The organism is Sphingomonas bacterium, from assembly GCF_903642285.1.
Taxonomy (GTDB): Bacteria; Pseudomonadota; Alphaproteobacteria; order Sphingomonadales; family Sphingomonadaceae; genus Sphingomonas.
On sequence record NZ_CAHJWJ010000001.1, the window covers coordinates 1 to 57,671 of the forward strand.

Genomic DNA, 57,671 nt, shown 5'->3' on the forward strand with positions numbered 1-57,671 from the left:
ACCTGGAAGATCGTTTAACCCATTGATGACGGACGATCGGCCAACCGTATGTCGTGGTCCTCACCGGATGCTTACCGCCAATCTCGTCTACAATATCAATCGCCTGATCTTCCACGCACGGCAGGCCGCGACGGTATAGCCACGTTCGGCGACGGTGTTTTCCGGCTGCGCTAGCCGAAACCCCGCCTTCGAGCCGCCACTACCGAGCAGGATGCCGTCTTTGCCTCGCAATCAGCGTCGCGTAGCCACGTTGATGTGGGCGCCCAGCTGGTGAGTCTGATCGCTTCAGGCATCTATATTTTGGAACACGAATTAGGGATTGGCGTCAGATAATTTCGGCTAAACGCCAAACTGCAAGTAGCCGATTTCGATTGGGGCCACCAGTTTCGGGAATTGACTGGATCGGTTGGCCGAGGCTGTAAGGCGCGATACTTAAATTAATATCACGAAAATCGCCGGATGGAATATCGGTATTGCGGGCAATCTTCGGATCCGAGCTTGCCAGAAGAAATACTGCTCCGGATTGACGGATGTTCCTGAGCGCGCGATCGGCGTCCTTGAATGACAGGTGGAAGAGGACTTCTCGACATAGTATGGCGTCGGCCATGGGCGGTATCGTTTCGCAAACGTCCATGACAATGAAAGAGCGGTTCGCGCTGGCGTGACTGATCTTATTGGCTTCGATTACCTCTGGGACAATATCGATGCCAGTGTAACGATCAAGCGCAAGAGATGTATGCGACATCCACGTAAAGTCGCCACAGCCAACGTCGACGAGCGTCCTCACGTCCAAGTCCGAAAGCAGCACAGGCAAGGACGAGCGAAGCGCTTCGGTTGCGCTTAGCGAAGATCCCAGGCCGGATAGCGGAGCGTCGCTGTCGTGTATGATCCAAACGCCGTCCCTGTAGATCTGTTTGAACCTTTCCGCTCTCGTTCCCGACGCTAAATAGCTCACATCCTTTCCACGAAGTTTCCAAAACAAAACAACCAGACGTTCGCCGCCGTTGCGGATCAGACTTTCCTTTACTGCACTTTTCAGCCGCACGATCGCACTTGTCGCCATGTTCTCTCTTTCATTGCAATGGAAATGACGCTTACGATCAATCTAAGTACGCATTGCGCACGTTGTGCTGGCACCTGATCGTGCAATTCGATTGTCCCGGGGCCGGGCGAGTCTCCAGCCACGAATGCTAGCACATTGCATTCTAGCGACCGAACGCCATGGTGCCATTCGCCATCTTTGCCCGGACGCAGAAAGGCCGGCCGCTCCTTGGGGAACCGCCGGCCTTTCACAACGCCAAACCGGAAAGGGTCCGTTAGGCGATGGAGCCTGAAGCGATGCCGTTGATGCCCGCGGTGAATTTCACGTCCGACCGGCGCTTCGCCGACCGAAGCGCGAAGCCCGCCAAACCGAAGCCGACTATCATCATCAGCCACGTGCCGGGTTCGGGCGTGGCGGCGGCAATGGAACTGGCAATCGTGCCGAACTGCACATTGTCTAGTTCGCTGTCGAACGTCTTGGATGTCGTGATGGTCGCCGAACTGAACAGCGTCGGCGACGTGTAGCCGAGGAAGCCGAAGCCCGTGGTGCCTGAATAATTATAGGTGTTCGATATGCCATTTATCGTCAGGACAAACGCACCGCTAGAAGCTCCCACGAATCCACGTGCGATCGTGGACAGGTCGAGTGCGAACGAGTTGACCGGCGCAGCGAAGGTGAACGTCAAATTTCCGAAGTTATCGTCCAAGACCGAGCCCGTAGCAGCACCGAACCGGTTCTTGATCTGGTTGCCCCCGTTGACATAGGTGTTATCGAGCACGTTCAGGTTGCTGAAGCTGCCGGTGATCGACAGGCCATTACGAGAAAACGTGGTGCCCTCAGGCACATTGCCGATGCCGTTGCTCGTGGGCGTTGTGATCCCTTCGAACCCCTCGGTCGTGATCGCGCCACCCAATGTCGCCGTGGCGAATTGGGTACGGCTGGCGTCGCCGGTGTAGAAAGTCTGCGCGCCTGCAATCGCAGGAACGAATCCCGCAGCAGTCACGGTAGCAATCAAAGCGATCGTCTTGGCGTTCACGACGTTTCCCCCCTTACGAATGATTGACAGCATCGCTAACCCATTTCTCTGATTCTTAGCAATAGGTTACGATACGTCCATTCCTGATCCATTTTGGGACAGCTGCACGCTGATCCTGTTCATCGACGACATGGTCGCCACGCTCGAAATGATTGGCGGTAGGCAACAGGGGTGCCGCCGGTGACCTGCGCGCTCAGCATCACACGCGGTATCGGCGCAGCGGCCTGATGATAAAATCGTTCGAGAAGGCTGGTTTCTTATCACAGACCGTCTATCCGACGTTGACAGAAGCGCTTGGGATTAGACGAGCGGCATTGCTTGAAATGCGGTTACGGGGGCGTGTTGGCGCAAGCAATTAACACTCTACAAAGACGGGCTGATGGCGTTCGACAGCTGATGCCGGGTCATACCTGGCTGTCGATCCAGTATTTGAGGGGGGCGGCGGCCATGCTCGTCGTTCTTTTCCATGCGAGAGACAAAGAGTCCTGGCTGTTCAATCCGCTGGAATGGTTCGGCGCAGGTGCGCACGGCGTAGACATCTTTTTCGTGATCAGCGGCTTCGTGATGTATGTCGCCGCGCGTGACGAGACAATCGGGCGTTTCTATGCCCGTCGGTTCGCGAGAATCGCTCCGCTCTATTGGCTGATGACGGTGCTGGCGGTGGCGCTGCATTGCCTGCGAACCGGCGACGGCTTCTCACGGCTGAACCTCGTTCGCTCGATCGCCTTCATCCCTTTTTTCAATCCCTCGTTCCAAGGCAAAATCTGGCCGCTGCTCGTCCCGGGCTGGACCTTGCAGTTCGAGGTCTTTTTCTACGTGCTGTTCGGACTCGCTTTGCTTATCCGGCGGCCGCTGCTCCTCGTCTGGCTGGTGCTACCGCTGCTCGTCCTGCTCGGCCACCTCTTCCCCATGAACAACGCGCTGTGGCAAGTGTACACCAGTCCGCTGCTGCTGGAATTCGCGGCGGGGCTGCTGGTTGGCTGGGCTATATCGGTATTCGATTTCAGTCGGATGGCGCTCTTCCTGCCGATCGGTATCGTCGCGCTTCTGTCGAGCGACCTGTTTCTCGTGCCGCACTTACGTTATATCGGCGTCGCCGCGGTCGCCATCGTCGTGGGCGCGCTCGGCGTGGAAGACAGCGGTCGGCTGCCGTCATGGCGGTTGATGAAATGGCTCGGCGATGCAAGTTTTTCGCTGTATCTGGTCCATGCACCGATCATCGATCTTTGCGGCATTTGGTGGCGCACGCTCGGGCTTTCGGGGCCGATGCAGTTCGTTTCGTTCGTTCTGGTGAGCGTCGGCGTATCGCTATGCGCGGGTTTTGCCACGCACCGGTGGATCGAGAGGCCGCTGCTGCGCTGGCTGAATCATACGACCCCCGTCCTGATGTCCCGCTGACACCACGCGTCGAGCGGTCACGCTGTCATGTAGACTGGGCCGTGATGATCTTCTTTGGTATTTCCTTCACGGGGGCACCACCCAATCGCCGCGCCCATTTCCTGCCGAGCGATCGTCCAGGCAGTTCGACATAGCGGTAGATCGGCTCCTGGAGCACCAGCGTCAGCGGGATCGCGGCGGTCATCCACGCCAGCAGACTCCAGCTTGCATCGACCCCCCATCTGGTGGCGAAAAGGCCGATCACCATGATGACGGACCAGTGCAGGAGATACGTCGAATATGACCGATCGGCGAGGAACTGGGCAGCCCTGCTCTCCAGCGCCGCTCGCATGACGCCCGTATAGATGCGGTCGGTTGCGCCACTCGGCGTCTCGTGCCGCATCATGAAGCTGTAGACGACGATCCAGAGCGCGATGGCGGGCGAGCCGATCCATAACAGCGAAAAGCCGAGCCCAAGGCCGACCGCGGCGATATACGAGACCGAGCCGGCCAGTGCCGGTGCGGCAAAGCGACTCGCGATCCCGATGAGGAAGAACTTCGCCGAACCGGCCAGCATGCTCGGCCGATCCCACAGGGGTTTGAGCGCTTCGTGATACCATAGCGACAGGAGTGCCACCGCAACGACCAAGATCGTTGCGCCCCGTCGATGTCGGCACATGCGGATGACCAACGGAGCGACGAGATAGAATTGCCATTCCAGCGACACGCTCCATCCGGGCGGCGAAAAAACATATTCCGACAGCGGCAAGACGGTATTCGGCAGTACGCCGTGCAGCATGGTTAGATGAGCGATGATGTGCTGGGGCAAATATTCGACCGTTTCGTCGAACAGCGCGGCATGATTCATCTCGAACCAAGTGGGATCGGACCAGCGGGCACTGGCCGCGTAGGCCAGTCCGCCGATCAGACAACAGACGGAGAATGCCGGGAAAAGCCGCATGAAGCGGGGGACGATATAGGGCAAATAACGGGTAGGTCGTTCGATCAGCAGATGGGAAATGACGAAGCCGCTGATGATGATGAACGTGCTGACCGCTTCACCGCCAAGGTCCATCCGCACCCAGTCGGCACCACCCGCATCCGGCAACGCCTGCTGCACGATATGCGTGGCGACGACGATCCACGCCAGCCACGCACGCAAGCCATCGATCGCGATATACCGCGGCATCGTCCGAACCACCTGCCTGCTGTCGTCGGGTCCGGGCACGATATTCCTTGGATCGCTGTTGTCGGCGAATGTCCTATCGACGGTTATCGCGGCATCATCAATCGACTGTTTCTCGCGGTCGCCGTGGATGGCCTGCGGGTCTGCTCGCGCCGCGCGATCGGGCAGGTGTTATACCGCACCGCCTCGGGCGTCACAACGCGCGAGCCTTTGGCATCAAGCCGTTATATTCGTTCAAATATACCAGCGCGGTTTGTTCAGGCGACAGTCGTTCGGCGACATAGGGCCGCGGCTCGAAATCGGCAACGCGACGCCAGAAATGGTCGAACCGTTGCTCGAGATCGGCTAATGTGAACGTCACGCCGCATCGATCGTCGAAATACGGAACGCTGCTGACGACGAGATCGTCGCTGGCGAACGGCAGCTGCCGAGGGTCGACCAGTTTACCCTCCTCCCAGGCGAACACCGGGACGTTCATCCCCATCGCTTCCTCACATGCCAGGCCCTGCGTTTCGTGCTCGCACAGAAACGCCATCGACCGGGCGCGGCGAAGTGCGGCGAAATACATCTGCTGGGTATGCTTACCATATTCCAGGATCTCGTAACTGCGACCCTGTTTTTCCAACGCGGCCACCAGCCGGTCCCTGACCGCGGGAACCAGGGTGCCGCGATACCAGCGGATCTTGTCATAGATGACGACGTCGACGGTCTTCGTCATCCCGCGCGTGTCTTTCAGCGTAGCCAGATCGATACCGACGGGGCAGCACAGCATCTTGTCGCTGCCATAATCCCGGTAATAATCGACGAACCACGGCGACGGCTGGAGAACCGCTTTCACCTTTGGCTGCCGCGCCCATTCACCCGCGGTATCGGGATAGCCTGGATCGCCCGGCCCGAAGATGACCGGATTGGGCAGGTCGACCTCGTCGAGCACGCTCGGGTAGCCGGCGATACCGATGGGATACAGCGGATCGGCCCGCGCCGTACCGAAGTCGTTGATGCGCACGTCGCAGCCCAGTCGGCGCAACCCGTCGACCAGCGCGACGAAGGCCACGTAGAAGCCGGTGTTCACCTGCTTCCCGCGAGCGAGGCGCCACACGGCGCGCGTGGCACATCGGGCGCGGTGGAAGAGGCGCGGGCCCAGCCGCTCGCGTGCCTTCAGTTCATAACCATCGTAGAACAACAACACGCGCGCCGACGCCGGCGACGGAGGCTGCGCGCCGTCGGCGTCGATTGAAATACCGTCCCTCATCGATCCGTCGCCCATGCTGCTATCACCGTCCGGCCGCCTTAATGCCGCGGGGAGGGCGATCCGTCTTGGTTGAAAAATGGGGCCACTGACCCAATGACGATGGCGCTGCCTTTTCCCGATCGCGCCGACCTGCACGATTGCCCGCACGTGGTTTGGTACGATGACCGGCAATACGGGTCGGATCGCCTTGGCCTCGGTATCGGGTCATTCTGGCAATTCAATTGGTGATGCGGACAACACGTCACTTTCCGGCAGGAATCACTGTGATATAGCATCGCTCTTAATGAGGGGTGATGGATGGGACTGGGTTTTCAAGTACGGCGTGTTCGCAATGCCGCGCGCCGTCGTATCTCGCCCCTCGATGGGATCATGCGCCCGCGGGATTATTGGGCTACCCGACGCGTCCCGCATTTCACGGCAGGCCAAAGCATGGTTTGCGGGAGGACGGTCCGCTATTCGGACTCGTTCGGGTTTTTGCACTCCGTCATCGAGATATTCAAGGACGAGGTCTATCAGTTCAAGGCGGACAACGCCGCACCGCACATCATCGACGCCGGTGCGAACATCGGATTGAGCGTGTTGTTCTTCAAGGAACTATACCCTGAAGCGACGATCGTGGCGTACGAGCCGGATCGGGAAATCTTCCAGCTCCTTTGCGAGAATGTCGGCCATTTGCCGGGCGTGGAGCTTCACGAAGCCGCGGCGTGGACGGAAGACACCACGCTGACCTTCTTCAAGGAAGGGTCGCTTGCCGGATCGACGGAAATGGATTTCCTGAGCAAGGGGTCGACCGTTCTCGTTCGAGCGGAGCGGTTGAAAGACGCAATCTTGAAACGTCCGGTCGATTTCCTGAAGATCGACATCGAAGGCGCGGAGAACGCGGTGTTGTTCGATATCGTCGATTGCCTGGATCATGTCCGACATCTTTTCTTCGAATATCACAGCACGCCCGGCAAGCCACAGCTTTTGGGGCAGTTGCTCGAACTGGTCGCGGCCAAGGGGTTCCGGTACGCGATCAATGGTGCCCACGGCCCCGCGCTTCCCTTTGTCGACAAGGTGCCTCACGGGTTCGACCTCCAGCTCAACATATTCTGCTTTCGCGAATAGCCGGATCGGCTGATTGCGCGGATCGGCCCGCGTCAACCGCGGCGCTTACCCTGAGCGCATCCGCCGCAATCTTGTCCGTGGCAGCCCCGATGCCAAGCTCGCGTTCACAAATAACTGCTACACGGTCGTCGCCGGCGCCGCTCGTCCTCGGATGAGAGCGCGTGTTCAAGAGGTCAAACTGAATGTCGATGCGGAAGTCCTTGATCTGGTCGTACGGCAGTCAAGGGGCGAACCTCTTCGTCGGTTTCCTCTCGTCGGTCGCGATCGCGCGGATGCTCGATCCCCACGAATTCGGCGTGTTCGCTTTTGCGATGGCGGCGATGGGTTTCATCGGCGTATTCACCTCGCTGAACCTCGGCAGCTACCTCGTGAGAGAAGAGCAACTCAGCCGCCAGCAACTGTCATCGCTGTTTACGTTGAATGCGTGTGAAATCATCATATTCTGTACGGCAATATTGATTGCGTCGTTAGTCGAGTGGATGGCCGGTGCACAGCGTGAGATATCCATCGTGCTGGCGATAAGCGTCGTATCTCCGCTGATCGCTATATTCGAATTTATTCCTGCATCTCTTTATCAAAGGGAGATGGACTTTGCGACGCTGTCGAAAGTGGCCGTGATTCGAAACGTCATCACGAGCATCGCCGCGGTCTGCGCGGTAGCTTACGGTTTGGGTGCCGTGGGACTAGCCGTCGGCCCGGCGGCCGGCTCCCTGTTCTCGGTGACTTATTTCAATATCCGGCGGTACCAGGACACGGTCTTCATTCCGACAAGAAGGGGACTGCGACCGGCGTTCGTCTATGGTCTCCAGATCATGTCGATCAGCGGCGTCGCCCAGTTGGCGCAGCGTATCTCCGACCTCAGTCTCGGGCGTATACTGGGGCTTTCCGCGCTCGGCCTCTATTCGCGGGCATCCAATCTCGCCGGGATGGTGTTCACCAGCGTTTACGGCCAGGCTACCAGCGTCGTCTTCGTTCGCATGGCACAAGACCTGCGCGAGCACGGCAGCTTCCACGCCTCGTTTATGGCGAGCATGCGAATGATTACCGCGGCAATCTGGCCGATGATGATCGGGATCGCCATTCTTTCCCGTCCGCTCATCCATTCGATCTACGGCGGCAAATGGGATGCTGCCGCCGCGCCGCTGAGCATCCTGATGCTCGCGCAATTCGTGGCGTTGGGCTTCGGCATGAACTGGGAGGTCTTCGTCCTGCGTCATCAGACGGCGTTGCAGACCCGCTTCGAGCTGATCCGGGCAGTTTGCGGTGTGGCGCTCTTCATCGGCGGGTGTTTTTTCGGCATTGCAGGGGCGGCGGCAAGTCGCGTTGCAGAGGCGTTGATCGGATATTTTCTCTACCGACCACACATGGATAGACTGGTCGGGACGCGGGCGGGCGAGATCGAAACCATCTTTCGCGAAAGTCTGGGATTGACGGCGGTCGCGGTTTCGCCCGCACTGCTCTTGATGGTCCTCGGCGGCTGGTCCTATCAGACGCCATTCGCGCTGGTCGTGACGTCGGTGGCCGCCGGGATCGCGCTTTGGCTGCTGGCCGTTCGCCACCGAAAGCACCCGCTATTCGCCGAACTGCTCTTTGTGCGTAATCGCTTGCGCACGGGCTAGGTCACGGTGGCAAGTTCGATGTTCGCACCGCCCGCGGGATCCAAATCTGCCGCCGAACGGCCAGCCGATGTGGCTACCAATACCAGTCGGTATAACGCCGATATGATTCGACCAGGTTGGTTGGCCCATATTGCGATCTGGTGAGCGACCGGATCGTCTTGTCGAACATGGCAAGATCATCGTCCGATTCGGCGAAGGGTGCCAACAACACGTGCAAGTCACGTTCCAGCTTGCGGCCTCGGTTCAGGGTATAGTCGAGATGATAATACCATGCGTAGAAACAGGCCTCGACCACATTGCTCATGACCCGGCGCACATCGGGTTTCAAGACGACCGACCGACTTAGAAATTCGACCGTTTGATAGAACAGGATACGGTCGCTTGCGACGAATCCGGTGCTCAGGCGGAGACGAGACCGGGAAAAACGCCTGTTCGCTTTCTCTCGTGCGACGCTCCCGTTGCTCTGATTGTTTCCGTGGATGCGGTGGTACACGATCGCATCGTCGATATAAACGAGGCCCGATGAAAATTGCGCCTCCAGCGCGATCAGCCAGTCGAACGGCCGCGATCCGTAGAACGCGCCGACGTCCAGCCAATCACGGCGGATAAGGGCCGCGTGCGCAGAGACGAGCGGATAGAAGAGTGAGCGGAGCCGTCCTTGCGTTTTGGCGTCGATCCGGAATGCCTCCAGAAGCGATCGGCCCTGCTCCCCGCCGGCACCGTCAATGATATCCGATCGGCCGAATGCCAGCGGCAGGCTGCCGATGCCGGCCAGCAGCCGTTCGTTCCTATCCGACGCCCATATATCGTCCTGATCGGCGATGGCGATGAACGTCCCCAATGCCTGGCTGAGAAGTTCGACGAGCCGTCGGCGCTGACCGCGATTACCCGATGACGGCAGCAGGCGAAGCCGGGCATCCGTGCCGACCAGTTCTTCGATAATAGCGACCGTGTCGTCGGACGACCCATCGTCCATCACGAGCAGTTCGAAATCGGGGTCGCTCTGCCCCAAGATTGATGCAACCTGTTCACGGATGAAGGACGCGCCATTCCAGGTCGGCATCAAGATGGATGTCGTCGGCATCTAGGCCTGATCCCCCAAGGCGATACGAAGACTGCGCCGATCGAAATACCGCTCGATGATCGAAATATCATACCCCGTGGTTCGGACGGCCTCGTCCCAGCCGCGAAGGTCCACATTATAGGCGTTGTCCCTCAACAGGGAGATTTTTACATACGGAAAACCGCGATCGACCAACTCCCGCCAGCGCCCAAGCGTCGGGTTTCGATGATCCGTTTGGTTTGTGTCGTACAATACGGCCGTCGATAGTCCTGCCGCCGACAGCCGATCACGAAGGCGGATTTCGTAACAGCCGATCACCCATTCACGATCACCCTGCCGGACGCTTCTCCAAAAGAGGCGAAACGCTTCGGATCGCAGTGCCCGCGACTTGAAGAACAAGACGAAACTTTGGAAATGGTGGGTACGTTCGTGGCTTTCGGTCAATCCGACCACGTCGCCGTCGACTGCCCGCACATCGGCCAGGACGCCGTCGAGGCCAAAGAACGGTCCGAAGACGCTGTCGTTGGCGATCACGAGCAGGTCGAGACTGGCGATCGACTTCCCCAACTGTCTGATGGCATCGGCCCAGGCACCAAAGTCATATCCTCGGTTTTCACGCAGCAGGATGCCATCGGCGAATTGCAGGTCATCTTCTTTGATCGCCGCAAGATGATCCGAGGCGACGATCAGAATGACCGACATGCCCGATGCTTGCCACGCGCGCGCATGGACGAGCGCATGCTCGGGAACGCATCCTCCGGTAGCGACGGTCACGAACAGGCAGGTTTCACGGGCAAGGCCACACGGCCGCTTCAACCACCGTGATTTCGTGGGGAGGTTACGATCGACCTTGGCGGCGTCCATTCCCAGCAGCGTTGCTGCCTTGACGACCACGCAACGCAGCCCTGGGCCGATGATCACGCTCCGTCCATTGCTGTTGAGGTTCGTACGGCGCTTGGCGCATTCGGCGGCGGGCACGTCGTCGGGGGGGGCATAACCGGAGTTCCTCATGCGACACTCCGTCGGACACCCGGCAGGGGCACCCCGAGCAGCTGGCCGGTCCGCCGAACCTGCATCTTCACCGTGTCCTTCAATGCCAGAAACCCGCGCTCGCGCGGGCGTTGGGCATAGAGCATGTCGAGCGTTGCCGGCGAGCGGTCGGCAAGACCTGCCCGGACCAGCGTCGGCAGCCGACCGGCAAACTCGGCTTTCGTCGGGTAGGGCCAGTAATGATACACCAGGTCCGCCGCCTCGCTCAGCGCGCAATGGCGAAACGCATATCCCATCGCAAACTGTTCGCCGTGATGAATTTTCTTGCCGTCCATTCCTGTCGGATCGGCGCCCGCCCAGATGGCGTCGCTGAGCGACAGGGCCTCACGAACAAGCCCGATATCGGTGGCGTCGATGGCGACTATGCCCGTGTTCCACATCGGTGTGTCGGCTTCCACGATCACCGGCGCGCCGGACGAGAGCCGATAGTCGCCTTGCTCCAATTGCTTGACCAGCGCGCGGTCCGGCATCGTCGCCGTGGATCGGATACAGCCCTCGCGGATATGGAAACACGCCCGACCCCGGCCCACGCGGTGAAAAAGGCTCGCGGGGGGGCGCGTGAAATACGTGTCGGTATCGATGAAAACCACTTTACCGCCAAACCGGTCGAGTGCGTCGATGATCGCGCACGTCTTGCGCCGATGCACGTAGTCCCCACCATCCAACCAGCGCTCGAGCGTCGCATCTTCGATATGCACCACGTCGACCGGCAACCCGGCGAATGTCGAAGGGCGATCGCAATAGACGACAATCCGGCAGCCCAGCGGTGGGTCGCCCGCGACGCGCATCAGCGATAATATCGAGTAGATCGCCTGGTCGTAGATTTCCTGCCGGCCATAGCACAGATACAGCAGTACCGGCTCAGGCGACGTCATTGGAAACACTCAACCGACGGACGCTCGGCGGACAGTCGCCGAACCGCCGCAACAGATAATCGCGAACGCCCGCCCGCCATGCCAACGCCAGCCGCGAACGCCCGAACAGCAAGGCGAACAGACGCGTGATCTGGCTTCTGGCAGGCGTGAGCCGGTTGCCCTGCCGAATGAATTCGATGATCTGTCGCGGGCGCTGCGCCAGCCGGCAATGGCGTTCCGCGAACAGAAGCTGGTTGCGAGCGAGAAAATAGACGTTCAGCGGCGAATAGCCTCCGCCGATCGACCCGGAGCCGTCATGGATGATGTGTGCGGACCGGACCATGATGAGGGGATAACCGGCCTTGCGGGCGCGAAACGCCCAGTCGGTATCGTCATAGTTCAGGAAATACGCGTCGTCGAAAAGACCAAGCGTCTTGAAGTGCCGTCGGTTGGCGAAGATGCCCGCACCCTTGATGAAAGCGGTCGCGTACAAAGGGGGCAGGTCGTCGAGCCGTACATTATCGATATTGGTGATGTCGGCCAGCCCGGTTCCGCTATTGACGGTTGCGCCGACGAATTCCGGCGTTCCACCGTCGCCGGAAAGGTGGAGCGGACCCAATATCGGGTCGCCGCCGTGCGCCAGGCTGGTGCGCAACAGCTCGTTCATGGTCTCGGGCAGGACCTGTGCGTCGTTGTTGAGAATGAAGATATTGTCGAAGCCGTCATCCAGCGCGCGGCGGATGGCGAGGTTGTTGCCCCCGGTCCAGCCGCCATTCACGTCGGAAAACAGCACCGTCACATCGTCGCCGAGCGCCCGCAGATGATCGGCGGAAGCATCGGTCGACGCGTTGTCGACCAGATATAGATGCCAATCGATACCTTCACTGCGGCGAAGCGACGCTAGGCAATCCAGGCTGAGTTGCCAGCCGTTCCAGTTCACGATGATGACCGCGACGCTCATCGGCCCCGAGGCGGGGGACGGTGAGGGTTCCGCAACGTCGGTCGGAGGCAGCATGGCGTCGCCCTGCTCGCTCAGCGGCTGATCGACGCGTGATCGAGAAGCGGCCGCCACCAGCCCTCGTTGCCGAGGAACCAGGCGAGTGTCTCGGCGAAACCGGTCGAGAAATCGCGTTGCGGCGCATAACCGAGTTCGCTGCGGATCTTGGTCTCGTCGATGGCGTAGCGGCGGTCGTGGCCGGGGCGGTCCGTCACGTAGCTGATGAGATCCCTGGTCGCTGCACCCCGCGCGGCGGCGGCATCCGGGAACCGGCCTGCAAGCGACACGTCGGCGGCGAACGCTGCGTCGACGCCGCGGCAAATCTCCTCGATCACGCGCAAATTGGGCAGTTCCTGACCACCGCCGATATTATAAACTTCGCCCGGACGCCCCTTGTCCACCACGAGCGAGATGCCGTGGCAGTGATCCTCGACATGCAGCCAGTCGCGGACGTTCATCCCGTCTCCGTAGACGGGCAGGGGCCGGCCCGCGAGGGCGTTGAGGGTGAACAGCGGGATCAGCTTCTCGGGAAACTGGTATGGCCCGTAATTGTTCGAGCAATTGCTGATCGTCGTCTCGAGCCCGTAGGTATGGTGATAGGCGCGGACGAGGTGATCGGAGCCGGCCTTGCTGGCGGAGTAGGGCGAATTGGGCCGGTACGGCGTTTCCTCGGTAAAGGCGGGGTCGTCGTGTTCGAGCGTGCCATAGACCTCGTCGGTCGACACGTGATGGAAACGATGCGGCCTTTTCGCGCCGGTCAGCCACGCAGCTCGGGCGGCCTGCAGCAGGACATGGGTGCCGACCACATTGGTCTGAACGAACGCCTCGGGACCGCTGATCGATCGGTCGACATGGCTTTCCGCTGCGAAGTGGACGATCGTGTCGAGCTGGTGGTCGGACAACAGCCTGTCGACCAGCTCGCGGTCGCCGATGTCACCCTCGACAAAAATGATATCCGGCACACCGGCCAGGCTCTCGCGATTGCCTGCATAGGTCAGCGCATCGAGCACCACGATCACATCTTCGGACCGTTCGGCGCGACGCTGGCGAGCATAGTTGCTGCCGATGAAGCCGGCGCCACCGGTCACGAGCAGGTTAGCCATGAGCTGCAATTTCCTTGAGCATTGTTCGCAGGTTGACGCGCCAGTGCGGCGCCGGCTTCTCGAGAATATTCCAGGTGCGGGTCTTGTCCAGCACCGAATAGAAGGGACGGCGGGCAGGGGTGGGGAATTGCGCCGTGGTGATCGGTATCACCGGCACCGCCTTGGCCAACAAGCCCAGCGCGACCGACTCCTCCTGGATGGCGACGGCGAAATCATACCAGCTCGCCACGCCGGCGTCCGTATAATGGAGCATGCCGGTCGCCTCCGCCTGCCACAACGCCCAGAGCGCGCGTGCGAGATCGGGGGCGTAGGTGGGGGTGCCGACCTGATCGGCGACGACTCCGACCGAATCGCGCTCGTTCATCAGCCGAAGCATGGTCCGGACGAAGTTGCCGCCGGTCGGTGCATAGACCCAGGCGGTACGAACGATCAGCGCATCACCACCTGCCGCGATTTCTCCTGCGAGCTTGGTGCGGCCATATGCGCTGACCGGCGCGGCCGGGGCGTCGGGACAATAGGGTATGCCGCCATTGCCGTCGAAGACGAAGTCGGTCGAAACATGGACCAGCTTTGCGCCGACGTCGCGCGCGGCCGCGGCGAGAATGCCGACCGCGTCTGCGTTGATCGCATGAGCAGCGGCCTCCTCAGCCTCGGCGCGATCGACCGCCGTCCACGCGGCGGCGTTCAGGATGACGTCCGGGCGCTCGCTGGCGATCAGGTCCCGTACCGCCGCGGCATCGGTCAGGTCGAGCGTCGCGCGATCACGCGCGACGATGGCGATGCCGGTCGGGGCCACGGCCTGCAACGCGGTCCCGAGCTGGCCGTCCGAGCCGGTGATAAGCGCCTTCACGCGCGCATCCCCGTCACGCGAACACATCGACGGCAGAGAGCGGTACCACGACAGTATCCTTTGCCGACAGGCTGGGCGTCATGCCGTTAAGCGGCCAGTCGATGCCGATCGCAGGATCGTCCCAGCGGATCGAATGCTCGAGTTGCGGGCGATAGACGCTGGTGCATTTATAGAGAAAGTCGGTGCCGTCGACGAGGCACAGGAAGCCGTGCGCGAAGCCTTCCGGCACCCACAGCATCCGCTTGTTCGCGGCGGAGAGTTCCACACCCGTCCATCGCCCGAAATGCGGCGAGGAGCGACGGATGTCGACGGCCACGTCGAAGACCGCACCGGCGGTGACGCGGACCAGCTTGCCCTGCGGCTCGGGGTTCTGGAAATGCAGGCCGCGCAACACCCCGGCCTGGGACCGGCTGTGATTGTCCTGGACGAATCTGGTCGGCAACCCGGCGGCCGCGAACGCTTCCTCGTTAAAGCTTTCGAGGAAGAACCCTCGATCGTCACCGAAGACACGCGGTTCGACGATGACGACATCGGGCAGGTCGGTCTCGATGCACGTCACCATGCCCGCGTTCCTTCATTCAGCATCGCGAGGAGATACTCGCCATACCCGCTCTTGCGCAGCGGTGCCGCGATGCGTTCGAGCTGGGCACCGTCGATAAAGCCCATCCGCCATGCGATTTCCTCGGGGCAGCAGATCTTCAGACCCTGCCTGTCCTCCGTCACCTTCACATATTGCGCGGCGTCGAGGAGCGAGGCATGGGTGCCGGTGTCGAGCCAAGCGTAGCCGCGCCCCATGATCTCCACGTTCAGCGACCCCGCATCGAGATAGAGCCGGTTGAGATCGGTGATTTCCAGTTCGCCGCGCTCGGACGGCTGGATGCGATGGGCATAGTCTACGGCATTGCCATCGTAGAAATAAAGACCGGTAACCGCATAGTTCGACCTGGGCTTCGCAGGCTTTTCCTCGATGGTCTCCGCTCGGCCCTGCGCGTCGAAGGAGACCACCCCGTATGATGTCGGGTCCGCCACATAATAGCCGAACACGGTTGCCCCAGCGGTGCGCGCATCGGCCGAGGCCAGCAGATCGGTAAGCCCATGCCCGTAGAAGACGTTGTCGCCGAGCACGAGCGCCGAAGGATTGGCGCCGACGAAATCAGCGCCGATGATGAAGGCCTGCGCCAACCCGTCGGGGCTGGGCTGGACGGCGTAGTCGATCGAAAGGCCCCATGCCGCCCCATCACCAAGCACTGCCTGAAATGCGGCTTGATCGTGAGGAGTCGTGATGATGAGGATATCGCGGATGCCGGCGAGCATCAGCGTGGATAGCGGGTAATAGATCATCGGCTTATCGTACACGGGCATCAACTGCTTCGAGACGCCCCGGGTCAGCGGATACAGCCGCGTCCCCGACCCGCCCGCCAGAATCATCCCCTTGCGCATTCGATCAACCCCAGATTAAGCCTCGCCTCATAATGTATTGGCGCAGCGCAGCAATACCGGTTCTAGGCGCGGCACCTTGCAAAACACTTACTGGAGCGGGCGATTGAACGAACGGTTGTCGCAGGGTCGGTTGATCGACGTCGCCGTCTGCACCTATCGCCGCGCCTCGTTGGAGACCACGTTGCGATCGCTTGCCACGCAGATACTCCCGGTCGGCACCTCGCTGCGGGTCATCGTCGCCGACAATGACGAGACCCCTATCGCCCGCGCGCTGGTGGTATCGATCGGCGCGGAACTCGGCATCGACTATCGCTACATCCACGCGCCGCAACGCAACATCTCGGTCGCGCGCAACGCTTGTCTCGACGCCGGCGACGCGCCGCTGCTCGCTTTTATCGACGACGACGAAAGCGCCATTCCTCACTGGCTGGCGGCGCTGGCCGCACGTCTGGACGAAACCGGGGCGGACGCCGTACTAGGACCCGCCAGGGCGCTCTATCCACCGGGTGCTCCTGCTTGGGCCAGTCGTGCCGACCTTCATTCGACGACGCCGCCGTTCACAGAGACCGACGACATCAGGACGGGCTATACCTGTAACGTCCTGTTGCGGCGGTCGGCGTTCGGCGGGCGTCGGTTCGACCTCGACCTCGGCCGGTCGGGCGGCGAGGACGACGTGTTCTTCGCCGGCGCGGTGCGCGACGGTGCGCGGATCGCCTATGCGCCTGATGCAATCGTCGACGATCCCGTGCCGATTGCGCGGCTGACGATCGGTTGGTTGTGCCGTCGCTCGTTCCGCAACGGCCAGACCTACGCGCGTACCCGGCTGGCGGCGGGCGGCGGCCGCCCCATCCTCCTGGTGACGGCGGCGGGCAAGGCGGTGCTGTGCCTGGTCGCCGCGGCGATCACTGCGCCGTCCGCCGTGCGCTGGCGGCGAATGACCGTGCGGGGAATGCTGCATCTTGGTGCATGCGCGACCTATCTGGGGCGGCCCGATCTGCAGCTGTATTGATCCGGCGTTGGGGAAACGATCATGACACTGCCGCGCTTCTCGATCGTGATCGTCAACTTCAACTACGCCCAGTTCCTGCCGCAGGCGATCGATTCGGCGCTGGCGCAGACGCTCGACGGGTGCGAAGTGATCGTCGTCGACGACGCATCCGCCGACGGGTCGCGTGAAGTCATCGCTGGTTATGGCGACCGGATCATCCGTATTTTCCGGTCGGAAAACGGCGGGATGTCGGCCGCGGTCAATGCGGGTTTCGGTCGATGTTCGGCACAGCTGATCCTGTTCCTCGACGCGGACGATTTCCTGTATCCCGACGCGGCCCAGCGGATCGTCGCGTCCTGGTCGCCCGGCGTGGCGCAGGTGCAGGCGCGGCTTCACCTCGTCGATGTCACGGGGCGGGTCGAGGATGTCTTCCCGCCTTATGAAGTGGCGTTGGCGACCGGGGATGTCGCGCCGGCGCTGGCGGCGTACGGCCGCTACGCCACGACGGTGACCACCGGGCTGGCCTTTTCCCGCGAGGCGCTGGAACGGGTCATGCCGATCCCCGAACGCGCGTTCGACCGGTCCGCGGACGGGTATCTCGCGACGGTCGTGCCGCTATACGGACGCGTTATTGCGATCGAGGAGCCGATCGGTGCCTATCGCCGACACGACAGCAACCATAGCGGCTTCGGCGCGAACATCGCGAAGCGTGCGCGCTGGCGGGTCGATCACGACGAGCACCGATACGCCGCGCTGCGCGACCACGGCCATCGTCGAAACGTGACGATCGCACAGGAGCCGGGCATGGCCGACGGCATTCACCTCGAACAACGACTGGCGTCGTTGTGCTTCGCGCCGGATGAGCATCCTTACCGTGGCGATCGTCGCGCGTCGCTGGGCCTCGCGGGTGCACGGGCGGCGTTCGCGGCGCCGATGTCGCTGAAACGGCGAACGACCAGTGCGGCTATCTTCCTGGCCGCGGGGCTTGCACCCGGGCCGATCGCGCGGCGGGCACTCGCGTGGAAGATCGAACGGTCGAGCCGGCCGCGGGTGATCGACTGGCTGGCCGGCCATTTGCGACGGCTGATGGGGTAGCGTCGACTATATCAGGAATCGCGGCTCGTCGACGGTGGCCCGGCGAGGCGTCAACTTGGTCATGGCACCGTCCCATTTGTCTCTCGCGATATCCGTGAGTGTCGCCAGCAGCCGTCCGGGATGTTCAGCGTGCCGAGCGACGGCCCGAACGACGCCCAGCGATCTTTTCTGCGACAGGAATGCGCGGTGACGTCGCTTGCGTGCAACCTGGTCGAGATGTCGTCGCAGCGTGGCATGAAGATCGGCATCGTTAGCCGATAACGCCAGAAGCTCGACGATTGCTTGCTCTACCGCCTCGAGATCGCGCTCGCCATGCGCGCTGCTCAGCGAATGCGCGTGCTCCACGGCAACATAATGGCAGCCGGCGGAAAGGCGGAAACGCGCGCCCGCGATCAGGGCGCGGACGTACAAGTGGTAATCCTCCGACAATCGCATCTGCTCGGCATACCGCAGGCCATGACGGTCCAGAAAGGCACGTGACATGACAGGTTTGAGAAACCCATATTCGTGTTTGTAGCGGCCGCGTTGCGATATCGATCCCTCGACGAAGCCGACCGCGGTCAGCCGGCGAGGTTCGATATGGTGGCGGCCGATCTCGACGCACGCACGCCGTACGGTGCCTGGGTCGCGGACGAACACGATATTGTCGGCGACCAGGTCCCAATCCGAAGTTGCGAACAGTGCGGCGAAGCGTCCGGGCAAGAAAAAATCATCGGCGTCGAGGATGGCGATGAAGGCCGCGTCGCTGGCGGCGATCGCGAAGTTGCGCGCACCGCTTGGGCCCGCATTGGCGGGCAGGGTGCGAACCGACAGTCGGCCGGTGCCGTCGTCATGCGCCGATGCCGCGACGTCCGTGCCATCGGTCGAGGCATCGTCGATCACGCGGACTTCGCACACCTCCGGTTCGGCTAGCGCGGAATCGATCGCGCGGCCGATGGTCGCGGCAGCATTATAGGCTGCGATGATGACGCAGACAGAGGCGTCTGAACGGATCATCGCCGGACGTCCCTTTCGAAGAGCGCTTTCCCAAGGGACGTTCCAGTTCCGCCCGGCGAACGCGCCGAACGTTGCACCGCACAACGGAAACAAGGATAAAGACAGGGATGCATCGTCCGCAAATCGTATATTTCGTTCACGACATCAACGATCCCGCGGTGAATCGCAGAGTAGCCATGCTGCGGGCCGCGGGGAGTGACGTGGTCGTGGCCGGGTTTCGACGCGACGATCGGGTGCCGACCGAGGTGGCGGGCGCGGCCGTGGTGGATCTCGGGCGCACCCGGGACAACGCGCTCAAGCAGCGTGCGATGAAGGTGATCGCCAACCTGGTGCGGCCCTCAAAGATGTTGGCGGCGAGCGCGGGGGCGGATGTCATCATCGGACGCAATCTGGAATCGCTCCTGCTCGCGCGTCGCGCGCAACGGACCCACGGCGGCGCCCGACTGGTGTATGAATGTCTCGATATCCACCGGACGTTGCTCGGGGGATCGCTGGCGGCGCGCGCCATCCAGCGGATCGAGGCCTCCTTGCTCGGTGCCATCGACCTGCTGATCGTGTCGTCGCCCGCTTTTCTCCGGGACCATTTCGCGAAGCGACCCACGCTGCGCGCACCCACCTTGCTGGTCGAGAACAAGCTTCTGCTCCTGCACACGGCCCTGCCAGCGCGATGCGATCCGCCGCCCGGTCCACCGTGGACGATCGGATGGCTAGGAAATCTGCGCTGTCGCCGAAGCTTCGCGGAACTGAGCGCGTTGGCGGCGAAATCTGACGGGCGCGTGCGGATATTGATCGCGGGACGACCCAGTCCCGCGATTTTCGACGACTTCGAGGCGATGGTCGCTGCGGCCCCGCACTGCCGCTATATCGGGCCCTACACAGCGGACGATTTGCCGAACCTCTATGCGCAATGCCATTTCGCCTGGGGCATCGACTATTTCGAGGAGGGGCTGAACTCCCGCTGGCTGCTCCCCAACAAACTGTACGAGGCGGCATGCTTCGGTACCGTCCCGATCGCGCTGGCAGACGTCGAGACGGGGCATTGGCTCGAGCGGCATGGTGCGGGCGTCCTGCTGGACGACACCGCACCCATGGCAGGGCAGCTGTCCACGTTGTTCGAGACGCTCGACCAGCCCGGCTACGCGTCGTTGCGCGCGGGGGTAGACGACATTCCGGATCCCGACCTGATCGCCGATCGCGGTGACTGCTCGGCGCTCTTGGAAGCGATCATCGGCGCATGAGCATGCTGATCGTCATTCCGTGCCTGAACGAGGCTATGACGCTGCCGGGGCTGCTCGCCCAGCAATTGGCCGAAACCGACGCGACGATCGTCGTCGCGGACGGTGGCAGCGACGACGGCAGCCGCGAGATCGTCGCGCAGCTCGCGGCGCAGCAGCATCACCGGCTCGTGTTGCTCGACAATGCGGCGCGACTTCAGTCTGCGGGTATCAATCTCGCCGTGGAACGCCACGGCGACGGCGTACGCTGGCTTGTGCGGATCGACGCGCATTGCGATTACCCGGCCGGCTATGCACGCCGCCTGGTCGAGACGGCCGAAGCGCGGGATGCGACTTCGGTCGTGGTGCCGATGGTCAGTCGTGGCACGCGCTGTTTCCAGATTGCAGCCGCGACGGCGCAGAATTCGAGACTCGGCACCGGCGGTTCTCCGCATCGGCATATCGGCACCGGCGGTTTTGTCGATCATGGCCACCATGCGTTGATGGATCTGACGTCGTTTCGTGCGGTGGGGGGATACCGGACGGACATGGCGGCGAACGAGGATGCCGAACTCGACAAGCGGCTGATCGCTGCCGGCGCGCGGATCTGGCTAGAGCCCATGCTGGCGGTGACCTATCATCCCCGATCGTCGATCGGCGCGCTGTGGCGGCAATATTGGCGGTATGGCGAAGGCCGGAGCCGGACGCTGCGGCTGCACCGAAGCCGTCCCAAACTGCGGCAGACGCTGCCCCTAATGGTGCCAGCGGCGGTATTGCTCTCGGTGGCCACCCCGGTCAGCACGGTGTTCGCGTTGCCGTTGCTGGTTTGGGCGATCCTGTGCGTGGGCGCCGGTGCGATGATCGGTGTTCGCGAGCGCGACCGGTGCGCGATGTTGAGCGGTGTTCCGGCCATGACGATGCATCTTGCGTGGGGGTTGGGATTTTTGAAGGAAATGCTGGCCGAAATTAAGTGATTGGACAGCGTCCCGACCCGCGAATCATGTTGGGATCGTTCGATGGGTACGGGCGGCGGCGAAAGCCCAATGATCGGCACGGCACCGGATCGCTTCTGCGGTTCCCATTTTGAGACACGCAGGCGCTTCTAAATTTGCCGCAACGCAAAAAGACATCTGGACTCGGGCATCGCGGTCGGAGTAGTAATCGACTCGTTAAGAAATTGCGTAGTCGGGGCACCCTCTGGCTGCTTGTTTTTTGATTTGGCCCTTCGGGCAAAGGGGAATACATCATGAGCAGGTATGGGTTGGTCGCTGTCGTTGCGGCATGCGGTATCACTGGGGTGGCCAACGCGGCGCCGCCTCCGACGATCAATTACACGTCGACGTTCGGTATCACGAATTCTTCCGCAGTGGTGGATGAAACGTTCAACAAGACGCCATTGGCACAGGGTACGTTTAAGGCGTACAACCCGAGCACGGGTGTTGGCGGCGATGCGACTGCCAATTCCTTCTTCACGGAGTCGTTGACTGGGGCAGCTACGCTTTTCCCGGGTTCGGAAGATACGCTGGGCGCTGGCTTCGATCCCGACGGTGGTGCTGACAACTATCTGGCGATCGGCAGCACAGGCTCCGGGTCGGCATCGGGGGCGCTGACGCTCACGTTCACGACTGCGGTCCAGTATTTCTCGTTCGCATTCGGGACGCTCGACAATTATAATTCCGTGACGGTGAATTATGCCGACGGCTCCAGCTACTCCTTCACCGGGTCGGGCATCATCGGTGGAACGAACGGTGCCTCGCCGGCGCAGGGAACTGCTGGCCGTGTCAGTTTCAATGCAAATGGCGGTTCGGCGTTTTCGTCGATTGTTCTAGGATCAGACTACGCGGCATTCGAGGTCGATGATCTCGCGGCTGCCGCGCCCGAGCCCGGTACTTGGGTCATGATGATCCTGGGCTTTGGCCTTCTGGGCAGCGCACTGCGGTATCGTCGTCGGAAGTCGACCGTCGCGTTTGCCTGATCCCTTCACGATCTGATAAAGGGCGTTACCTCGTGGAGGTGACGCCCTTTTTTTTGAAAAATCTTTCATAGTCGAGCAGAGGCCAGTTATGGGTGTTTTCGATCTGGTCACGCTGGCGATCTTCGCAGGGCTGATCGTCCTGTTTCTGCAGCGATCGATCGAGCCTGGCGATCACCGCGATCATTTGTGGCAGTATCTGGTTGCGTCGCTGGGTTGCGCGGGTGCCAACTATCTTGGTGACAATGATTATCGATTGTTAGCCGTGCTCCTGATCGTCGGTACGCTTGCGTTCATCTTCTATGTGTTGAAGCCCATTCCGCAACCACCATCGTCCTGACCCGTCAAGCTTTTGGCGAGCGTGCATATCCCGGCGGTTCTTGCCCGATCAGCCGATACCGGCTAGGGTTTCGCAATGGTTCGGACTGGAAAGGTATCGGGCGTGCTGAGTAGATTCGGACGGTCTTTGTTGCTGACTGGTAGCGTGATGCTGATGCTGTCCGGCACTGCTTGCGAAGCGGCGTCCGGGCAGTCCGCTGCAGCGGCGAAAACCTTGAAAACGCCAAGTGCGCCGCCGAGCGCCGTTTCGGAAGACGAATATACGCTATCGTCCGGTGACAAGATTCATGTCATTGTCTTTGGCGAAGAGACGCTGACCGGCGATTATGTCATCACCAGCGGCGGCAATCTGTCCTTTCCGCTTGTCGGCAATCTGAAGGCAAGCGACAAGACCGTCGAGCAGCTGCAGGTCGCGCTCGCCACCGCCTTGGGGGACGGATACGTCAACAATCCCCGCGTCAGCATGCAGGTCATCTCGTTTCGCCCCTTCTATATTCTGGGCGAAGTCGCCAAGCCGGGCGAATATCCGGTGTCGACCGGACTGACCCTGCAACAGGCCGTGGCGTCGGCGGGAGGGTATACCTACCGCGCCAATACGCGTCGCGCGTATATCAAGAGGGCAAACGGAACGGCCGAGCGCTTGGTCGATCTTCGTGTTTCGGAGCCGATCATCATCCATGCGGGTGATACGATCCGCGTTGGCGAACGCCACTTCTGAGGCGCTGGCCAGCGGAGCGTCGCGCGCTCCGCTGGCCCATTTCCACCCTTTACTTCGCCGCCGCAGCCGCCGGCTTGAACGCGGGATCATACTGGATCTTCGCCGCCGCCCGCAGCTTCGCCATCTCGTCAGTCAGTGTTTTCTGCGCTCGCTCACGCTGTAATGCGCCGGCCGCGGCAGCGGACCACGTCGACGATGGCGACACCTTCGGCGCACGGCCGATGACGGTGCTGATATAGGTCACGCCATTGACCGTGAGGTCGAAGAGCTTTCCATTGGGCAACGCCGTCAATTGCTGCGAGACCGACGCTTCGATCGTGCCGGTATCGACCGCGGTCGTTCCGCGCGCGGCGGGCACGCCGTCCGCCTTCAGTTTTGCGAGTACCGCGTCGAGCGAGCCGAGGCTGGCCAATGCCTTTATCTGCTTGGGATCCGACGGTGCCGGGAAACGAACCTGATCGAGCGTCAGGCTCAGCCGATCGGCAAACAGCGACGGATTCTTGGCGATGAATGCACTGACTTCCGCTCGCGAAGGTACGCCGATTGACGACACGATCTGTTTCATCGCCAGGTTTGCGAGCAGCGCCTGTTCCATCTGGCGCCGCCGCGAGACGAATTCAGGTCCACGATCCAGATTCTTGCTCTTCGCATAATCGGCGAGCAGATTACGCTGGATCACGCGGTCGAGCGTCGCAGGCGCGAAGCTCTGGATGTCCTGACCCGCCGGCACGCCGGCGGCCTCGGCCTCGGCGCGCAATTCCTGTTGCGTGATGTCTTCGGCGTTCACGACCGCCACGACCTGGCCGCCCGGCTTCTTGGAGCACCCGCTCAGCATCGCTAGCGACAGCATCAGCGCGGTGCCGATCCGGATGGCCTGACCCACGTGCTTGATCGAGCTACTATTCGAGACTTCCGTGGACATGACCTCTCCAAAACAATGTGCCCCGCGTCATAACGGACACCGGTTAGCAGTCGATTGACGCGAGACGAACTGCGTTGTTTTGTCAATCTCTGGGTGACAAAAACACGCAAAGGCGGCGTTATCTTGGTCTTGGCGCGACCCGGCCATTGCATCGACGGCGAAAGTGGCCAAGGATTAACCCGATTAATTACAGGGGGGTGGGAAAAGCGATGGTCAGTCGCACGCGTCAACGACGCTGGGCCGGGGCGAAGACGGTAGGATTAGCGATCTGGATTGCGTTGGTGTCGCTCTTTCTGCTCTGGCAGGCGACCAGCTATCGCGGCATCATGTCGTTGATCGGCGAATGGCAGTTCAACGTCATCGGTCGGCACTATCCCACGTTCAACTACGTTTTCCTGGTCTTCCTTCTGAGCCTGCCCGGCTACCTGTTGTTCTTCCGCCCCCGCAAACGCGCGACGGCGGAGCGGCTGGAGGCGGCCACCTTTCGGTCGGCGCGGGTATTGATGAAGGCGATGCTGGGGGCCGCCATTGGGCTTGCCGGCGCCGCGCTGATCATTGTCATTGTCATGCTGTCTCTCCCGCGGGAAAGCGGTTCGAGCCAGTTGATCGATCTCTCCAAGCCGGTGCCGGCCGTCCTGTCGGAAGGGCCGGCAACCATCTCCGGTCATATCCTTTACGAACGCACCGCCGGCCTGGACGAGGACATGCTCCTCGTGCATCGCAACTACCGGTTCGCTCCGGTCACGGGTGCCGGCCAGCCTGGCACCGACCTGCGGTTCTTCGTGCAACTTCCGCCTGCCGATGATCAGTCGCGTGATGGCGCATTCGCGATGTCGGGCGTGCTCAAGCGCAACGGCCTTCCGGGCGAGGTCGTGCGCCTCTTCCGCTACGCCGGCTATCAGGTCGAAGAGCCGAATTACGTTCTGTTCGTGGAACCGTCCGCCATGCGGTGGCCGTATCTGACGCTGGTGGTGCAACTGGCGATCGGTGCAATTCTCGCTTTGTTGTTCGCTTTGGTCCAGCGGCGTCGCGTGCGGCATATCGACCGGCAGATCCATGTGAAACCGCTGGAAACACTTTCCTCAGCATAGGTATTTACGCCATCGTAAGTCAGGGCGTCCTACAACCGGGGCATGTCCAATGTCGTCTATCTCTCGTCATTCCTGATCGCGCTGGTGGCTACACCGGTGATCTCGCATGGCGTACAGCGTGACGCATCTCCCGTTTCGCCAATCGAACTGGCGGCGCCGATTTTCCCGCCAGCCCCGGCCGAGCGCGACGAGCGATCGGGGATGGTCATCCAACGATCGGCCGATGGGCTGTTTTACGTTCAGGCGCATGTGAACGGCGCGCTGGTCCAATTCGTGGTCGACTCCGGTTCGAGCGTGGTCGTGCTCAGCGCCGAAGACGCATCGCGCGCCGACATTGGCGGCGACGAGGCGGTCGATGTCGACACAGCGGGGGGAGCGTCGGCAATGCGCCGCGCGCAGATAAAGCACGTCGAGCTGGCGGGACAAAAGCTTTCGAACGTCGATGCGGCGATCGTCAACCGCAACCTGAAAGTATCGCTTCTCGGTCAGAGCGCGTTGTCCCAGCTCACGTCGGTGACGTTCAGGGGCAATCAGCTCGAACTGCAGTGATAGCGCTGCCGAGCGCGCGATAGATATCGGCACGGCCCAAATCGGCCGCTCGCTGAACTGCCTGTAATTAACGAATAGCCGAACCTTACCGCGGCTTCAGTCCGCGGCGATTTGCTCGTCACGACGACGTGGGCCCGGGGCAGAACGGGTCCTGATCGCCGATCCGATCATGAAGAAACCGACGATCATCATCAACCAGGTTGCGGGCTCCGGCGTTGCCACCACGGGCGTCGGCGTCGGCGTTGCCGTCGTAACCGGTGTCGCGGCAGGCGTAGGAGTTGCGGTCGCGGTCACGGGCGCGACCGGAGTGGCGCTGGGCGGGGTGAACGAAACCGGCAGGAAGGGCAGCCCACCGCCACCGCCGCCGCCAGTATAAGCGATCGTCTGTGCCGAGGGGCTGGGCACCAACGGCGAAGCCTGACCGCCGTCGACCAGCGGCGTATCGGCAGCAGGAGTGAAGCCTGGCGTACCGACCGGATTATCGTTGAACGGCGAGCGGCCTGCGGGCCGCGCGGGTGTTCTCGCGAAAAACGCCGAGGGCACGTCATTGCCACCTGAGCCATCGGGTGATGCGATGAGCGACGCCAGATTTACCGGGGGCAGGGTGGCACCGAACGCCTTCAACCCGACACCCTGCGTGATGAACAACGCACGTTCCTGGCGTGGCGCGACGGCAAGCAGAAGCGCCAGCATCGACATGACGAACATCAGCGACTGTTGGCGCCGGTGATTGCCCAGATATTCTTCGTCGAATCGTGCCACGGAGTATCCCCTTGATCCACCCTACCGCGCTACACCAGCGAAGCCAATGGGTTGCGCCATGCGGTCCCGATTCGGAACATGACCGGCGCTCGTTCATTTGATATAGGCCAGCGGTGAGCGAGGCGGCATGGTTCGAATCGTGCTGAGGGCGGGGTAGAGGATGGATATGACTGCACCGGCCGCTCGTCTTAATCGCCGTCATTGGCGCGTCGCCGCGTTGGCCGCGGTGCTGGCCGGTACCGTATCCTGTTCGAATGCCAGCGACATGAGCAACGATCAGCGGATCAACGATGCTTTGCTGCGAACGCTGACGTCGAAGAACGCGGCGATCTGTGTCGACAGCGGAACTTATGGCGAACCACTTGCCATTTTCCGCACGATGCTCGTCGCACCCTATCCGGTTCGGCGAATGCTTCACTGGAGCACGCCGGATCCGTTGCGGGTGGGCCGATCGCTTTCCGACCGGGAACTGGTCGATGATGAACTGCGCGAAGGGCATTCAATGCTGCCCGAGGCCGCGCAGGATCGTCCGCTGCCGCTGACCGCGCAGGGGCAACTCAATGCGCTCGCCCAGATGGCGTCGCTCGTCGGGTCCGAGTCGGGGGTTAGGCTGCACGATACCCCCGCGGTGCCATTGGCCCATGTCCGGTGGTGGCCGCTCAACCGGCTCGGTTCGCGCTGCGATGCCGTACATACCGTGTCCGCGCCGGTCATCAAGGGCGACATCGCGTTCCTGACGGTCACCGCTGCCCATCAGGGAACGATCTACGCCTTTCACAAGGTGGGAACTGAATGGACCACGATCGCCAAGTGGAGCAACTGGCTATATTGAGCAGCTAGATCGCGTCCGCCGACCCAAGGCATTGCGCCTTGTTCGACCGGGGCACCTGCCGACAATTCCACAATGCCTTGCTCCGGCCGTCGCTGGCTTGCGTATAATAGAAGCTGAGTTCCGCGCGCTGCGCCGGATTGAGCGGTAGCGATTGGGCGACCTGGGACACGTCTGACCATCCGAACACCGTGCACTCGGTGTTGTTCTTGCACAGCGCGAGCGCGGCTGTGGCATAGTTGCCGGGAAAGGTGCCTGGGTCGAGTTGCACGAAATACTGGCCGCTATTGTCGCCGCCGCCACGTACCACCGCCCCGCGCAAGGATTTCTCCCGCACGCCGGCTACCAGAATGGCAGGGGGCGGGGACTTTACGGCGCTTGCCGGTGCAACGGTGGCAGGCGTCTGCGCATCGACGATTTGGGGGGGCGGCGACAATCCCGCCATCGCGCTGACGACCGGTTCCGCGCCATCGATATGCCGGACGAAGTTGGCCGGCGTGCCCCACGAGCCCGCCCACCGGTAAAACAGATGCGGGCCGATCTGCGCGCTTTTGACGAGCGAACTGGCCCAATAGGGAACGACGTAACCGGCGTGATAATGCGTCGAAAGGCCCACGTCCCGGTCGACCGCGCCAGCCAGCGCGGCGGCGGCGACGGATCTGGCGCGCGTCCACGCCGCCGGCGAAGGCGACCGGCGGAGCATCGATCCGTCGCAGGTGAAGGTGAACTGGCAACCCGTGGCGCGCTCCGCCCCCTGAAAGACCACGCCGCAGACGCTGGCCGGGAATGCGGGATGATGAACGCGGTTGAGGACGACCTGCATCACCGCCCGCTGCCCGCTTCGATCGTCACCGATCTCGTACCATCCCGCCGCCGCCAGGCAATCGGTGGCCCGCGCCATCGCCTCGCCGGTCGCCGCCGATATGAACGGCTTGGCCGCAACCAGCGGGCCAGGTGCGATCGGTTGGTTCATGTTGAACGTCCGTGCCGCCTCGGGCGTGAGCGGCAGGAGCCGCTGGTCTTGAACGAAGCGTACCAGTTCCTGTTGTGCGACGGTTTGCGACGGCGGGATCGCCTGTTTGGTCCGCGTGCCGCCTCGCTCCGACGCGGTGAACGTCGGGATCAGCGTGACGAGCAGCAGCACGATGCCGCCCGACAACGCCATCAGGGCGATCGGCAGCGAGAGGCGCACGTCCCGTCCGAGGGGCCGAGCGTCGGGAACGGCGATACGAGCAAGCATTCGGGTGCCCTAGCCGCGTTTGCTTTGGGAATCATGATCGGCGCGACGTGAAGGATGTCCCATTATGCGTCTGTTCCGCTTGCGAGAAAAAATCTCCGGGCGCTGTGATCGGTTCGATCGAAGTCGCTCTGTCGACGGACCTCGTGCACGATGCCGGTTCGTGTCAAAAATACATGCCGAAGGATGCCCAACCATCAGAAGCCGTCGCTCAGGCAGCAGATTCTCCTATTTTTTTAGTATGTTGCGTTGAACAACGCGCCGCACTTGAACCGCTGGACTGGTCCACTTTGCAAGCCGATCGGCATCGCATGAAGGTCGTCGTGAAAGTGTCATTCACATCATTCAGGGTCGTACCAACGCCGTCGGGGCCGTGCCGATATCGACTAATCCGTGCCGCACCGACCCATTTTGAAACGGTTTTTTCACCGAATTGTGCGATTAGTCGGGATTACAAGGGTTGTCCGACTCGTCGCAAAGTGAGAAAAGAATGCTGCATTGCGACAACACTGAGTCGGTAAGGTTGCTACGATGCGTGAAGGGGGCCCCTTGGTGTCCAAGACACTCGACCTAATGACATTGGAGCGTCTGTTCGACCCTTCGAAGAACGTGTCGGTCCGCGTTTCCTGGACCCGGTCGGGCGGGAACGCGCCGACGATGGGCCCCGGTCGCACGGACACCGATTGGGCATCGCGCGCGCTCGATATCGCAATCGCGCTCGTCGCGCTGGTGTTCCTCTCGCCATTCCTGTTCCTGATCGCGCTGTTGGTCTGGCAGTCGGGCGGCCCCGCGCTGTTCGGTCATCGCCGGATTGGCATGGGCGGCAAGGCATTCACCTGCTGGAAATTCCGGACGATGCACGTCGATTCGGATCATCTGTTGCATGAGGTGCTGGCAACCTGCGCGATCGCGCGCCGCGAATGGGAATGCGACCACAAGCTGCGGTCCGATCCGCGGATCAGCCGGATCGGCATGTTCTTGCGCAAGAGCAGCCTCGACGAACTGCCCCAGTTGCTCAACGTCCTGAACGGCACGATGAGCATCGTCGGGCCCCGGCCGATCGTTCAGGCCGAGGCGTTTCGCTACGGGCGGTATTTCACCTTCTACTGCGAAGTACGGCCGGGCATCACCGGGCTGTGGCAGGTCAACGGGCGCAATTCGACGACCTATCGCCGACGCGTCGCCTGCGACGTCATGTATGTCCGGTCGAAGGCACCGATCAACGATATCCGCATCATGCTGAAGACCATTCCGGCGGTCTGTTTCGCGCGCGGGGCCTATTGATCGATCGCGCGAGCATCACGCTTGACATTGTTTCCATCTGCGGTGATCGTCCAGATCCCGTCGCCCAGGCCGACCGCCGACAAGCGCCCGGTGCGGTAAGCGCCCGTGTCCACCCCGATCCGGTTAGGCAGGATCATCACGCCCTCTTCGTAGATGGTATGGCCGTGGACGATAACGGCACCATGATCCGCATCGCTGGTGGTGAACGCATCGCCGATCCACAATCGGTGCTCGTCGGTCTGTTGGTCCAGCGCGACGCCGGGCATGATGCCGGCATGGACGAGATAATAGTCGCCGATCCGGACCCAGGTCGGTAGCTGCGCCAACCACCGACGAACATCGTTGCCGATCGCCATGCGCGCGGTTCGCAGGAACGAGGGGCCGTGGTCCCCGTCGATGTCACCCTGTTCGATGCCGAAACTGCGAAGCGTGGCCCCGCCGCCATGCGCAAGCCACAGGTCGAGCGCGGCATAGTCGCCCGCCAGCGCATCCACCATGATCGCCTCGTGATTGCCCTTGAGGACGACCAAGCTGCGCTCCTTGCGAAGGCACATCAGCAGCTCGATGATCTGCGCCGACTGCGGTCCGCGGTCTACGAAGTCACCGAGAATGACGATCTTCGTCGGTTGCGCTTCGCTATCCAAAACCTCGATCCTGATCCGCTCGATGATGTCCTCGAACAGATCCAGCCGGCCGTGGATATCGCCGATGGCATAGATGCGCGGCGGCTTCTGGGTCGCAGTCCGGCGCCAAGAGGGAGGTAGGGGCAACCTCATGCGCTGCTTCCGGCCACGCGGTTCATGTGCCCGTGTCTGGCAGGGATGCAATATAGATCAGCGCCATCATGCCGATGAACAGGCACCCCATAACCACGGTGATGGCGACGTTCTTGATGGCCGTGGTGCGCCTGATCCTGCGGATGCGGCCGATCCCGCGTAGGACGGAACCGGACGTCGCCTGGTCATCGGCGTGTGACGATCGAACCCGTCGGGATACCAGCCATCGCCCGATCGCATGCCAGTAGGCGGCCGCCAGCACCAGCGCGGCTCCACCGGCGGCGATGGCGTTGACCAGGACGCCCTGATGCTCCGGTCCGCGATCGATCATCGCCTGCTGCAACGGGAAGGATAGCAGGAACACACCCGCCAGATACGGCTCGACGCGACGGAAGAGGAGGGTGAGCGGCAGGCGGCAGACCATGAGAAACGAAGCGAGGTACGGCACCAGCAAGGCGATCGCGATGCGAAAGAACGCCGATGACAGCCAGCCGGGATGGCCTGCGACAACAATAGCCGCCAGCGCTACCACAGCGACGACGGGATAGCGGGGTTTCACGCTGACGCGCTCGCGCACATGGTAGATCGTCATTCCCAGCAGGCCGCCGAGAATGGTTCCGATGCCATCCCCCTGCACCAGGAACGAAACCTGCTCGTTCACGGCGGTGTTCAGATCCAGCACCTGTGCGATCAACGCGGCAAGCGCGGTGATGATCGCCAGCCCGGCGGCAATGATCACCGACCATCGCCGCCGCGACGTGACCGATGCGGTCACGAGCAAAGCGAGATAGAGCGGTGCCACCCACATGACGGCGTTGACCATTCGCGGCAGGTCGTTGAATTCGAACACGCCCGGCAGCTCATATTGTGGCCAGCCCAGCAAATTGAGGAGATAGGCGAAGAGCCGGCCGTCGCGAAAATAGGTCGCGCGAGCCTCGTTGGTAAACAGCGGTCCGAGGACGAACGCGGTGCCCAGGACCGCAAACGCATAGACCGGATACGCCACGCGCAGCCCGTCGCTCATGAACGTTCGCCAGGTCGACGATGCCCGGCGATGCGCCGCACTGAACCCGAGCGAGGCCGCGAGCCCGCACAGCGCGATCGACGGCAATGCCCACAGCCCCCGCACCGCCGCGAGGTTCGTGCTGTCCGTGACCTCGATACTCTGCAGAACGATCAGAAAAACGACCAGGAACAATCGGAGGGTCGCGCGTCCTCGTTTGTCCCCGTCATTACGCCGCAGCGCGTGTCCCAGTGACTGCAAGGCGAAACTCCATCGGCAAACGACGCTTATTATCCTATCGGGCCACCGGCACAAACCTTTCGGTAGGAAAGGGGTGTTAGAGGATTATAGTGTCGCAGTGCGGCATTTTAAGCGAGCAATATCGGTATAATTTCGCTAAGCGACATTGCCGAGCGGCGGCGATTGCTCAGGCGAGGGAACTAGCGTTGAATATTCAGACGACCGAATTGATTCCGCCGATCGATGCGGAGCCGATGCCTGACCCGACCGAGACGGGAGTTGGCAACAGTTCGCTCCTGCCCGATCCGAAGACGCTGCTGGTGATCTTCTGGCGCCGTATCTGGATATTCCTTGCCGTGTTCGCGCTGGTTGTCGGGGCCGCGGTGGCCTACGCCACGCTGGCGCCTCGTCAGTACACCTCGACCGCCTCGGTCACGATCGAGCCCCGGCGGGGCGATCCGGTCCAGGCCGCGGGTGAAGATGCCGACCATGCGCAGTCGTCCGACTTTATCGACAGCCAGATCCTTTCGTTCGACTCGCCGCAGCTGTCCGCGAAGGTGGTGATGGCGCTGGGCTTGCTCGACGATCCGCAATTCGGTGGTCCCGCCGACCAGGTGGTCGGGCTCAATCCAGTGCAGGAACGTGCGCGTCTGGCGACCGCGGCACAGCGACTGAAGAGCAGGGTGGTCGCTCGCCGGCTGGGGCAGACGACGCTGATCCAGATCGCGGCGACGACGCAGTCGCCGGGGCAATCCGCGCGTATCGCCAACGAATATGTCACGCAGTATCTCAACAGCATCGAGCAGGCGCGCGTCGCCGCCGATCAGCAGATGAACAAGCAGATCGATGGTCGTCTCGATCAATTGCGGGTGCAGGCCGAGCAGGCCGATGCGACGTTGCAGCAATACAAGATCGCACACGGGCTGATGAGTTCCGAAGGCGCGACGATGGCCGAACAGGAATCGTCGGCGTTGAACACGCAGGTGCAGAGCGCGCGCGCGCAGTTGGCCGAGCGTGAAGGACGGCTGAGTGCGGCCCGGCAGCAGCTCAAGGCCGGCGGCGGCGGCAGTGACGTGACGTCGGTGCTGAGTTCCGGAACGATCGGTTCGCTGCGCAGCCAGGAAGCCGATAGCAGCCGCAATCTCGCCCAGTTGCGCTCGCGCTACGGGCCGCGGCACCCGGCCGTCGCGCAAGAAGAGCAGCGACTGGAGGACGTGCAGCGTCAGTTGCAGGCCGAAAGCAACCGCATCATCTCGAGCCTGCAGGCCGAAGTCAGCGTGGCTGCCTCTGGCTTATCGTCCCTCGAAAGCAGCCAGGGGGCTGCGCGTGGACGCCTTGCCGCCAATGCCTCAGCGCAGGTCGGTTTCCTGGAATTGCAGCGCAAGGCGGATGCCGCGCGGACCGTCTATGCGGCGTTCCTCAACAAATCCCGCGGCAGCGCGGCGCGCGACGGCATCGAACAGCCGCTCGCGACGCGGTCGGCAAACGCGGTTCCGGCGACCGCACCCTCGTCGCCCAACGTTCCCCTGCTGTATCTCGTCGGTCTGCTCATGGGGCTGATTACCGGCGTTTCGGCGGTCGTCGTGGCCGAGTTCCTCGACGGCGGCATCAAGACCAAGACGGATGTCGAGCGGCGGCTGGGCGCGCGGTATCTCGGGTCGGTTCCCGATATCGAATCGACGCTCGATGGCCTGCGCAGCACCGAGCCGCCCGAAGAATATATCGTGTCCCATCCTCTTTCGACCTTCGCCGAGGCGTTGCGGAACCTGCGTGCGTCGATGACGCTCAGGGGTAACAAGCGGCCCAAGGTGCTGGCGGTGACGTCTGCGCTGCCGCGCGAGGGCAAGACGACGACCGCGGTCTGCCTGGCCCGGACGCTCGCGATGTCGGGTGCATCGACGGTATTCGTCGATTGCGATCTTCGCCGTCATTCGGCCAGCGATATCCTGCTCGGTGGCCGTGAAGGTCAGTTGCTGAAGGTGTTGGCGGGCGAAATTCCCATCGAACAGGGTCTGCTCGTCGATACCGTGACAGACCTTCATATCCTGGCCACGCATGTCGCGCCGACGGACGGACGCGACCTGCTGGTGCCCAATCTGATCTCCGCGCTGTTCTCCCAGCTTCGTGATCAATATGACTATGTCGTGATCGACACCGCGCCGGTCCTCGGCATCGCCGATGCGCGTTCGGTCGCCAGCATGGCGGACGCCGTGGTCCTGCTTGCGCGTTGGCGGCATACCTCGCTGCGTGCCGCGGATACGGCGCTCGACCTGCTGATCGGGGTCCGCGCGAAGGTGTACGGGGTCGCGCTGACGATGGTCGATATCCGCAAGTTCGGCAGCACGGGGCAGGAAGACGTCTACGGCTACCACAAGAAGTTCAAGGGCTATTATGTCAACTGACGCGTCCGTCCCGGCGCGACGTGCGACGGTGGCGACGGTTGCCTTTGTGGTGTTTCTTGGCGGCGCGGCGTTCGCTGCACCTCACGCCGCCGTGCCTCCGGCGCCGGTAAAGGCGTCCCCCGCGGTCGAGACGGGCGGCCCATCGTTCTTCGAACCGTTCGATCGGCTGGACAGCAGGCGCTGGTTCGTTTCCGATGGGTGGGTGAACGGCGACCATCAGGGCTGCACCTGGTCGAGGGAAAATCTCTCGATCAGCAAGGGCGTTTTGCAATTGGTGCTCGGCAAGGCCAAGGACCGGATCAGGCCGTATCGATGCGCGGAGCTGCGCACCGTCGGTCATCTCGGCTACGGCACCTATGAAGGTCGCATGCGGACCGCAGCCGGGTCGGGCCTCAACACCGCCTTTTTCACCTATAGCAACGAAACGCGTGACGAGATCGACTTCGAATTTCTCGGCCGCGATCCGGGCGGCGTGCAGTTGAACTACTACCAGGCGGGCCGCGGCGGCCACGAAAGCACGCCGAAGCTCGGCAACGACGCATCCGCCGGCTTCCATGATTATGCCTTCGTCTGGGCGCCGGGCAGCATCCGATGGTATATCGACGGCAAGCTCGTTCGAGCCGTCAGCGGCCCGGATATCCCCACGGTGCCCAGCAGCCTGGTCCTGTCGCTTTGGAACGGAACGGCGAACATCGCCGGATGGCTCGGGCCGTTCGACGCAAGCCATACCCCGGTGTCGGCGGACTATGACTGGGTGGCATTCACGCGGGCGGGCGAGAAATGCAATTTCCCCGAATCGATTACCTGTCATCCGCTCTGACGCGGCGTAGCAGGTGACCCAACGGCTCTCTGGACCGGGTTATGGCCGTGGACACGGACCGATCCCCACGGCATTCCCGGACAACCTCGATGCGATGCATCGCCCGGAACAGGTTGCTGCTGCGGGCCGGATTGCGGGAGTAGCCGGGTGAGCGACGTGCGGCGCGAGCGGTGGCGCGTGCGGATCGCGCTGGGACTGGTGATCTTCGTGGCCGCCGCCCTGCGGCTGACGGGGCTGCATTATTCGTTGTGGAATGACGAAGTCGCATCGGTCGAATTCGCCAAGGTTCCTGTCCGCCTGCTCTGGTCGGACTGGATGATCCGCGAAACCAATCCGCCGCTCTATTACACCGTGCTTCACGGATGGATGATGGCGGTCGGCAACGGTGATGGTCATCTGCGGTTGTTGACGGCGCTGATCGGTTGCCTCGATATTCTCCTCGTCTTCGCGCTGGGCCGACGGGTCGGCGGTGCCTGGACGGGGACCATCGCCGCCGCGCTGGTCGCGCTGTCCGCGCAGAACATCCTCTACAGCCAGCAGGTGCGCGCCTATATCCTTGCCGATGCGGGAGCGGTGGCCGCGATCACTGGGGCGATCGTGTTTCTCGACGCAGTGCATCGGCCGACCGGGGATGGCCGCCGCGCAGGGGGGCTCGCGCTCTACCTCGGCGGTGCCGCGGTCGCGATCTATTCGCACACGACTTTGTTGCTGTTGCCGGCGCTGACGGGCGTTTTCGTCCTGGCGCGGCTGGTCCTTCCCGCGTCGCGCGCCGTGCGTCCGGTGGAGGAATGGATCGCGACCAACGCGCTGCTGCTGCTCGCCGCTGCGTGGTGGGTACGGATCACGATCCTGCAGGCGGAGACACGATCGACGATCGGCTGGATCGCGACGCCATCGCTACCCTATGCGATCCGGATGACGCTCGAATCCTTTCTGCCATGGCAGATTGGCCCGGCGCAGTACCTCGTAGCAGTGCTCGCGACTGCTGCTGCGGCATGGGGTACCTGGCAGTGGCGTGACCGGCCGGACTATCTGCTGCTGCCGTTCCTGGCGGTCGGCCTGCCGGTCCTTCTCTATGCCGCGAGCATCAAGGTGCCGATGTTTCTCGATCGAACCGTCTATTGGGCGAGCGCGCCCTTTCTCGTCACGGTCGCAGCCGGCATTGCACGATTGCAGCCCCGCGGCGTGGCAATCGGTGCCGCCGGCATCGCGGTCGTGGCGAGCGTAGCGGGTTGGGCCACCTGGTTTCCGGCACGCGAGACCGAGCCCTGGCAGGATATCGCCGAGTCACTCGATCGCCAATATCCCGGCATGACGGTGCTGACGCAAGGCATCGGGCCCACGCTGGCGCTGCGTCGGTATTGCCGGCCGCCCGGCTGCTCCCTTCGCATCATTGGCGTCCGATCGCCGTCGATCGACACCTGGGCGTCGGGCTTTTCGGTGCCCGGCATGGTCGGCAAGCACGAGGCGGCCGATATCCTAAAGCGGCGCGGGTCGATCGTGGCGATACGGTGGATGGCGGCCGATCCGATGGCGATGCCGCCGCCTACCGCATTGGCGCGGCCCATCGTCATCGGGTATGGCCATGCCGATAATATCGGAGCGACATTGTGGCGCGTGCGGTGAGATCGTCCGACGGGCATGGTCACGCGGGGCTAGACATGGACGTCTCGATCATCATCCCGACCTATAATCGGCTCTGGAGCCTGCCGGAGACGATCTCGTCCTGTCCGAGCGGCGACAGTATCGAGATCATTGTCGTCGACGATGGCAGCACGGACGGAACATGGGCGTGGCTGCAGAGCCGGCCCGATGTCATTTCCCTGCATCAGGTCAATCAGGGCAAACCCGCCGCCGCCAATGCGGGCTTTGCCCGTGCATCGGGAGAATATGTCAGGTTCCTCGATTCGGACGATGCCCTGATCACGGACAGTGCGAGAGACCAGCTCGCTTATGCATTGTCGACCGGGTCCGACATCTGCGTTGCGGGTTATCTGGCGGAGTACGTCGCTTCGGGAAACCGGGTTCTGCATGCCTGGGAAGATTGCGGCGATTTCCTGGCGCAGCAGCTGGGGGAATGCGACAGCTCCCATTACTCCGCGTACCTCTTCAGGCGGCAGTTCCTGAACGATATCCGTCATCGGCCGGAATTTGCGTTCCGGGATGACCGGATGATGGTCGTGGAATGCGCGGTAAAGGAGCCGTCGGTCGCGGTGTGGAACCAGCCGACCCTGTTGCATCGCCATCATCTCCAGCCTCGTACGCAGTTCCGGTCGGGATCGGTGGCGATCGTCACCCATTGGCAGGAACTGCAGATGTACCGGCAGATTGCCGCGCGTCTGACCGAGGCGGGTTTGCTGACCGATCGGCGCCGAGCGGCGATGGCGAACAACATCTGGCCACTGGCGCTGCGCATCGCGGGGCATGACCGGCGTGAGGGACGGGCGGCACTCGAATGGCTATGGTCGCTGTATCCGGGCTTCATTATACCGAAGGGCGGCATCAACGACCTTTATAGAGTATTGGGAGTTGCCGTTGCACAAACGCTGGTGAATGCCGCCCGGACGGTTCGAAACACCGGTCGAGCGACCTGGCGGGGTTGAGAGGTAACGCATGAGCCGTGACACACTTGCAAGCAAGCGAACCGACTTCGCCCCCGCGCCAAGAAATTTTCAGGTCAAGCTCGTCCGCCTGCCGATCTCCGTATCGGCAGAAGGGTTGGCGTGCGTCGCCACGCTCGCACTTCCGTTCATCAATATCGTCGGCCCGATCGGCGTGCTCGCCTTTTTTGGGAGTACCAGCCTTGTCCTGATGCTGCGACCGCTGCCCAGCATGCGCGAACTCCTCCGTTTTTCGCCGCTGTTCCTGCTTCCCGTCCTGGCGATCCTCTCGACGATCTGGTCCGAAGCGCCGCAGCGGTCGATGCGCTCCGGCCTCGAGCTGTTGCTGACGATCGGGGCGGGGATCGTCATCTGCCGCAATATGCGCCCCGAACGGTTCATTCTGTGCCTTTTCGTCGCCATGCTGCTAATCTCCGCCACCGTCGCGCCCAACATCCCGCAGTGCATCGCCACCAAATATCCGCTGACGGCGTCATGGGGCAGCAAGAATCAGGTTGGCCTGTTCGGTTTCCTGCTGTTCGCGCTGTCGCCGGCGATCATTTTCGACCGGCTCCAGCCTTGGCCTGCTCGACTGATCGCACCGCTCGCGGCGGTGTATGCGCTGCTCGTCTGTTACCTCGCGCAATCCGGCGGAACGACGTCGTGCCTGGTACTGATGATGATCGCCTTTCCGCCGCTGGCGCTTTTGGCAGCGATGAAACCGCCTCTGCGGATCGCGCTCGTCGTCATCACGCTCCTGCTTATCCTGGGTGCCAGCTTCTTCCTGAGCGACATCAGCGCGGCGATCACCGACTTCAGGACCACGGTGCTCAACAAGGACGCGACGCTCACGGGGCGGACCTATCTCTGGGACTTTGCCGATCGCCTGTCCGCGGGCAGTCCGATACTCGGGCACGGGTATTTCGCTTTCTGGCGGCAGGGCAATATCGACGCGGAGGGCCTTTGGCGGTGGGGCGGTATCGCTGCGCGTGGCGGATTCAATTTCCATAATGCTTTCGTCGGCATGCGCGTGGACCTGGGCATCGTCGGTGTTGTGATATTGGCCGGGAGCTGCGTCGCCGTGATGCTGGGCGCGCTCAGTCGACAGGTCATCGCCCCCAGCACGGCACTGGCCTGCCTGATCTCGATCACGCTGGTTAACTATGTCCGGACCTATGTGGAAGAAGGTCTGGTATCGCCCTTCAGCGTCGTCACGCTCGTCTGGCTGGCGACCATTCTCTATGCGCTGCCGGCGCGCCTGGGCCAGTCCGAGCCCGTATCCGGCGAGCGTGTTCGGGCCTATGTCGCCGACGATCCGATCCGTCCCCGCAAGGAACGCTGGTCGGCGGGCATCCCGAGGGGAAGGCCGTCAAGGAGAATGCTGGGCTGATGCGCCTGACACCTATGCACCGGCAATCAATCCGGTCTATGAAAGCGTAGTTTGGGGGGCACCGGATGAACAAGAAGCGATTGCTGCACATGGGCTTGGTCTTGCTTGGCCTGATCCCGACGGCGGCCGAAGCGCAGTCGTTGGTCTCTGGCCAGGGAGTCGCCGATCGCGCGCGTCCGGATTATGATCCGGTCGGCTCGCGCGTTGGTGCCTTCATCCTGTATCCCACGGTGACGGCGACCGCGGCCGCGACTAACAATTATCTCGCGACTGATACGGATCAGCGCGGCGATGCTTATCTGTACGTTCAACCCGATCTGCTCGTGCGCAGCGATCTGGCCAGGCAGCAGTTCGAGGGGCATGTCTTCGTCAACCAAAGCGTGCACGCTTCGTTGTCCGGCGACGATTCGACGCAATATGGCGCGTCGGCGAACGACTCGTTCGACGTCAGTCACGACACGCAGTTCAGGGTGAACGGCTCGGCCGGCCGGTTCGTCGAGAGCCGCGCCAGCCTCGGCACGTTCCAGGATGCGGCCGAACCGGTGAAGTTCGAGATCTACCATGCCGGAGTCGGTGCCTCGCACAGCTTTACCGACCTGACGATCGGCGGGGATTTTTCGGCCGAATACCGAAATTACAACAACACCAAATTGTTCGACGGGACGCCCGTTGATCAGAGCTACCGCGATGTTCGCGAATTGACCGCCAGCGGCAGTGCGCAATACGCGCTTCGCAACGGCATCGGTCTGATCGTCAGCGGGCAGTATAATGACGAGCACTATAATTTCGGGCCGGGCAGCGCAGGCTTTATCCCGAACAATAGCATTAATCGCGACTCGACGGGCTTCAACATCGATGCCGGCGTTACGTTGGAACTGACCCACCTCATCCTGGGCCACGTCGAGGTGGGTTATCTAAGCCGTTCCTATGATGACCCACAGCTCAGTAATTTCGGGGGTTTGTCGTACAGCGTTGACGTGTTGTGGAACGTGACACCGATCACGTCGCTGCGGTTTCGTGCCAGTCGTTCCATTCAGGATACGAGTTCTCCGCAACTTGCCGGCTACACTAGAAGCGATTTCTACTTCAACGTCGATCACGAATTGTATCGCTATGTAATCTTGTCGGGCAGTGCCACCTATGGCAGCTTTCGTCCCAATGGCATCGGGGTCGGCGGCAATGAATATTCGGTCGGAACCGGTGCCCGGTACCTCATCAATCGGCGCTATTCGTTGACGGCGAACGTGAATTATGCGGGCCGATCTTCAGACGCCGAGATCTTGCGCTACAACGCCGTTACCGGGAGCATCGGGTTTCGGGTTGCGCTGTAGTTGACAGATAGATGTCTGCCTCCGCTTCGAGCGGTTGCGACCATCAACCTTTGAAAAACGCCACCTTTGGCGTTACCAAATCAGCGCTGCGATTACGGCCCATACGATGCCGGACAAGGCAATTGCGACGACAAGGCCGGTATAGGGCGAGTAATGCCGGATCGGCCTGCGACGCCTCCGGCCAGCGCCGTCGTTCCTGCGCGAGATTTGGAAATGCGGGCGGCTCGCAAAGGCGTTGCCTTTTCGCGGCCTCACCGAATATCTGGCTGTCAGCGTCATCATATCCTCGCCTCGGGTGTTCGACAGTCTCGATTTACTAAACGGATGCTGTGGCTTTCCGTTCCGGTCCGGCGGCTGCCGGCTATTTCCCAAACCTTTTGTTAACCCGGCATTGGTAACCTGCATTCGTCGGGGAACAAAATGCTAAACGCAAAGATCAATGTCGGAGACCAGTCGCTCGTGACGGACGACCGCCGGTTCGGTGCGGATCGGATCACGATCGACAAGCCGAGTACGGTTCGCGCCGACGATTTGTTCCCGCGCGACGTCGTCGTCGAGGACCTGTCCTCGAGCGGTTTTCGCTTTCGATCGGACGACGGGCTCCGCGTCGGATCGACGATCTTCGTCGGCCTGGCCGGCGGCGGGATGGCACAGGCGCGGGTCGTGCGCGTCAATGATGACCAGCATGGCTGCGAGTTCGAACGACCGCTCACCGACGCCCTGCTTCAGTCGGCCTTCAATTCCCCCACCGTTCTCGCCGTTTCCTTCCCCGTGCGATACGGATCGACGGTGATCGCCGAGCGTGAAGAGAAGTGGCCGGGCACCGTGCGCCTCTCGATCCTGCTTGGTGGGACCGCCCTGTGCTGGGCGGCGCTGGCCCAGATTGGTGCCACCCTGATCCGCTGATGCGACGACGCGGCTGCGCGACCGAGCGATGACTTCGCCGGCAATCCCAGTCTGCTGACAATTACCTGCCGTCATCACACCTTTAATCTACCCATGCATCCGCTTTCGTCGGGATCGTCAACTTGGTGATAACCAAATGCGGTTAGCCTGCGCGGTATGTTGGGGATTTGCACTTTGGGCCTTCACCGGTGGCGGACGCGACCGGCGTCGGCGCGGCCCGGTACGGTCGTTTCGCGCTGTCGGCGCTGCGGAAAAGTGCGCGTCGCGCATAACCACAAGCAACGCGTGCGCGATCTTTAGATGCGCGGCACAGCTGACCGACAGAGGCCGCGGGTGCGCAGTATTCTTCCGCTCGATGCTCTGCTAAAGACGCGCGGCCGGTCGACGACCGGTCGATCGTATGTCCGCCATGCCAGCGCATTTCCGGCAGTTCATTGAGAGTGTCGCGTATGACCTATCAGACGACGGTAACGGCCGAACCCGCGAAAGGCTCGGCGCGCGATTGGCGTGCCTTAGGATTCGTCTTTCCCGTTGCCATCGGCATGGCGGTGCTGATCGTACCGACGTTGCGCGGCATCGCCGACGTTTCCTGGTCGACCGAGCAGGGCGCGCACGGACCCATCGTGCTGGCGATCGCGATCTGGTTGTTCGCGCGTCGCTGGCCCGCCATTCGCGCGGCTGCCGAGCCGGGATCGGCGCTGATCGGCGGCATCGTCCTTGCCATGACATTGCTGAGCTACATCGCCACGCGGGTGGTCGGCAGCATCGTCCTCGAAAGCCTGTCGCTATATGGTGCGCTGGTCGCGACGCTGTATCTGATGGTCGGGTGGCGCGGCATGCGCCAGGCGTGGTTCGCCATCGCCTATTTCCTGTTCGTGCTACCGCCGCCGGGCAGCCTGGTCGCCATCGCCACGCAACCGCTGCGCTTGCAGTTGTCGGCCTTCGCGGTGATAATACTCGCGAAATTCGGCCTGCCCGTCGCGCAGGAGGGATTGCTGATCTATATCGGCCAATACACGCTCGAGGTGAAGGCAGCCTGCAGCGGCCTGAATTCGATCATCAGCCTTAGCGCGATCGGGCTGTTCTATGCCTATATCCGGCACAAGGACAATGTGATGTACATGGTCGTGCTGGCGGGCGTCATCGTGGCCATGGCGATCCTCGCCAACCTGTGCCGGGTGATGTTGCTGGTCCTGATCACCTATTTCCTGGGCAATGACGCAGCGCAGGGGTTCCTGCATCAATTTGCTGGCATCACGATGTTTGTGGTGGCGCTCGCCGGGACGATGGCGTTCGATGTCCTTGCCGAGCGCTACTGGCCGACGCTCGTCAACGGCCGTTCGGGAGTGCAGGCATGACGACGCGAAGCCCTACCCTGACGCGGCGGTCCTTGCTGGCCGGGGCGGCGATGATGGCGACGAGCGCCACGGCGTACGCGGTCATGCCGCGGCACGCCGAGCATCGGCTCGCGCGCCGGAAGCTGGGGACGTTGATCTCGAAGCAGATCGGCCCGTGGCAAAATAGTTCGGCCGTCGGCATCGTCGTCACCAATTCGGAAGTCGACCAGAGCGACGGTTACGATCAGCTTCTGACCCGCGTCTATTCGGCGCCCGGTTTGCCGACGATCATGCTTTTGATCGCCTATGGCAGCACGCAGGGGGGGAGCCTCCAGCTGCATCGACCGGAGACGTGCTATCCGGGGCAGGGCTTTCACATCGGCGACTTCGAAGAAACCGATTTCGGTTTTCGCGCAGGCAGCGTCGTGCAGGCGCGTCGTTTTACCGCCTGGCGTGACAGCCGGACAGAGCGGCTCGTTTACTGGACCCGCATCGCTGACAGCTTTCCGCTCGATACGGCGCATGAATATAGTGCGATCTTCAACAGCGTCTTGCGCGGGATCGTCCCGGACGGCGCACTGATCCGGATCTCGACGATTGGCGAGAATATTGCGAATTCCGATCTCGCGATCACCAACTTCGCGCGAAGCATGATCGCGACCGCCACGCCGATGGGTCGCCAAATCCTGATCGGGCAAACCTGAACGGGCGTTCTAGCACTACTTTGGCAAGTTGAAGGAACCGGCTCGAATCGTCGTTCATCCTGGTGTGTCAGTGTAGGCTGACGGGTCGACGGCGATGGTGGTGGACGAGGGCTGGCGGGTCGATCTGGAGCGATGGCTTGAGCCGTTTCTGATGGGGCTATCGCATCCAGCGCGGCGGCGGATGTGCCCGCTGTACATTGCCGGTCTGATCGGTCCGGGAGACCGCAAGAGCGTTCAACCGATGGCCGCGCGGGCTGGCGATGTCGGCTATGACCAGCTTCATCATTTTGTTGCCGCCGGGGTGTGGGACAGCGCTCCGCTCGAGGCGGCCTTGCTGAAGGAGGCAGATCGCCTGGTCGGTGATCGGGCTGGCTTCCTCGTCATCGACGACACGGCGTTGCCGAAGAAGGGGCAGCACTCAGTCGTGTTGCGCCACAATATGCCTCCTCGCTCGGCAAGACAGTCCCTATCTGTTCGAGGCGGGTCCCGGCACTGAAAAGACCCAGACGCTGACCGGGCGGGTCGTTCAACTGCTCGACAAGGGCGTCGATCCGAAGAAGCTTCTCGTGCTTACCTACGCCGAGCTGGTGGGAGAAAGCGATCGACGACGGCGAGGCGATGCGGCTGCTGGGCTAAGCCAAGTTCGTCTGCGCGCACAACGCGTCCTTTGACCTGCGCATGCTCGTCAAGCGCCTGCCTGATGCGGCGGGCCTAGCCTGGGCCTGGCTCCGGCTTCGGTCAGCAGCTTCACGATGGTGTTGATGCTGACGCCGGCGATCCTCGACGACGAGCGCATGCTGACGCCCTCGACGAGCATCGTCAGGATCATCGCGCGCTTTTCGATCGAGAGCTGGTTCATGGCTGGAAGCGGAGCTGGCGGTCAGGCGAGGATCATGTGTCCTACCGGTTCGGAGAACACGCGGCGACCCTCGAAGATCTCGGGCAGTTCCGGAACGGGACCCTTGTAGTCGGGCGTGACCTGGAGGACGAACCAGACCTCGCGGTTGGCGGAGTAGATGACGATATAGGTTTCGTTGGGCGCCAATTCGATGGTGTTGCGGAGACGATTGGCGGCGTGCTCGTCGTTCGGGTCGAGGACGCCTCCAGGAAGGTCGAAGTTGATCCGCGGGGGCCTACGGAACCCCCGGCGGTTTAGGCGCGCTCGCGACATTGTGGCCTCCCACCAGCTTGACCTTCAATTGCTTCAGGACCTCGTCGATCGGCGCGACGTAGGTCAGGACCCGATCCGAGGAGACGGCGTAGACGATGCCGATGGCGTGCCTTTTCCCCTTCCTCTCCTCGGTCACCACCAGCGACCCGTAATCTCCCAGCTCGGCGAACGGTCGACCTCGGCTGACGGCCAACAGCACCTTCTCAAAGTAGATCGTGCCCTTGAAGCTGCCGACGCTCGCCGGAGCCGGCGCGATGTTCGGTGACCAGCCGACCATCCTGCCGTTCGTCTTGCCGGTCGAGCGGCCGACCTTCTCTACCGTCATCTCGGTCGAGAACGGGGCGATGATGGTCGGCGTGTCATAGTGGCTCTGCTGCATGGAGGTGACGAGCTTGCGGTCGACAACCTCGAACAGCGCCGCGTCCACGTTGTCGCGGATATCGATGTTGTCTGGCAGCCCGATCGCCAGCTGCGCGAGCTTAGCGTGCCGTCCGAGCGTGAAGGGGTCCAGGCTACCTGATCGGACGTCCAGGAGTCCTGGCGCGACGACCTGCAGGCCCAAGGGCGTGTTGTTGCACATGCCTGTGACATGGTTGCAGGTGAGGCCGTAGATCCGGCCTTCCCCGTCTTCGACGAGAGCGCCCATCGTGCCGGTGCTCACTGCGTTTGCGAGCGAGATCGAGGTTCCGCATGGATAGCGGTTCGCGCGCATGACCTGCGTGCGGGCGGGGCTGATCGCGGCGCTTGCGAGGCGCAGTTCGGGGCGGGCGGCGAACTCGAAATGAACCTGGACTCGGCTGGTCGTCCATCTGGGCAGAGCGTTGCGCTGGGTCGCGGTTGGCTTCTGGTGCGAGGTTATGACGAGGGCGCGTGGCGAGGGGCAGATACCCACGAAGTCGATCGTCTTCTCGAATAAGGTGCGCCGGACCATCTCCAGAGAGTCGCTGAACTCAGCCTGCAACGCCTCGCGCCATCGCTCGACTGGGCGAAGCTCCGGCTGGGCATGCCGCTCGACGCCATCGCCGCCGTCGCGGTTGTCTGGCGGCACGATCGGCTCGGACCGCGGGGAAGTGTATGGGTAGGAAAGTAGATCGCGTTCGGCGGCCCATCGCGTGAAAGCGAGGGCGAGTGCGACAAGGTCTTCGGGCTGGCGTTCCATAGGGTGCTCCGGCTGTTCGCCGACATCCCTACGCCAGGACGCGCTACCGCTTCGTTTCCCCAGACAGCACGACGCTTGGCCGCGGCGCCCGCTTCTTGCGGGCGCTGGCCACCTCGACCGTGGCCTCCTTCTCAGTGATCTGCCCGGTGGCTATTCGCATGGACATCATAGCGGCCGACACTGGGTCTGTTGGGCGGCTCTCGCCGCGTGGTCCCTTTGGCATTGCCGAGCTCCGGATCTGGGAGCATCGTTATAGGATGACGGGAACGTCCGGAACCATGTCAAAATTTAAACTGATACACTACCGGCAGGTTCTTTCGCTTGACACCACCAGAGGGGTCGACACGCTGATCACGATGCAGCCAGGACCGTGGGAAGTAATGTTCGGCCTCGAGAGCCGGCCTTGGGCGGCATCTATCGTATGCCCGTTGGCAGCGCGAACCTTGAAGGCGTCAATCAACCGAGACTTATGCTTACGTGATAGAGACCCGCTGCACTCCACGTTCCAGCAGCAGCCGATCGGTAGAAGGGCCTACAGGGTTTGCATCTGTCGTAACCGGCAAGGAGCGCTCCTAGATGAATGCCCGGCTCCAAATATTAAACTCACAAATTCGAAGAGTAGAAAACCCTAAACGTTACGATATTTCGGGCCCGGAATATTTTCCACAATCGTTCTATGCCTAACCAAAGTCGCAACTAATCGACATGGTTACGTGCAGCTTACGCGATCACCACCCTCTGCTTGCATAGTAACCTACTCTGAGTGCGTACTGAACGGATAGACCGCCAAGGTCTATCGGAGCGCGATATCAATCCATCGCCGCGCCTACGATCAAAAACTACTCAATTTGCAACTTTGAGTAGGTCTTAATGCAAACGGTTAGGCATGTGGAGGCCCGACCGGGAATCGAACCCGGGTGCAAGGATTTGCAGTCCTCTGCGTCACCACTCCGCCATCGGGCCCCGATAAGGGTAGACGCGGCTGATGCGCAGGTGGAGCGCCGGCTGTCAACCGGGTCGGCACGACGATCGGTCGTGGCTGGCCGACGTGCCCCGCGCCATAGGTGCACGATGGAAGCGATGCCTCGATTTGGTGTATTGCATCGATAACACGGCTGTGCGAGAGGGTTTGGCATGACGACTGATATCATCGACCGCGGCGATCTCGCCGCCACCGCCGAACCCCGCGATTTCATCGCGATGCGTCATCAGATGGTCGTGAGCCAGCTCCGCCCCAACGCCGTGACGGATCAGCGCGTGGTCGCCGCGATGGCGACCCTGCCGCGTGAGCGTTTCCTGCCGGCGGATGTCCGGGGGCAGGCCTATCGCGACACGTCGATCCCGTTGGGGGAGGGGCGTCATGCGAACCTGCCGATGGCGACCGGGCGGCTGTTGAATGCGGCGGATCTGCTGGCGGGCGACCGCGTGCTCCTGATCGGCGCGGCGGGCGGATATACGGCCGCCCTATTGTCGGGAATCGTGGCGTCGGTGGTCGCGGTCGAATCGTTGCCCGCGCTTTGCGTGCTGGCGGGGGAGGCACTGGCCGGCCGATCGAACGTGACGCTGGTCGAGGGACCGCTGGCCGAGGGCGCGGCCGACGGCCAGCCTTACGACGTGCTGATCGTCGATGGCGCGATCGCGCATGTTCCCGATGCGATCGTTCACCAGGTCCGGCCGGGCGGCCGCGTCGCGACGGGGCTGTCCGAACGCGGCATCACTCGACTGGCCGCGGGTCGTCGCAGCGCCGGGGGCTTCGGATTGGTGCCGTTTGCCGACTGCGACTGCGTCGTCCTGCCCGGGTTCGACCGACCTGCCGGCTTCCGGTTCTGACGATGGCCCGGGGGGGAATCATCGGCCTGCTGCTGGCAGGCTCCGTCATCGCCGCGCCCGCCTCCGCCGAGACGCTGCGCGAGGCGCTGGTCAAGGCGTACCAGACCAATCCGACCATCACCGGTCAGCGTGCGGCGCAGCGGGCACTGGACGAAAACGTCCCGATCGCGCGCTCCGCCGGACTGCCGGCGGTCAATGCGACGGGCGGCATCAACAACAATCTGTTCGCGCCGAGCACCGATCTGGCTGCCGAAAGCAACAGCTTCACATCGCCCCAGCGTCAGGCGACCGGCACGACCCAGCTATCGGTCCCGATCTATCAGGGCGGCGCGGTCCATAATTCCGTGCGCGCGGCGGAAGTGCGCGTTGCTGCCGGGCGCGATACGCTGCGCGGAACCGAATCCGATTTGTTCACCGCGACCGTCGGTGCCTATATGGACGTGATCCGCGACGAGGCGATCGTCGGGCTGAACCGGCAGAATGTGAAGGTCCTGGACGTCAACCTGCAGGCGACGAAGGACCGGTTCCAGGTCGGCGACCTGACCCGCACCGACGTCGCGCAGTCGGAGGCGCGGCTCGCGCTCGCCCGCGGGCAGTTCCAGTCGGCGCAGGCGCAGTTGATCACCAGCCGCGAGAACTACATCCGCATCGTCGGATCGCCGCCGGTCGACCTGCAGACTCCGCCGACCTTGCCCAAGCTGCCCGCCTCGGCCAATGCCGCGGTCGGCGAGGCGCTGAACAACAACCCAAATCTGCAGGCGGCGGCGAAGCAGCGCGACGCCACGCGCTACGACGTCTCGGTCGCCAAGTCGAACCGGCTGCCCAAGCTGAGCGTCGTCGTCGGGGGCAATTATTATAACTACCTGGGTTCGCTCGGGGCGGGGACCGGGGTGCAGGTCGCCCAGTCGGGAACGTCCGCGACCGCGGGTCTCGCGCTGACGGTGCCGATCTTCCAGGCCGGGCGCCCCGCCGCGCAGGTCCGCCAGGCCGAGGCGCTGCGCAGCCAGGCGATCGAGAACGAAACCTCGACCGAACGCAGCGTCATCGCGACCACGCGGTCGGCCTATGCGGTGTGGCAATCGTCCGAACAGGTCATCGCATCGTCGGACACCGCGGTCACCGCGAACAAATTGTCGCTCGAGGGCGTGCGCGCCGAGAACAGCGTCGGCAGCCGAACGATCCTCGACATCCTGAACGCCGAGCAGGAATTGCTGAACAGCGAGGTGACGCTCGTTACCGCGCGGCGCGACGCCTATGTCGCGGGCTTCGCACTGCTGGCGGCGATGGGCGATGCGGAGGCCAAGGACCTGGGGCTGGACGGCGGATCACTGTACGATCCGGTCAAGAATTACGACCGTGTCCGCAACCGGTTCGGCGATTTCGGCGGCGACGGCGAACCGGCGCGCGTCGCGCCCAGCACGCGCGACACGCCCGCGCAGAACGCGACCGTGGCGGCACCGCTCGACCCCGAATTCGACGCGCCGCCGGTTGACAAGAACGCGCCGCTCACGACAGGTACGAACACGCCCGGCCACCACTGACGGCAGGCCGGCGTCGATACGGAAACGGTGCCGCCGATGGGGGAAATCAGCGTCGAACCTTCGATGGAGGATATCCTCTCGTCGATCAAACGGATCATCGCCGAGGAGGGCGATGGCGCGCCGGGGCGCACCCGCCGTCCGCCGCGCACCCCCGCGCCGCGCGCCGAGCCCGTCGCGGATCGCATCCCGGACGACGAGGATGCCGACGATCATGTCCTCGAACTGAGTGACCCGATGCCAATCGCGAAGCCCGAACCCGCTGCGGTGAAATCCGCCCCCGCCGCCGCCGCGAAGCCTGCGTCCGAATCGCTCGTCTCGCGCGAGGCCGTCGCCGCCAGCCGCGGTGCGCTCGACCAGCTGTCACGATTGATAGTGAAGCCCGAGCCGGACAGCGACGGCACGCTCGAAGGGCTGGTGCGTGGGATGCTGCGGCCGATGCTGAGCGACTGGCTCGACGCGCATCTGCCGGAGATGGTCGAGGCGATGGTGGCGCGCGAGATCGCGAAGATCACCGACCAGGCGGGCTGACGCGATGCCGATTGCCGTCAACCGGCGGAACTAAAGCGGGAGACCGAAACTGCGCCCCTCCTCGGCGAAGGCCGAGCCTAGGTGCTACGGTTTTGTCGATGAAGCGTTTCCTTTAGCCATCATCGTGTCGCAACTGGGCCCCGGCCTCCGCCGGGGAGGGAAGGGGTAGCGGCAGCTGCTTGGCGCCAGAACCTCCAAGGCTGGCCTCCCCCGCAGGCGCTCGCTACAGCGGCGCGCATGACGGAACTTCCCAAGACATTCGACCCTGCCGACATCGAACGCCGCTGGTACGCGCATTGGGAGGCGCAGGGCCTGTTCCACCCCGACCGGCCGGGCGCGGAGCCATGGACGATCGTCAACCCGCCGCCCAACGTCACCGGCGCGCTGCATATCGGCCATGCGCTCGACAACACGTTGCAGGATATCCTCGTCCGTCACGCCCGGCTGAAGGGCAAGGACGCGCTGTGGATCGTGGGCACCGACCATGCCGGCATCGCGACGCAGATGGTGGTCGAGCGGCAAATGGCGGCGAAGGGCGAGAAGCGCACCGACTTCGCGCGCGAGGATTTCATCGCCAAGGTGTGGGACTGGAAGGCGGAGAGCGGCGGCGAGATCACGCGCCAGCTGCGCCGGCTCGGCTGCTCGATGGACTGGGCGAACGAGCGCTTCACGATGGACGAGGGCTTCAGCAAGGCGGTGCTGAAAGTGTTCGTCGATCTTTATAACGAAGGGCTGCTGTACCGCGACAAAAGGCTGGTGAACTGGGACCCGGGTCTCGGCACCGCGATCAGTGATCTGGAGGTCGAGACGCGCGAGGTCCAGGGTAGGTTCTGGCATCTGCGCTATCCGCTGGCGGACGGATCGGGGTTCATCGAGGTCGCGACGACGCGGCCCGAGACGATGCTGGCGGACATGGCGGTCGCGGTGAACCCGGCGGACGAGCGCTATGCCGCGCTGGTCGGCAAACAGGTTCGCCTGCCGATCACCGGTCGGCTGATCCCGATCGTGGCGGACGAGCATGCCGATCCAGCGCTGGGTTCGGGCGCGGTCAAGATAACCCCCGGCCATGATTTCAACGATTTCGAGGTCGGCAAGCGCGCGGAGATCGAGGCGCGCGACATGCTCAACATGCTGGATGCGAAGGCGCAGGTGACGCAGACCGCGGATGGGCTGATTCCGGCGGACCTGCTGGGCCTTCCCACCGCCGACGCGCGCAAGCGGGTCGTGGCGCTGTTGAAGGACCAGGGTTTTCTGGTGCCGCATGTCGACAAGGACGGGATCGAGCACGATGCCGAACCGCGCACGATCCAGACGCCCTATGGCGACCGGTCGGGCGTGGTGATCGAGCCGTGGCTGACCGACCAATGGTATGTCGACGCGGCGACGCTCGCCAAGCCTGCGATCGCGGCGGTGCGGTCGGGTGCGATCCGGATCGTGCCGAAGACGTGGGAGAAGACGTTCTTCAACTGGATGGAAAATATCCAGCCCTGGTGCGTGTCGCGGCAATTGTGGTGGGGGCACCGGATACCGGCGTGGTTCGCGGAGGACGGCCGGATCTTCGTTGCGCTGACCGAAGCCGAAGCACAGGCGCAGGCGGGCGAGGGGATCGTGTTGCGGCAGGACCCGGATGTGCTGGATACGTGGTTCTCCAGCGCATTGTGGCCGTTCGCGACGATGGGGTGGCCGGACTCAAATCCTCCCCGGGACGGGGAGGTGGCAGCGCGTAGCGCTGACGGAGGGGGTGGGCCGCAAAGTGCACCGCTCGCCGCCGCCCCCCCTCCACCGCCTTCGGTGGTCCCCCTCCCCGTGCCGGGGAGGATTTTAGAGGGCCGCTACCCGAACGACGTCCTCGTCTCCGGCTTCGACATCCTGTTCTTCTGGGATGCGCGGATGATGATGCAGGGCTTGCACTTCATGGGCGATGTCCCGTTCAAGACCTTGTATCTCCACGGTCTCGTCCGCGCCGGCGACGGATCGAAGATGTCGAAGTCCAAGGGCAATACGGTCGATCCGCTCGGGCTGATCGATCGTTACGGCGCGGATGCGCTCAGATTCTTCATGGCGGCGATGGAAAGCCAGGGCCGCGACATCAAGATGGATGAGAAGCGCGTCGAGGGATATCGCAACTTCGCGACCAAGCTCTGGAACGCGGCGCGCTTCGCGCAGGCGAACGGCATCGGCGCGAGCACGACGCTGGAGCCGCCGTCCGCGACGCTGGCGGTCAACAAGTGGATCGTGGCGGAGACGATCCGCACCGTGCAGGCGGTCGACCTCGCGCTTGCCGATTACCGCTTCGACGGCGCGGCGAACGCGATCTACCAGTTCGTCTGGAGCCGGTTCTGCGATTGGTATCTGGAGTTGATAAAGCCGCCGATGGTCGACGGCGAGCGCGGTGAGATCGATGCGGAATCCAAGGCGGTTGCCGGCTGGGTGCTCGACCAGATCCTGGTGCTGCTGCATCCGTTCATGCCGTTCATCACGGAGGAACTCTGGCATGCGATGTCCGATCCCGCCCGCCCGCGCGCGAACGACCTGATCGTGGCGCAGTGGCCGATGGCGGATGCCCGCTCGATCGATCCGGAGGCAGAGCGAGAGATCGACTGGCTGATCCGTGTCGTAAGCGAGATACGGTCGGCACGGACCGAGATGAATATCGCGCCGAGCCTGAAGATGGAAAGCTACGTCGGGGGCGCAAGCGAAGACCAACAGCAGAAGATCGCGCGCCAGTGGCCGACGATCAGCCGGTTGGCCCGCATTGAACGCGCCGACCTCGATCAGCGTGCACTGGGTCGATCGAACACGCTCCAAGTGGTTGTCGATGAAGTGACTTTCGCGCTTCAGCTGGAAGGCGTCATCGACCTCGACGCCGAACGCGCGCGGCTGACCAAGGGCATCGCCGCGGCGGAGAAGGAGCGTGACGCGCTCGCCGGTCGCCTTGGCAACCCCAGCTTCGTCGAGCGCGCGAAGCCGGAGGCGGTGGAGAAGGCGAAGGCGGATCATGCGGACAAGGCGGCCGAGGCGGAGCGGCTGGGGGCGGCGCTGGCGCGGTTGGGGTGACCTCCTCTACCCACCCCGGCGAAGGTCGGGGCCCAGTTGCTATACGGTCCTGGCGGCGCGATGTCCGTCGTTACGAAAACCGGTGCAACTGGGCCCCGGCCTTCGCTGGGGTGGGGCATATCGCAGGGTAGGGAATGCGGTTGGATATGCCGGGCGAATGGCATACCCGATAACGGGGAAACCCCAGCCTTCGCTGGGGTGGCGGCTGGGTTGGGAAAACGCGAACGATGGCATCACGACCTCCAGGCAAACCCGGCCAGCACGACCTCACCGCCGGTCCCATCGGCCGCACCCTGCTGACCTTCGCGCTCCCCACGCTCGGTTCGTCGATCCTGCAGTCGCTAAACGGGTCGATCAACGCGGTGTGGATCGGTCAATTCCTCGGCGAGCGCGCGCTGGCGGCGACGACGAATGCCAACATCATCATGTTCCTGCTGGTCGCTGCGGTGTTCGGGTTCGGCATGGCCTCCACCATCCTGATCGGCCAGAATATGGGGCGGCGCGATGTCGATTCGGTTCGTCGCGTGCTCGGGACGTCGCTCGGACTGTTCGCGATGATTTCCGTCCTGACGGTCGTTATCGGCTGGCTCGTCGCACCGGCGATCCTGCGGCTGCTGGCGACACCGGCGGAGGTCTATCCGCTCGCGCTCGCCTATCTGCGCGTGATCTTCGTCGCGATGCCGCCGGGGTTCCTGACGGTGTTGCTGACGATGGCTCTTCGGGGCACCGGCGATTCGCTGACGCCGCTGAAGTTCATGGCGCTCGGCTCGGTGATCGATGTCGGGCTCAACCCGGTGTTGATCCGCGGCATCGGCCCGATCCCCGCGCTCGGGATCGAGGGGTCGGCGATCGCGACGCTCATCGCCAATTGCGTCTCGCTGCTCGCGATGGTCGGCTATATCTACGGCAAGGATCTGGTGGTCCGGTTGCGCGGGGAGGAACTGCGCTATCTCATGCCCGAACGCGGCCTGTTAAGAACGATCGTCGTCAAGGGTTTCCCGATGGGATTGCAGATGCTGGTCGTCTCGACGTCGGCGCTGGCGATGATCGGGCTGGTCAACCGGCACGGTACCGTCACCACCGCGGCGTACGGCGCGGCGAACCAGCTCTGGACCTATATCCAGATGCCAGCGATGGCGGTCGGCGCGGCGGTCAGCGCGATGGCGGCGCAGAATATCGGGGCCGGGCGCTGGGACCGGGTCGACCGGATCACCCGCGCCGGACTGGTCATGAACCTGGCGCTGACCGGATCGCTGCTCGCGATCCTGACGCTGCTCGACCGGCATGTGCTGTGGCTGTTCCTGGGGCAGGACCCGGCGGCGATCGACATCGCGGCGCGGATCAACCTGATCGCGGGGTGGAGCTTCGTGCTTTTCGGCGTGTCGATGGTGCTGGCCGCGACGGTGCGCGCGAACGGCGCGGTGGTCGGGCCGCTCGTCATCCTGGCGGTGGCGATGTTCCCGGTCCGCTTCGGGCTGGCGACCGCGTTCGAGCCGAGCATCGGCGCGGATGCGATCTGGTGGAGCTTTCCCGCGGGTTCGCTTGCCTCGATGCTGCTGACGATCGGCTATTACCGGTATGGCGGTTGGCGCAAGCTGAAGCTGGTCGGCCGGCCGGCACCGGCGCAGGAGGAGACGATCGCGGACGCGCAGGCGACGGGAAAGCCGATGCCGGTCGGATAGCTTGCGCAGTCTGCGGCGATCCCGCAGAGCGGCAGGCATGTCGAGCTATCCCGCCATCCGCCTGCGTCGTACGCGTTCGAGCGTCTGGAGCCGTCGCCTCCATGCCGAGACGATCCTGACCCCGGCGGACATGATCTGGCCGCTGTTCGTCTGCGACGGCGAGGACGTCGAGCAACCGATCGCCAGCCTGCCCGGCGTGTCGCGCTGGTCGGTCGACCGGATCGTCGCGCGCGGGCAGGAGGCCCGCGACCTCGGTATTCCGTGCGTCGCGCTGTTCCCCTATACGCAGGCCGAGCGCCGCACCGCCGACGGGCGCGAGGCGCTGAACCCCGACAACCTGATGTGCCGCGCGATCCGTGCGCTGAAGGACGCGGTGCCCGAGGTGGGCGTACTGACCGATGTGGCGCTCGACCCTTATACGAGCCACGGGCATGACGGGCTGGTCGACGACGCGGGCTATGTAATCAACGACGCGACTGCGGAGATACTGGTCGGGCAGGCGCTGAACCAGGCGGTGGCGGGCGCTGACATCATCGCGCCCAGCGACATGATGGACGGCCGCATCGGCATGATCCGCGACGCGCTGGAGGCCGATGCGCACCAGAACGTCCAGATCATGTCCTATGCCGCCAAATATGCCAGCGCCTATTACGGCCCGTTTCGCGACGCGGTCGGCACGCGCGGGCTGCTGAAGGGCGATAAGAAGACCTATCAGATGGATGCCGCCAACGCGGAGGAAGCGCTGCGCGAGGTCGCGCTGGACCTGGACGAGGGCGCGGACAGCGTGATGGTGAAGCCCGGGCTGCCCTATCTCGATATCGTGGTGCGCGTGAAGCAGCGGTTCGAGGTGCCGGTGTTCGCCTACCAGGTGTCGGGCGAATATGCGATGATCGAGGCGGCGGTCGCGGCCGGCGCGGCGGAGCGTGACGCCATGGTGCTGGAGACGCTGCTGGCGTTCAAGCGCGCGGGGTGTTCGGGGGTGCTGACCTATCATGCGGCGCATGCCGCGCGGTTGCTGGGGTGAGGGCGGTATGTTCCCCGGCGAAGGCCGGGGCCCGGTGCCCTATCCAAGACTCGCACGCCGGCGCGATCGGTGCTGCGCACCGAGCCTGGGCCCCGGCCTTTGCCGGGGAACGGCCGTGATCGAGACGGAGAGGCTGATCCTGCGCGAATGGCGCGACGCGGACCGCGATATCTTTCTGAAAACCTGCAATACGTCAGCCGTAACGCGCTTTCTCGGTGGACAATCGACAGACGAGCAACTGGACGCCGCAATCGCCCGGATACGCGCGTGTCAGGCTGCAAACGGTCACTGCTTCTGGGCGATCGAGCGCAGGAACGATCGATCCTTCCTCGGCTATTGCGGCTTGAAGATCGCCAATCGCGTCTGCCCTGCCATCGAGGGTGAAATAGAGATCGGGTGGCGCCTGTCCGAGGACGCCTGGGGTCAGGGGTATGCGCGCGAAGCCGCGGAGACGACGCTTGCCTGGGCATGGGCCAACCTAGATGCGCCGCGTATCGTCGCCATGACCGTCCCCGCCAACACCGCGTCCTGGGGCCTCATGGAGCGGCTCGGCATGACCCGCCATGCCGATCTCGACTTCGCGCATCCCGTCTTCGCCGCCGACCATCCGCTTAGCGCCCACATCGTCTACGCCATCGACCGGCCCCACCCCCGATAACTCACGCCGGCGCGAGCGACGCCTGGGCCCGTGCGATCGACGTCGCCTCCACCGCGTTCTCGGTTTCGATCCGCGCCTGCAACGCCGTCAGCGCGGGATAAGGCGGCGCGAGCATGGAGGCGCGCTCGATCGCCCGTTCTTCGGTATCCGTCGCCAGCGCCGATATCTGCGCGTGCCATTGATCGAGCGAGCCCAGTGCGGTCTGCGCGTCGAGCCACCTATCGCTGCCCGCCGCCTGACCCTTCGCGGCGCGCGATGCCGCCGCCGCCTTGACGGCGTCCGCGGCAAAACCCTTCGCGATCGTCGTCAACTGCAGGTTGGCCGCGGCGATTACCGTGTCGAGTGCCGGATCGGGTGTCGCCGACGGTACGGGGGACGGTGCCGGATCGGCGAAGCTCGTCTTTTCGATGGGGCGCGGTGCAAGCGAGGGATAACCGCCGCCCGTCGGCCGCGCGCAGGCGGACAGCAGCAGCATCGCCGCGAACGGCACGACCGGGGAGCGGATGGGGTTCGTCACGCCCCCGCTGTATGCGGCGCACCTTTATCGCGCAACGGGACTTGCACCGCCGTACAACCGCTTCTATCAGCGCCGCTCCAGTGCACCCGTAGCTCAGCTGGATAGAGCATCAGACTACGAATCTGAGGGCCGGGCGTTCGAATCGCTCCGGGTGCACCATTATTTCCGCGTCATACGATTTGTGGGCATGTCGGCCGATGTGCCGGGTATGGCCTCCTTCCCCAAAGCATCCGGACCCGTATCGCCGTACGGGACGATCGTGCGATCTTGACGCGAACAGCACGAGGAGCGCGGCATGAAGCAGACGACCCGGATCGGCGTGCCGATTCGTTCCGCCTCGCGATGAGCGGCGTATATTGCGGCAGGAATCGGCATCGGATGCCGATCGCGACGACGGTCGGGTCGCGTGTCCGGACGGGCGCGTGACGGATACGCCATCCAGCCATGGTATCGAGGGGCGGTTGACGATCGTCTTCGCGATCGCATGCGGGCTGATGGTCGCGAACCTGTATTATGCGCAGGCGCTGATCGGCGAGATCGCGCCCGCGCTCGGACTGCATGGCAGGACGGCGGCGCTGGCGGTGACGGTGACGCAACTCGGCTACGGCGCGGGTCTGTTCCTGATCGTATCGCTCGCCGATCTGGTCGAGAACCGTCGGCTGATCCTGATGATGGTGGCGGGCAGCGGGATTGGGCTGGCGGGAATGTTCGTGTCGCGCGGTGCCGCGGGTTTCATCGCATTCTCGTTCGTGACCGGCTTCTGCTCGGTCGGCGCGCAGATCATGGTGCCGCTCGCCGCGCATCTGGCACCCGATGAGCGCCGCGGCCAGATCGTCGGCAACGTCATGGCCGGGCTGATTACCGGGATCATGCTCGCCCGGCCGATCGCGAACGGTCTGGCGGCGGTCGCGGGATGGCGTGCGATCTTCGCATCCGCGGCGGTCGCGATGGCGGCGCTGGGAATGGTGCTTGCGCGGATGCTGCCCGTGTACCGGCCCCAGTCGACGCTGCGTTACGGCCAGA

At 63.1% G+C, this 57,671-nt stretch carries 54 protein-coding genes, 2 tRNA genes and 1 pseudogene (1 of these 57 running past the window's edge); 34 read left to right on the top strand and 23 right to left on the bottom strand.

The window, feature by feature from the left end; translation table 11 throughout:
• Positions 1 to 325 precede the first annotated feature (325 nt).
• Both HUU99_RS00005 and HUU99_RS00010 read right to left on the bottom strand, forming a co-directional pair.
• Complete coding sequence (locus HUU99_RS00005; protein WP_174284525.1) at positions 326 to 1,063, bottom strand: class I SAM-dependent methyltransferase; 738 nt, start codon at positions 1,061 to 1,063, stop codon at positions 326 to 328.
• A 253-nt stretch (positions 1,064 to 1,316) separates the two neighbouring features.
• The gene (locus tag HUU99_RS00010) at positions 1,317 to 2,078 is read right to left on the bottom strand and encodes a PEPxxWA-CTERM sorting domain-containing protein (RefSeq protein WP_174284526.1); all 762 of its coding nucleotides are present in this window, start codon (positions 2,076 to 2,078) and stop codon (positions 1,317 to 1,319) included.
• A gap of 342 nt (positions 2,079 to 2,420) precedes the next feature.
• On the opposite strand from HUU99_RS00010, the gene HUU99_RS00015 reads away from it, so the two are divergent.
• Positions 2,421 to 3,476: an acyltransferase family protein gene (locus HUU99_RS00015; RefSeq protein WP_174284527.1), complete on the top strand. Its 1,056-nt coding sequence runs from the start codon at positions 2,421 to 2,423 to the stop codon at positions 3,474 to 3,476.
• Positions 3,477 to 3,501: 25 nt separating this feature from the next.
• Here HUU99_RS00015 and HUU99_RS00020 read toward each other — a convergent pair whose 3' ends face one another.
• Both HUU99_RS00020 and HUU99_RS00025 read right to left on the bottom strand, forming a co-directional pair.
• Positions 3,502 to 4,683, bottom strand: a complete 1,182-nt coding sequence (locus HUU99_RS00020) for an acyltransferase family protein (protein WP_174284528.1) — start codon at positions 4,681 to 4,683, stop codon at positions 3,502 to 3,504.
• Positions 4,684 to 4,834: 151 nt separating this feature from the next.
• Complete coding sequence (locus HUU99_RS00025) at positions 4,835 to 5,908, bottom strand: glycosyltransferase family 1 protein (protein WP_174284529.1); 1,074 nt, start codon at positions 5,906 to 5,908, stop codon at positions 4,835 to 4,837.
• A 459-nt stretch (positions 5,909 to 6,367) separates the two neighbouring features.
• Here HUU99_RS00025 and HUU99_RS00030 point away from each other — a divergent pair, with 459 nt between their 5' ends.
• On the top strand, positions 6,368 to 7,000 hold the full coding sequence (locus tag HUU99_RS00030) for an FkbM family methyltransferase (protein WP_174284530.1): 633 nt from the start codon (positions 6,368 to 6,370) through the stop codon (positions 6,998 to 7,000).
• Between the two features lie 182 nt (positions 7,001 to 7,182).
• Entirely contained in the window at positions 7,183 to 8,619 is a 1,437-nt protein-coding gene (locus tag HUU99_RS00035) for an oligosaccharide flippase family protein (RefSeq protein ID WP_174284531.1), read from the top strand.
• A 73-nt stretch (positions 8,620 to 8,692) separates the two neighbouring features.
• Here HUU99_RS00035 and HUU99_RS00040 read toward each other — a convergent pair whose 3' ends face one another.
• From HUU99_RS00040 to rfbA, 8 genes are read right to left on the bottom strand one after another with little or no spacing between them, the layout of a single operon-like run.
• Positions 8,693 to 9,703, bottom strand: coding sequence for a glycosyltransferase (locus HUU99_RS00040; protein WP_174284532.1), 1,011 nt, complete (start codon positions 9,701 to 9,703; stop codon positions 8,693 to 8,695).
• The gene (locus tag HUU99_RS00045; RefSeq protein WP_174284533.1) at positions 9,704 to 10,693 is read right to left on the bottom strand and encodes a rhamnan synthesis F family protein; all 990 of its coding nucleotides are present in this window, start codon (positions 10,691 to 10,693) and stop codon (positions 9,704 to 9,706) included. It abuts the gene before it with no gap.
• A complete protein-coding gene (locus HUU99_RS00050; RefSeq protein WP_174284534.1) occupies positions 10,690 to 11,607 on the bottom strand; it encodes a hypothetical protein in 918 nt (305 codons plus the stop codon). The genes HUU99_RS00045 and HUU99_RS00050 overlap by 4 nt, the downstream gene beginning before the upstream one ends.
• A complete protein-coding gene (locus HUU99_RS00055; protein WP_174284535.1) occupies positions 11,594 to 12,601 on the bottom strand; it encodes a glycosyltransferase family 2 protein in 1,008 nt (335 codons plus the stop codon). The genes HUU99_RS00050 and HUU99_RS00055 overlap by 14 nt, the downstream gene beginning before the upstream one ends.
• A gap of 17 nt (positions 12,602 to 12,618) precedes the next feature.
• A complete protein-coding gene (gene rfbB, locus HUU99_RS00060) occupies positions 12,619 to 13,686 on the bottom strand; it encodes a dTDP-glucose 4,6-dehydratase (protein ID WP_174284536.1) in 1,068 nt (355 codons plus the stop codon).
• The gene (rfbD, locus tag HUU99_RS00065) at positions 13,679 to 14,536 is read right to left on the bottom strand and encodes a dTDP-4-dehydrorhamnose reductase (RefSeq protein WP_174284537.1); all 858 of its coding nucleotides are present in this window, start codon (positions 14,534 to 14,536) and stop codon (positions 13,679 to 13,681) included. The genes rfbB and rfbD overlap by 8 nt, the downstream gene beginning before the upstream one ends.
• 13 nt (positions 14,537 to 14,549) lie before the next feature.
• Positions 14,550 to 15,095, bottom strand: coding sequence for a dTDP-4-dehydrorhamnose 3,5-epimerase (gene rfbC, locus HUU99_RS00070; protein WP_174284721.1), 546 nt, complete (start codon positions 15,093 to 15,095; stop codon positions 14,550 to 14,552).
• Entirely contained in the window at positions 15,092 to 15,976 is an 885-nt protein-coding gene (gene rfbA / locus HUU99_RS00075; RefSeq protein WP_174284538.1) for a glucose-1-phosphate thymidylyltransferase RfbA, read from the bottom strand. The genes rfbC and rfbA overlap by 4 nt, the downstream gene beginning before the upstream one ends.
• A gap of 103 nt (positions 15,977 to 16,079) precedes the next feature.
• Between rfbA and HUU99_RS00080 the strand changes: the two genes are divergently transcribed.
• Both HUU99_RS00080 and HUU99_RS00085 read left to right on the top strand, forming a co-directional pair.
• Positions 16,080 to 16,985, top strand: a complete 906-nt coding sequence (locus tag HUU99_RS00080) for a glycosyltransferase (RefSeq protein ID WP_217430720.1) — start codon at positions 16,080 to 16,082, stop codon at positions 16,983 to 16,985.
• Positions 16,986 to 17,006: 21 nt separating this feature from the next.
• Positions 17,007 to 18,059, top strand: coding sequence for a glycosyltransferase family 2 protein (locus tag HUU99_RS00085; protein ID WP_174284539.1), 1,053 nt, complete (start codon positions 17,007 to 17,009; stop codon positions 18,057 to 18,059).
• Between the two features lie 6 nt (positions 18,060 to 18,065).
• On the opposite strand, the gene HUU99_RS00090 is transcribed toward HUU99_RS00085, so the two are convergent.
• Positions 18,066 to 19,055, bottom strand: a complete 990-nt coding sequence (locus HUU99_RS00090) for a glycosyltransferase family 2 protein (RefSeq protein WP_174284540.1) — start codon at positions 19,053 to 19,055, stop codon at positions 18,066 to 18,068.
• A gap of 107 nt (positions 19,056 to 19,162) precedes the next feature.
• On the opposite strand from HUU99_RS00090, the gene HUU99_RS00095 reads away from it, so the two are divergent.
• From HUU99_RS00095 to HUU99_RS00115, 5 genes are all read left to right on the top strand, one after another.
• Complete coding sequence (locus HUU99_RS00095; RefSeq protein WP_174284541.1) at positions 19,163 to 20,293, top strand: glycosyltransferase; 1,131 nt, start codon at positions 19,163 to 19,165, stop codon at positions 20,291 to 20,293.
• Entirely contained in the window at positions 20,290 to 21,243 is a 954-nt protein-coding gene (locus tag HUU99_RS00100; RefSeq protein ID WP_174284542.1) for a glycosyltransferase family 2 protein, read from the top strand. Before HUU99_RS00095 ends, HUU99_RS00100 begins: the two co-directional genes overlap by 4 nt.
• A gap of 272 nt (positions 21,244 to 21,515) precedes the next feature.
• Positions 21,516 to 22,244: an Npun_F0296 family exosortase-dependent surface protein gene (locus tag HUU99_RS00105; protein ID WP_217430721.1), complete on the top strand. Its 729-nt coding sequence runs from the start codon at positions 21,516 to 21,518 to the stop codon at positions 22,242 to 22,244.
• Between the two features lie 88 nt (positions 22,245 to 22,332).
• Positions 22,333 to 22,581: an XrtV sorting system accessory protein gene (locus tag HUU99_RS00110; RefSeq protein ID WP_174284544.1), complete on the top strand. Its 249-nt coding sequence runs from the start codon at positions 22,333 to 22,335 to the stop codon at positions 22,579 to 22,581.
• A gap of 147 nt (positions 22,582 to 22,728) precedes the next feature.
• Entirely contained in the window at positions 22,729 to 23,298 is a 570-nt protein-coding gene (locus HUU99_RS00115; protein ID WP_174284545.1) for a polysaccharide biosynthesis/export family protein, read from the top strand.
• A 49-nt stretch (positions 23,299 to 23,347) separates the two neighbouring features.
• Here the strand turns inward: HUU99_RS00115 and HUU99_RS00120 are convergent, their stop codons facing one another.
• The gene (locus tag HUU99_RS00120) at positions 23,348 to 24,220 is read right to left on the bottom strand and encodes a peptidylprolyl isomerase (RefSeq protein ID WP_174284546.1); all 873 of its coding nucleotides are present in this window, start codon (positions 24,218 to 24,220) and stop codon (positions 23,348 to 23,350) included.
• 209 nt (positions 24,221 to 24,429) lie between these two features.
• Here HUU99_RS00120 and HUU99_RS00125 point away from each other — a divergent pair, with 209 nt between their 5' ends.
• A complete protein-coding gene (locus HUU99_RS00125) occupies positions 24,430 to 25,311 on the top strand; it encodes a hypothetical protein (protein ID WP_174284547.1) in 882 nt (293 codons plus the stop codon).
• Positions 25,312 to 25,353: 42 nt separating this feature from the next.
• The gene (locus HUU99_RS00130) at positions 25,354 to 25,860 is read left to right on the top strand and encodes a TIGR02281 family clan AA aspartic protease (protein ID WP_174284548.1); all 507 of its coding nucleotides are present in this window, start codon (positions 25,354 to 25,356) and stop codon (positions 25,858 to 25,860) included.
• 96 nt (positions 25,861 to 25,956) lie between these two features.
• Here HUU99_RS00130 and HUU99_RS00135 read toward each other — a convergent pair whose 3' ends face one another.
• A complete protein-coding gene (locus HUU99_RS00135; protein ID WP_174284549.1) occupies positions 25,957 to 26,622 on the bottom strand; it encodes a PEPxxWA-CTERM sorting domain-containing protein in 666 nt (221 codons plus the stop codon).
• A 166-nt stretch (positions 26,623 to 26,788) separates the two neighbouring features.
• Between HUU99_RS00135 and HUU99_RS00140 the strand changes: the two genes are divergently transcribed.
• A complete protein-coding gene (locus HUU99_RS00140; RefSeq protein WP_174284550.1) occupies positions 26,789 to 27,454 on the top strand; it encodes a hypothetical protein in 666 nt (221 codons plus the stop codon).
• A gap of 4 nt (positions 27,455 to 27,458) precedes the next feature.
• On the opposite strand, the gene HUU99_RS00145 is transcribed toward HUU99_RS00140, so the two are convergent.
• Entirely contained in the window at positions 27,459 to 28,643 is a 1,185-nt protein-coding gene (locus tag HUU99_RS00145; protein ID WP_174284551.1) for a cell wall hydrolase, read from the bottom strand.
• 597 nt (positions 28,644 to 29,240) lie between these two features.
• Here HUU99_RS00145 and HUU99_RS00150 point away from each other — a divergent pair.
• Complete coding sequence (locus HUU99_RS00150; protein WP_254602826.1) at positions 29,241 to 29,972, top strand: sugar transferase; 732 nt, start codon at positions 29,241 to 29,243, stop codon at positions 29,970 to 29,972.
• Here the strand turns inward: HUU99_RS00150 and HUU99_RS00155 are convergent.
• Positions 29,966 to 30,748, bottom strand: coding sequence for a metallophosphoesterase family protein (locus HUU99_RS00155; protein ID WP_174284552.1), 783 nt, complete (start codon positions 30,746 to 30,748; stop codon positions 29,966 to 29,968). The two genes, HUU99_RS00150 and HUU99_RS00155, sit on opposite strands and share 7 nt — an antisense overlap.
• 22 nt (positions 30,749 to 30,770) lie before the next feature.
• Positions 30,771 to 31,859 (bottom strand): hypothetical protein, encoded by a 1,089-nt coding sequence (locus HUU99_RS00160; protein ID WP_174284553.1) that lies wholly within the window; start codon positions 31,857 to 31,859, stop codon positions 30,771 to 30,773.
• 338 nt (positions 31,860 to 32,197) lie between these two features.
• Between HUU99_RS00160 and HUU99_RS00165 the strand changes: the two genes are divergently transcribed.
• From HUU99_RS00165 to HUU99_RS15440, 11 genes and pseudogenes are all read left to right on the top strand, one after another.
• Positions 32,198 to 34,393: a GumC family protein gene (locus HUU99_RS00165; protein ID WP_174284554.1), complete on the top strand. Its 2,196-nt coding sequence runs from the start codon at positions 32,198 to 32,200 to the stop codon at positions 34,391 to 34,393.
• Positions 34,383 to 35,213, top strand: coding sequence for a family 16 glycosylhydrolase (locus HUU99_RS00170; RefSeq protein WP_174284555.1), 831 nt, complete (start codon positions 34,383 to 34,385; stop codon positions 35,211 to 35,213). Before HUU99_RS00165 ends, HUU99_RS00170 begins: the two co-directional genes overlap by 11 nt.
• A 147-nt stretch (positions 35,214 to 35,360) precedes the next feature.
• Positions 35,361 to 36,839, top strand: coding sequence for a glycosyltransferase family 39 protein (locus HUU99_RS00175; protein ID WP_174284556.1), 1,479 nt, complete (start codon positions 35,361 to 35,363; stop codon positions 36,837 to 36,839).
• Complete coding sequence (locus tag HUU99_RS00180) at positions 36,836 to 37,816, top strand: glycosyltransferase family 2 protein (RefSeq protein ID WP_174284557.1); 981 nt, start codon at positions 36,836 to 36,838, stop codon at positions 37,814 to 37,816. Before HUU99_RS00175 ends, HUU99_RS00180 begins: the two co-directional genes overlap by 4 nt.
• Before the next feature lie 10 nt (positions 37,817 to 37,826).
• Entirely contained in the window at positions 37,827 to 39,203 is a 1,377-nt protein-coding gene (locus HUU99_RS00185) for an O-antigen ligase family protein (RefSeq protein WP_174284558.1), read from the top strand.
• A gap of 65 nt (positions 39,204 to 39,268) precedes the next feature.
• Complete coding sequence (locus tag HUU99_RS00190; RefSeq protein ID WP_174284559.1) at positions 39,269 to 40,534, top strand: outer membrane beta-barrel protein; 1,266 nt, start codon at positions 39,269 to 39,271, stop codon at positions 40,532 to 40,534.
• Positions 40,535 to 40,954: 420 nt separating this feature from the next.
• On the top strand, positions 40,955 to 41,440 hold the full coding sequence (locus HUU99_RS00195; protein WP_174284560.1) for a PilZ domain-containing protein: 486 nt from the start codon (positions 40,955 to 40,957) through the stop codon (positions 41,438 to 41,440).
• A 449-nt stretch (positions 41,441 to 41,889) separates the two neighbouring features.
• A complete protein-coding gene (gene xrtV / locus HUU99_RS00200) occupies positions 41,890 to 42,798 on the top strand; it encodes an exosortase V (RefSeq protein ID WP_174284561.1) in 909 nt (302 codons plus the stop codon).
• Positions 42,795 to 43,481, top strand: coding sequence for an exosortase C-terminal domain/associated protein EpsI (locus HUU99_RS00205; RefSeq protein ID WP_174284562.1), 687 nt, complete (start codon positions 42,795 to 42,797; stop codon positions 43,479 to 43,481). Before xrtV ends, HUU99_RS00205 begins: the two co-directional genes overlap by 4 nt.
• Before the next feature lie 94 nt (positions 43,482 to 43,575).
• A pseudogene (locus HUU99_RS15435) lies at positions 43,576 to 43,943 on the top strand (transposase); the annotation flags it as partial.
• Positions 43,944 to 43,990: 47 nt separating this feature from the next.
• Entirely contained in the window at positions 43,991 to 44,152 is a 162-nt protein-coding gene (locus HUU99_RS15440) for a hypothetical protein (protein WP_254602847.1), read from the top strand.
• Between the two features lie 14 nt (positions 44,153 to 44,166).
• Here the strand turns inward: HUU99_RS15440 and HUU99_RS00215 are convergent, their stop codons facing one another.
• The 4 genes from HUU99_RS00215 to HUU99_RS00230 all read right to left on the bottom strand — a co-directional run bounded on the left by HUU99_RS00215 (position 44,167) and on the right by HUU99_RS00230 (position 46,774).
• Positions 44,167 to 44,310 (bottom strand): hypothetical protein, encoded by a 144-nt coding sequence (locus HUU99_RS00215; RefSeq protein WP_174284563.1) that lies wholly within the window; start codon positions 44,308 to 44,310, stop codon positions 44,167 to 44,169.
• A 51-nt stretch (positions 44,311 to 44,361) separates the two neighbouring features.
• Positions 44,362 to 44,526: a hypothetical protein gene (locus HUU99_RS00220; RefSeq protein ID WP_174284564.1), complete on the bottom strand. Its 165-nt coding sequence runs from the start codon at positions 44,524 to 44,526 to the stop codon at positions 44,362 to 44,364.
• An 88-nt stretch (positions 44,527 to 44,614) separates the two neighbouring features.
• The gene (locus HUU99_RS00225; RefSeq protein ID WP_174284565.1) at positions 44,615 to 45,811 is read right to left on the bottom strand and encodes a hypothetical protein; all 1,197 of its coding nucleotides are present in this window, start codon (positions 45,809 to 45,811) and stop codon (positions 44,615 to 44,617) included.
• An 889-nt stretch (positions 45,812 to 46,700) separates the two neighbouring features.
• A tRNA-Cys gene (locus HUU99_RS00230) sits at positions 46,701 to 46,774 on the bottom strand.
• A gap of 171 nt (positions 46,775 to 46,945) precedes the next feature.
• On the opposite strand from HUU99_RS00230, the gene HUU99_RS00235 reads away from it, so the two are divergent.
• The 7 genes from HUU99_RS00235 (at position 46,946) to HUU99_RS00265 (ending at position 56,131) form a co-directional block, all read left to right on the top strand.
• Entirely contained in the window at positions 46,946 to 47,641 is a 696-nt protein-coding gene (locus HUU99_RS00235) for a protein-L-isoaspartate O-methyltransferase family protein (RefSeq protein ID WP_174284566.1), read from the top strand.
• A gap of 2 nt (positions 47,642 to 47,643) precedes the next feature.
• Entirely contained in the window at positions 47,644 to 49,182 is a 1,539-nt protein-coding gene (locus tag HUU99_RS00240; protein ID WP_174284567.1) for a TolC family outer membrane protein, read from the top strand.
• 36 nt (positions 49,183 to 49,218) lie between these two features.
• On the top strand, positions 49,219 to 49,710 hold the full coding sequence (locus HUU99_RS00245) for a DUF2497 domain-containing protein (protein WP_174284568.1): 492 nt from the start codon (positions 49,219 to 49,221) through the stop codon (positions 49,708 to 49,710).
• A 237-nt stretch (positions 49,711 to 49,947) separates the two neighbouring features.
• Positions 49,948 to 52,767, top strand: coding sequence for a valine--tRNA ligase (locus tag HUU99_RS00250; protein WP_174284569.1), 2,820 nt, complete (start codon positions 49,948 to 49,950; stop codon positions 52,765 to 52,767).
• A 227-nt stretch (positions 52,768 to 52,994) separates the two neighbouring features.
• On the top strand, positions 52,995 to 54,449 hold the full coding sequence (locus tag HUU99_RS00255; protein WP_174284570.1) for an MATE family efflux transporter: 1,455 nt from the start codon (positions 52,995 to 52,997) through the stop codon (positions 54,447 to 54,449).
• A 37-nt stretch (positions 54,450 to 54,486) separates the two neighbouring features.
• Positions 54,487 to 55,473 carry a porphobilinogen synthase gene (hemB, locus tag HUU99_RS00260; protein WP_174284571.1) on the top strand — a complete coding sequence of 329 codons (987 nt, stop codon included), beginning with the start codon at positions 54,487 to 54,489 and terminating at the stop codon, positions 55,471 to 55,473.
• A gap of 115 nt (positions 55,474 to 55,588) precedes the next feature.
• The gene (locus tag HUU99_RS00265; protein ID WP_174284572.1) at positions 55,589 to 56,131 is read left to right on the top strand and encodes a GNAT family N-acetyltransferase; all 543 of its coding nucleotides are present in this window, start codon (positions 55,589 to 55,591) and stop codon (positions 56,129 to 56,131) included.
• Between the two features lies 1 nt (position 56,132).
• Here HUU99_RS00265 and HUU99_RS00270 read toward each other — a convergent pair whose 3' ends face one another.
• Complete coding sequence (locus HUU99_RS00270; protein ID WP_254602827.1) at positions 56,133 to 56,648, bottom strand: hypothetical protein; 516 nt, start codon at positions 56,646 to 56,648, stop codon at positions 56,133 to 56,135.
• An 82-nt stretch (positions 56,649 to 56,730) separates the two neighbouring features.
• Between HUU99_RS00270 and HUU99_RS00275 the strand changes: the two genes are divergently transcribed.
• A tRNA-Arg gene (locus HUU99_RS00275) sits at positions 56,731 to 56,807 on the top strand.
• A 263-nt stretch (positions 56,808 to 57,070) separates the two neighbouring features.
• Positions 57,071 to 57,671, top strand: the 5' portion of a protein-coding gene (locus tag HUU99_RS00280; RefSeq protein WP_254602828.1) for an MFS transporter. The gene runs 590 nt beyond the window's last position; 601 of the gene's 1,191 nt are visible here — the first part of the coding sequence; its start codon is at positions 57,071 to 57,073; its stop codon lies off the right edge, out of view.

Bases quoted from the DNA above. Each gene is read 5' to 3' on its own strand.
- HUU99_RS00125 (WP_174284547.1), top strand. From the start codon at position 24,430: ATGGTCAGTCGCACGCGTCAACGACGCTGGGCCGGGGCGAAGACGGTA.
- HUU99_RS00235 (WP_174284566.1), top strand. From the start codon at position 46,946: ATGACGACTGATATCATCGACCGCGGCGATCTCGCCGCCACCGCCGAA.
- HUU99_RS00205 (WP_174284562.1), top strand. From the start codon at position 42,795: ATGACGACGCGAAGCCCTACCCTGACGCGGCGGTCCTTGCTGGCCGGG.
- HUU99_RS00035 (WP_174284531.1), top strand. From the start codon at position 7,183: ATGTCGATGCGGAAGTCCTTGATCTGGTCGTACGGCAGTCAAGGGGCG.
- HUU99_RS00120 (WP_174284546.1), bottom strand. From the start codon at position 24,220: ATGTCCACGGAAGTCTCGAATAGTAGCTCGATCAAGCACGTGGGTCAG.
- rfbB (WP_174284536.1), bottom strand. From the start codon at position 13,686: ATGGCTAACCTGCTCGTGACCGGTGGCGCCGGCTTCATCGGCAGCAAC.
- HUU99_RS00085 (WP_174284539.1), top strand. From the start codon at position 17,007: ATGACACTGCCGCGCTTCTCGATCGTGATCGTCAACTTCAACTACGCC.
- hemB (WP_174284571.1), top strand. From the start codon at position 54,487: ATGTCGAGCTATCCCGCCATCCGCCTGCGTCGTACGCGTTCGAGCGTC.
- HUU99_RS00045 (WP_174284533.1), bottom strand. From the start codon at position 10,693: ATGAGGAACTCCGGTTATGCCCCCCCCGACGACGTGCCCGCCGCCGAA.
- HUU99_RS00100 (WP_174284542.1), top strand. From the start codon at position 20,290: ATGAGCATGCTGATCGTCATTCCGTGCCTGAACGAGGCTATGACGCTG.
- HUU99_RS00115 (WP_174284545.1), top strand. From the start codon at position 22,729: ATGCTGATGCTGTCCGGCACTGCTTGCGAAGCGGCGTCCGGGCAGTCC.
- HUU99_RS00105 (WP_217430721.1), top strand. From the start codon at position 21,516: ATGAGCAGGTATGGGTTGGTCGCTGTCGTTGCGGCATGCGGTATCACT.
- HUU99_RS00215 (WP_174284563.1), bottom strand. From the start codon at position 44,310: ATGATCCTGACGATGCTCGTCGAGGGCGTCAGCATGCGCTCGTCGTCG.
- HUU99_RS00140 (WP_174284550.1), top strand. From the start codon at position 26,789: ATGACTGCACCGGCCGCTCGTCTTAATCGCCGTCATTGGCGCGTCGCC.
- HUU99_RS00090 (WP_174284540.1), bottom strand. From the start codon at position 19,055: ATGATCCGTTCAGACGCCTCTGTCTGCGTCATCATCGCAGCCTATAAT.
- HUU99_RS00225 (WP_174284565.1), bottom strand. From the start codon at position 45,811: ATGGAACGCCAGCCCGAAGACCTTGTCGCACTCGCCCTCGCTTTCACG.
- HUU99_RS00025 (WP_174284529.1), bottom strand. From the start codon at position 5,908: ATGGGCGACGGATCGATGAGGGACGGTATTTCAATCGACGCCGACGGC.
- HUU99_RS00195 (WP_174284560.1), top strand. From the start codon at position 40,955: ATGCTAAACGCAAAGATCAATGTCGGAGACCAGTCGCTCGTGACGGAC.
- HUU99_RS00130 (WP_174284548.1), top strand. From the start codon at position 25,354: ATGTCCAATGTCGTCTATCTCTCGTCATTCCTGATCGCGCTGGTGGCT.
- HUU99_RS00155 (WP_174284552.1), bottom strand. From the start codon at position 30,748: ATGAGGTTGCCCCTACCTCCCTCTTGGCGCCGGACTGCGACCCAGAAG.
- HUU99_RS00040 (WP_174284532.1), bottom strand. From the start codon at position 9,703: ATGCCGACGACATCCATCTTGATGCCGACCTGGAATGGCGCGTCCTTC.
- HUU99_RS00055 (WP_174284535.1), bottom strand. From the start codon at position 12,601: ATGCTGCCTCCGACCGACGTTGCGGAACCCTCACCGTCCCCCGCCTCG.
- HUU99_RS00245 (WP_174284568.1), top strand. From the start codon at position 49,219: ATGGGGGAAATCAGCGTCGAACCTTCGATGGAGGATATCCTCTCGTCG.
- HUU99_RS00190 (WP_174284559.1), top strand. From the start codon at position 39,269: ATGAACAAGAAGCGATTGCTGCACATGGGCTTGGTCTTGCTTGGCCTG.
- HUU99_RS00185 (WP_174284558.1), top strand. From the start codon at position 37,827: ATGAGCCGTGACACACTTGCAAGCAAGCGAACCGACTTCGCCCCCGCG.
- HUU99_RS00255 (WP_174284570.1), top strand. From the start codon at position 52,995: ATGGCATCACGACCTCCAGGCAAACCCGGCCAGCACGACCTCACCGCC.
- HUU99_RS00110 (WP_174284544.1), top strand. From the start codon at position 22,333: ATGGGTGTTTTCGATCTGGTCACGCTGGCGATCTTCGCAGGGCTGATC.
- HUU99_RS00095 (WP_174284541.1), top strand. From the start codon at position 19,163: ATGCATCGTCCGCAAATCGTATATTTCGTTCACGACATCAACGATCCC.
- xrtV (WP_174284561.1), top strand. From the start codon at position 41,890: ATGACCTATCAGACGACGGTAACGGCCGAACCCGCGAAAGGCTCGGCG.
- HUU99_RS00005 (WP_174284525.1), bottom strand. From the start codon at position 1,063: ATGGCGACAAGTGCGATCGTGCGGCTGAAAAGTGCAGTAAAGGAAAGT.
- HUU99_RS00170 (WP_174284555.1), top strand. From the start codon at position 34,383: ATGTCAACTGACGCGTCCGTCCCGGCGCGACGTGCGACGGTGGCGACG.
- HUU99_RS00250 (WP_174284569.1), top strand. From the start codon at position 49,948: ATGACGGAACTTCCCAAGACATTCGACCCTGCCGACATCGAACGCCGC.
- HUU99_RS00050 (WP_174284534.1), bottom strand. From the start codon at position 11,607: ATGACGTCGCCTGAGCCGGTACTGCTGTATCTGTGCTATGGCCGGCAG.
- rfbA (WP_174284538.1), bottom strand. From the start codon at position 15,976: ATGCGCAAGGGGATGATTCTGGCGGGCGGGTCGGGGACGCGGCTGTAT.
- HUU99_RS00240 (WP_174284567.1), top strand. From the start codon at position 47,644: ATGGCCCGGGGGGGAATCATCGGCCTGCTGCTGGCAGGCTCCGTCATC.